This window comes from Mycobacterium sp. SVM_VP21 (genome assembly GCA_024758765.1).
Lineage (GTDB): Bacteria > Actinomycetota > Actinomycetes > Mycobacteriales > Mycobacteriaceae > Mycobacterium > Mycobacterium heraklionense_C.
Window position 1 is genome coordinate 3,686,099 of record CP101406.1, and the last position, 57,671, is coordinate 3,743,769.

Genomic DNA, 57,671 nt, shown 5'->3' on the forward strand with positions numbered 1-57,671 from the left:
GCCAGGTACTGATGCTGAGGCAGCGATTCCCCACCGCGCGAGCCGCTGATGGCAACGCGCATATTCCCGGATACATGATCAATCTTGAGCCGACCAGTGAGCCATCGGAGCCGGTGGTCGATGACTTTATACGGTTGCTCCAACAGGCCATAGAACACGTCCGAGTCGCCGACGAAGCTTTGGTCGTTGAGCGTGGTGGCTGGGGCAGGCAGTCCGGACCGTACTGCCTGTTCGTGGAGTTAGAGCAAGATCGAGTCCTGATCAATAGCATCCAAACGGCACCACAGCCGGTTGGTTCCTCGATCTGGTCTCCCCATAACGTGCCTGGTGAGTCGCGAACGACGCTGAAGATGCTAGCCGGCAGTGAAACCGTCAGTCAGGGGCCGTGGGTGATGCTGGATGCGATCCACCGTTGGGGCTTGACACCCTGGGACTTGACGTTGTCCTTCGTGCCCCTAAGCAACCGGCGCGACCCGCGTGCCAGTCGCTGATTCGCTTCAGTCCGGAGGCGGCGTAGCCCCGTGTATCGCTTCGCGCGGCGGCGGCCATCCCTGTCGAGCAGTGCCCGATCACTGGTGGACGTCCTCGAAGCGGTTCCGCGGAAGCGCCAACGCAGTGTCCGCGGCCGCTACCTCGTGCTCATTGAGTATCTGCTGTGCCAGCCGAGATCTCGAAGATCTCACCTTTGATCGCCCAGCAGGTATCGGCCGGTTCCGGTTCGACGGGAAACAACTCGCCAGCAAAGCACCGGTCGTCCGAGGGGTTCCACTGGACGCCACCCATCCGGGGGTAGACGAGTCGTGGTACCGGGCCGATCACGGCCTCTCCTTGATCGCGCAACAACCACTCAATCTCTTCGGGAGCGCCCTGGAGGAACTCCGCAAGCCAAGCCACGACGTCAGCGAGGTCCTTCGTGCCGGTGTGCGCCTGGAATGCGCAGATCACCCCATCGAAAACTGCTTTCATCAATTCGGCCTTCATATACGTCCCATGCCCATACGGCGCACGCAGTCGGACTCTGAGTGCGAATGGCACTCCAGGGGCGAGCACCTGCTCGGCGGTGTCGGCTTCACGGCGGACGCGACGGCGGGCCAGCGCCAGCCAAATGGGTGCCAGCGTCGTACCTTCCAGCTCGGTCCAGTCGAACGACGCGAGCGTGCGCACCCGGTTCCAGTAGATGAAGTTGTCGGATCGCGCGAGCGTGTAGCGGTAGCCGAATCGATACTCAGCCCCATCGGGTGCCGGAGGCGCATCGAGGCCTCCGTATTCCAGGCGGATCCCGTTGCGGCCTGCAACGCTGAACGAGTCGATGTTGTAGAGCACGAGGTTTTCGATGTCGGCTTTGGGATGTTTGTCGCCGAAGAACGTGGCGTGCAGCACCTCTCGATCTGCCGGCGACAGCCGTCGGCAGCGGCTGCGGATTTCATCCCGCAGTCGCTCTTGCCAAGCCGGCTGGCGCTTGTAGCGGATGTAGTCATCGGCCCAGGCTTCGACCGCAGGACTGTTCGTGGTCGGCCCGTGGATATCCCAACGACCATCGCGCGCCGGAGGCTTCACCGGCAGCGTCGGCTTGGTTGGGAGTAAGTGCACGACGTTGGGTTCTGGGTGGCAGGAACCGCAGCGCTGGATCGACACTCGCACCTGATCGGCAGCCCACTCGTCGAGTGCGTCCAGATGATCCGAGCAAACCTTGACGTATGGACCGACCAACGCGGCGCCTCGCGAGAGCTGGTCAGTAAGCGTCCGACAATCGGCACGGTGCAGACGCGCACCGGTCGGGTTGTGACTGCGCAAAATGTTGATCACGTAGCCATTCGGATGGTCCTTGAGCCAGGCTCGATAGCCAGGTTCATCGTCACGGAACTCACGCGCGGCCGGATTCCGATGCCGGCTCTGTTTCCAGTACTCCACGACCTCGTCACGTCTGCTCTCGTCGTCGCCGGGATAGTGCGACCACCGACTGCTGCCGTCGAAGCCACAGATGAGCAGCCCGCGATCGCACTGGAAGGCGAAACCACCGCCGTGTTCGTCGTCATTGAACCCTTGGTGCACGACCTCAACAGTGGTTGACGGGTCAGCAGCCCATTTCGCGGTCAGCGCCTCAACCTTCGCCCGGGTAACCGGCGGCGCAATTTCGTCCAACGTCCCTCCCAGCGAGAGAATAGCGAGGTGGTCTGACATTGATGAGTATTGAATCCGTCTCGCTGAATGGCCCGGCCGGTCTATCGACGCCGCGGCGATAATCGCCCGCATCATCCACCACGCCGACGTCCTAACCCTCAAAGACGCCAGCTACTGGCTGCGCAACCGCGGAATCGAGACCCTGCCCAGCATCAGAACCCAGGACACGGCAGACCAGAAAGCCAGCGAACTGAAGCTCCCCGGGTTTCGTGCACGCCTTCTTTTGACGGAAGGATGGCACGATGCCGACGAAATGCGAGCTCCGTCTAACTCATCAAAGATGCCGATCGGTTCATGTGCGCCGTCAGATCCAGGGTCTCCGCCCTGTGTGCGGCGATACGCCCGGTACCGGTTCACGACGTTGACGACACTGGAGTACTTAAGTCCAGTGGACTGCACTGCCCCAATCGATTACGCCGAGCACCAGGCTGTCGCAGTATCCCGATGGAGCCTGCGAGCCGAGAAACGGTTCACAGCGATCGACAAGCCTGCTGAGTTGGCCAGAGGATAGCGCCATGTTCGTATTTTGCCATATTTTTCCAGCCTTCCGGCGCGGACGCCATCTATGATGCCGCCCATGCCGCTGCGCATCGGGGAGAGCTTCGCCGGGTACCGGGTCCTGCGGCTGCTCGGCTCCGGAGGGATGGGCGAGGTCTACTTGGTTCAGCACCCCCGCTTGCCTCGGCAGGAGGCGCTGAAGGTGCTTCGACCCGACATATCGATCGACCCCTCCTTCCGGGATCGGTTCATCCGTGAAGCAGACCTCGCGGCTGGACTACGCCACCCTCACATAGTCGGCGTACACGATCGAGGCGAGCACGATGGACAGCTCTGGATCTCGATGGACTACATCGACGGCACCGATCTCGGCCAGCTAGTGGAGAAGTGGTACCCGGCTGGTATGCCCGTCGAACTTGTCGTGCCCATCGTGAACGCGGTGGCTAACGCCTTGGACTACGCCCACAAAAAGGGCCTGCTGCACCGCGACGTCAAACCCGCCAACATCATGGTCGCTGACCTCGGCACCGACGACCCGAGCATCTTCCTCACCGACTTCGGCATCGCCCGTCCCCTCGACGACACGAACGGCCTCACCACAACCAACATGACGGTTGGGACAGTTGCCTACGCAGCGCCCGAGCAACTCATGGGCGAAGCGATGGACGGGCGAGCTGACGAATATGCGCTGGCAGCAACAACATACAACCTGCTGACCGGCGCACAACTGTTTCCGCGCTCCAACCCCGCCGTCGTCATCAGCAGACACCTCAACACGCCACCGCCCAATTTGGGTGACTGTCGCCCGGACTGCGCATACCTAGATGGCGTGCTCCAGTTTGCACTGGCCAAGAACCCGGCTGAACGTTTTATATCCAGTTCGGCGTTCGCACAGGCCTTGACCGCTGCATCGCCTGGACAGCCAGGTGCGTCTGCAAACGCAACGACTAAAGCGGCAGGGCACCCACGCAGGTTCTCGGCCACGATCGGTGCGAGCCTGCCCAAGTCACCACCCGCCGTGCGTTCTCGGCACTTCTGGGTTGGTCTGGCCGGATTCGCTGCAACCATCGTCCTGATCGGCGTTATCGGGGTGCTGTGGCGGCCATGGCAGCACTCGCCATCGAAAAACGCTGTCGTCTCGTCGAGCACTGCACTGACCGCGCCCACCCTGACCGCGACGGTAGCCGCACCGCCCCCTGCCCCTACCCCTGCCGCGCCGGAGTCGTCTCTTCCGACGAGTGCGCTGACGACACCGTCGGTGGCGGTAACAACTCCTGCGTCCAATCCCAACGGGCCTGGATGTTCGTCGCAGCGACCGGACAAGTGTGGTCAATGGACGCCCGAGCAGGCCGCGTTCGCCTGCAGGGCAACCCTCGCCGGAGCCGACTACACCACAGACCTCAAGCGCATGCTTATCAATCGCTACGGGCTGAGTGAAACCAGCGCCTTCTTCCTCGGCAAGGAGGCCATGTACAGCATTAACAGCGGCGGAGCCTACATCGCTCCACCGTCCAACGCCGAAGGTTTCCACCCGCTGTGCAACGACATCGTTCCTTGACGTCAGGGGTTACCGATGTCGACCGCGAGTGGGGCGTTCGACCTGAGACCGGTTGCGGGGGTGAGAAATTGCAGCCCAGCGCGACACCGTGTCTTCAATGTCGCTCCCATAGCTCCGGCCGGCACTACCAGTGTGCTGCGGTATACATCAGGCGAAGCTGTAGCGCCTGTAGCGATGGGGTGGTGACTACCGTTCGCTACCACTGCGATGGAACCTCAGTGCAGATGCTGGATGCACCGCCGCTTGACCGCTAACGGTCCGCGCACCGGTCGATTCATCGCACAGCTCATCACCACAAAACTAGAGCGGCCGACATAAACGGCGGTCAGCTCCCAGAACACGGCGACGAGCCGGTAGCAACCCTCGACGCCGCGCCGTCAACGGCATCCCAGCAATCACTCCGAAGCATGCGTCCTCACGCATGACACGTTCGTGAGACATATGACAAGGAGATGTAGGGTCTCAGGCCGCGTGTCATTTTGAGACCTTGTGGACTGCGGCGATGAAGGTTGTCTCACGCGGCGTCATCTGGGTTTGTCTCAAGGTTGTGTCACTTCTTCAGGCGACGAGCCCAAGCTCGCCGACGAAGCTCGCTGTAGATGCGTCGGGGGCGTAGTGTACGGCGGTTGGTCCTGGACAGCGAGCGGCGCAAGAGCGCAATTGTCTTGTCTAGGAACGCCGAAACCTGCGCAGGACGTGGCGGAGAGATTCGCGGCGAATCAGTGCGGTGGTGACGAACATGGGAAAGGTGACCGTCCAGGCGAACAGGGAGACTGCCAGTTCATCGCGCAGCCTGCTGTTGTCGATGGGCTGGTGCGAGAGTCGCGCCAGCAGGGCATCGAAGGTGTTGGTGCTGCGGTTCAAGATCGTGATGATCCTGGCGATCGTCTCGATGCGGCGGCGGTGGGCGCTGTCGAATGCAACCGTCACCGCGGTTTGAAGCAACGGCGAGACCGGGCCGAAGTCGGCGCGTGCCAACGCTTCGGCGTAGGTGGTGGCCAGCCATTGCGGGTCATGCGGTGAGCCGAGGGTCTGTTTTTCCTGCGGGTCGGCCGGTGCTTCGATTCCGGAGATCGTCGAGAGCGGAAGGCCGGTGCGTAGCGCCCATTCGCGGTGGATGAAGGTGCAGTAGCGGCAGTCGTGGGCGTGGGATACCGCCAGCATGATGGCTTCTCGGGTTTGGCGGTCCACTGCGCGGCGCAACCAGACATCGGCTCCGATCTTCCATTTGACCCGCCGCAGATCTGCTCGCAACTGAGCGACGGTGTAGGTGCGTTTGTTGAAGACGTCAAAGACGCGATCGGGCGGCACGGCGATCATCGGTTTCGGTCATTGATCTTGTTCAACCCGGCGCTGGGCGGCGCCTTCTGTCAGGATCGTCCAGAGCAGGTCGCTGATCTGTTCGGCGGTTTTGTTCGGCGGATGGTCGGCCGTCCAGTTCAGCGCCCCCAGCCACAGATCTCGCAGGGTGGGGATGTCGATGTCGGCGGCGATGAAGCCGGCGCCGGCGGCCTCGTAGAACAGGCCGTCAAAGAGCGAGAAGAGTCGGTCGTGGAGCAGCGCGGCCCGTTCCCGGTCGCCGCCTTTGAGGGACCGCCAGTCATAGAGCAGAACGTAGAGGGCATCGTTTCCGCTCCACAGCGTCTCAAGGTATGCCGTCATCGCTGCGCGCAGTCGGTCATCGACGCTGTGCTTGCCGGCGATCGCTTGGCGGATCGCATCGGTGGTGCGCTCGACCGCACTTTCCATGACCGCGATCAGCAGCCCCTCTTTCTTGGCGTAGCGGTACTGCAGGCTGCCCAGCAGCATTCCGGCGTCGTCGGCGACCTGGCGGACCGTGGTGGCCAGGTAGCCCTGCGAACGGAAACGCCGTGCGGCGCTGTTGAGGATCTTCGTGCGCGTGTCGCTTGCGCGGTGTCGTGATGTGATGGCCGGTGTCCTTCGGCTTGGGTTTTATGGTGGGATGGCCGGCGGTGGATGGGGTAGGAGCGAGTTTTCTACTGTTCGAGAGTGAAGTACAGCACCACCGTGCCGCGCAACGCGGCATGGCACAGATAGCGGTCGGGCGCCATGCTGCGGATCTCTGCTTCCAGCCCGCGCAGGAATCGCGGGTTGTCCGGGCGTTGATACGACAGCCGCGCGGCCTGCTCCCCGTACTGCACGCGGTAGCCGAAACGCTGGAAGCGTCCAGTCGAGGTCAACCAGACGTTGGCGCCGTTGTCGCCGTCAAAGGCCTTGCCGTACCACGGAAACCTCAGATGCGGAGTGATGTAGGCGATCGCCCGTCGCAGTCGGCCCGGCAGTGAGTCAAGAGCGGTAACGGCTGCCAGACGGCCGCGAAACACGCCCTTGAGTGTGTTTTCGGGCGGTGCGGCCAACTGGTCGAACAGCTGTTCGCAGTCGGCCATCGTGCGCAGCGACACACTGACGTCATCCCCCGGTGCGGCGTCGTGCCCGAGGCGGGCCATCAGGCGGCCTGCGCGTCGTCGGGCGCCTGACCGGCGGTGAAGACGCGGAACTCGCGAAGCAGCCGCAACGGCGACTTGCGCAGAATGAGACTCAGCGCCGGCACCAGGAGGGGACCCAAGGTCAACAGCCCAGCCGTGATGATCAGTTCGGCGGCCAGTGATTGCGAAGCCGGTTCACCGCGCAGGCGGCACAGCAAGGCATCCATGGTGTTTGCAGATCGGTTAACGATGGTCATCACCAGCGCGACGGCCTCGATGTTGCGGCGCTCACCGGCGTCATGGTGGCGGGCCGTGTCGGCGACGATCTCAGCCGGCAGCGTCCCGAAGTCGTTTTCGGCCAGTGATCTCGCGTAGACAAGCGCGCTCCACCTGCCACGATCGAAGTCCGCGGGATCGGTGCCTTCCAGTTGCGCGATTTCGTCGTCGGACGCACCGGTGCGGATGGCCCATTCCTGGTGGATGTAGCTGCAGTACCGGCAGCCGTTTGCCCGGGCAACGGTCAGCATGACCTGCTCCCGCAGGCTCGGATCCATCCGGTGCAGTCCCCATACCAGCCCCGCGCGCGGGGCGAGCGGGATGAACCGCACGAGAGCTGCGGCCAGTTGGCGCAGCGTATAGGTTTTCCCAATCGGTTTTCCGCCGGCGCGTGCCGGCTTCTTGGTGAACAGCATGTCCAGCTCTCCCTTCAGAGTTTCTGTTTACCCGGTGCGGCTCTTCGGCGGTGTCACGAGCCGACCCCTATCATCAGCGCGGCCTGCCGTTCGGCCATCGCCGCAATCCCCAGCGACGGAGGCACCCCGGGGGCGGCCGGGTAGATAGAGCCGTCTGCGATGAAGAGCCCCGGGTGACCGAAGACCTCCCCGCAGTGGTCGATCACTCCGTCGTCGGGTGAAGCCCCGATCGCCGCGCCCCCAACCGGGTGGACGGTGACCAATCGTCGGCTTCGTTGTCCGCCGGGCCAGTTCCCACGGAACCACGACGGCTGGTAGGCCTCGGCGATGCGTTTGACCCGGGCGTCGGTCTGCGCATAGAAATCGGTGTTGCTGGCCTTATACGCCGGGGCGAACGGGACACCGTCGGCGGCATGCAACCGAATCCCGGGCTCGCGGCCCGTCGCGAACAGAAACACGGTTTCAGACAGCCAGCGGCGTACCGGTCCCGGTAGCGGGAGCTGGGCAACCGGTGGTGCGGCCTCGCCGACGAATCCGCCGTCGGCCAGGCGGTGCACGTTCTGAAACATGGCGTGCCGCCCCTCATGGGTGGCCGGAAGCGCTCGGCTCAGCATCGCCAGATAGTCCCCGTTACCGGAGAAGTTCTTGCCCAGCGCGGGCGGCAGAGCGGGCATGCTGCGGTGTTTGTCGCGGGCGGCGAACAACAGGCGCAGCGTTCCGACCGTTCCGGCGGCCAACACCAGACGCGGTGTGACGATCACATGATCGGTTCCGCGGTGGTGGTCGCGCCATGCCACGTCGTAGCGGTGGTCGGTCCCGCCGATCGCGGTCACCTCGCACAGCGCCCGGATATCGGCGCCGTGCCGCCGCGCCAACGCAAGATAGGTCTGATCCAGCGTGGTCTTGGCGGTGTGTTCACATCCGATGACGCAGGCACCACAGGCCCGGCACGTTTGTTGCGGGTTGCCGACCGCGTTGTTGCGCCACTGTGGAGCAGCGGGGTCGCCGAACTGGATGCCCATTACGGGTGCTTCAGCCGACCCCAGGCCTGCGCGGGCGAGCCCGCGGGCGAAGACCTCCCGCGAGGCAACCGGATACGGCAACGATTGCGGACGCTGGATCGCTTCAACCATCTCGAAGTAAGACGCCATCTCGGCATCGGAGATCTCATCGGGAAAGTACTGGTCGAAGAATCCGGCCGCCGGCCGCGCCTGATATCCCGCGTAGACCAGGGAACCGCCGCCGACACCGCTGCCGACCACGACCGTGACTCCGGGCCACAGATGCACGTCGAACAACCCGGTCGGACGCGACCACAAAACCCGCTGCCCGCGATCGTTGGCCCTGGTCAAACCTCGGAGAAATCCGGGCATCTTCGACAGGCCACGCGGAAATGGTCGGGTGACTTCCGCATCCCGAGAATCGCCGCCCGCGCCCCACCACGGTCCGCGTTCCAGGACAAGTACCGTCATCCCGGCTTCGGCCAACCGTGCCGACATCACCGCACCGCCGAACCCGGAGCCGACCACTACCGCATCAAAGTCGCCGGCGGGCTGGGACATATTCCTGGCCAACGGATTACCGACTCGTCCGAATCTGGCTGACCCCGCGCGTCACCCTGGGATGACGAACCATCCCGGCTTTCATCGAGTGCGTCTCCGGCCTATTTCCGCAGACCGTATCTCCGGCGGCGTCCGGCGGTCTCGACGAGAACGCCCCCGATCCTTGGTCATGCGACTAAATGTTAGGGCGGGGCCGACCGCAATGCAACCACCCGTAATTCTTGGCGATGGAGGGACTACCACGGCGAAGGGTGGCTGGTGCGTACCTGACCCGAGGTAAACCCCTTTTTCCGAGAAGTACGGTGGGTCGGCATCCACTCACGGCATATGCGCATATCTGCATGACACGTTGGTGAGACACATGACAAGGACATGACACCGCCGCTGAGAATATGACACGGAGCGTGAGACCCTACAGGAGATGACACCGCCGCTGAGAATATGACACGCAGCGTGAGACCCTACAAAAAGTCGCCCCTCAGTGCGCCATGTTCGTAAACCGCGACAGGTGCAGCTGGTGCGCTACCGTCACCGTCTTCGTCGGCCCGTTACGGTGCTTGGCCAGGATCAGGTCCGCCTCGCCGCCGCGCGGGTCGTCCCGTTCGAAGGCATCGGGCCGGTGCAGCAGGATGACCATGTCCGCATCTTGTTCCAGCGAGTTATGGGCTGAAATCCCCTGTGCCACAAAGTTATGCGTGCCGGGAACGGTTCCGTCGAAAACATCGCGCTCACCGATGCTGGTGATTTCAACGATCTTGTCCCAGAAGACATCGTCTGTCGCAAGGTCGTGCAGATCGTGGTCTTCAAGCAATGCTGCTGCACGATGCAGAGTCATCCTGCTCGGTGGATACTTCCAGAGGGCCGCACCATGGTACTTGCTCCCTAGTGCCGCGGCAAGCTCACGCCGTGAAATCCCCCTGCGGGCCAAGGAGTCTCGCACCCTATTCCAGACCTCTCGCGGGATGGTGTCGGAGTTGGCGCGACCGTCAATCTGACGCAGGTTGGCGAGTACCTCTTGGCCCGCAAAGAATTTCAGACCGTTAACCCCTACGTTTTGAAGGAAGCGCTTCTGGTTCTCCGCACCGAAGATGTGGACGTGCCACGAATCCCTGTACCCACTCTTCTGAGCCTTATAGATGCGGCAAAAGATACCCAGCCGCACGAGCAGTTGAGCTACGTCGTCGACCAATCGACGGCTCGTGGACGCGTAGTATATCCTTCCCTGACGCAGCTTCTCATCCCAACGTACTGAACCATCGGTGGCCCAGAGGTGGTTCAAGAACAAGGCAATTTGGTCGTTCGGGGCGGAGAATATCGCCTGCGGCACGAACTTTTCGTAGCTGCACTTGCCGAACAGCCCCAGCTTGTCCAGCCACGCCGCGATCGGATTGCGCTTGCCGTGTGTCAGCCGGTACGGCGCCGGCAGGCGCAGCGTGGTCACCCGGGCGGCCGGGTACTCATCGCGGACCGCCGTCACCCCGAAGTGCATGGCCGCGACCGTCACCGCGGTCAGGTTCGCCTCGTCGATCGACGCGTACCGGATTGGCTGGTTCTTCACGCATGAGCCGTCGCCGATCATGTGCGCCAGCAGGATGACTTCACAGTCCTCCATTCGCTGGGTGTCGACTGGCTCGGGCACCCGCCGCGGAACCGCCAGCCGGTCCCCGACGGTCAGGTCGCCCAACGCCACCCAGCCATCCAGGGTGAGGAACGGGTGATTGGCGGTGGCCTCCACCTCGCGCCCGGAGGCCATCCGCAGCTTGAAGACCTCGCGGTGCCCGCTGGGGAACACGTTGGTCATCGGCCGGGCCACCATCCGCAGCTGTTCATCCAGCGACCACACCAGCGGGCGTTCCCCGGTACGCATGAGCTCACCCAGGGTGACCTCGGAGCCGTTGTCGGCCCGCAGGATTCGCGTCGAGGCGGTCAGGCAGCCGGATTCGCGGAGGTCTGCCAACATCGGCTTCTTGTCGGTGCGCTGCTCGGGGCCACGGTTGAGCTGGCTCAGCGCGATCACCGGCACCTCGAGCTCCTTGGCCAGTAGCTTGAGGTTTCGGGAGAATTCCGACACCTCCTGCTGGCGCGACTCGACCTTCTTGCCGGAGGTCATCAGCTGCATGTAGTCGACCGCCACCAGTCGCAGGTCGGCCTTCTGCTTGAGTCGGCGGGCTTTGGCGCGGATCTCCATCATGGTCAGGTTCGGCGAATCATCGATGTAGAGCGGCGCCTCGCTGATCTCACTCATCCGCCGCGCCAGCCGGGTCCAGTCGTCGTCTGTCATCCGTCCCGAGCGCATGTCGCCGAGTTTGATCTTGGCTTCAGCGGAGAGCAGTCGCATGACGATCTCGGACTTGCTCATTTCCAGCGAAAAGATGACGCTGGCCATCCGGTTCTTGATCGAGCACGACCGCATGAAGTCCAAGGCAAGCGTGGAGTTGTGAGTAGGCACCATGCCGCGGCCGGCCAGGTAGAGCCGCGCCGGGTTGTCGACCTGCACGCAGCGCACCGCGACGCTGGGCACCCGCCGCACCGACACGAGGCTCAGCGCCGGCGCCAGCAACGCGGTACCCCCGCCACCGGCCTGCGCCACCGAACCGGCCGGGGCGATCCGGTCCAGCCCGCAGCGCAACTGCGCGGTGGTACGCACACCCGCGTTCGTCGGCCACAGGTGCTCGGCGTCGGCAATAATCACGGTGCCGTCGGAGAACGCCACCTCGTAGCAGGGTCGGCCCAACAGGATGTCCGTTGCGGCCAGGACGCGAGTGGGCCGCCCGTCGGCGTCCAGCAACTCATCACCGATGGCGACGTCGCCCATCGTGGTCCAGCCGGTCGGGGTCGGCAACGGGGTTTTCAGCGCCAGCGCCTTCCCCATACCCGGACGCGCCGCAATGATGATCATCTGTCCCGGGTGCAGCCCGTTGGTCACTTCATCCAGATCGGTGAAGCCGGTCGGCACACCGCGCGCGATACCGCCGTGCGAGGCGATCGCGTCGATCTCGTCCATGGTGGGCTGCAGCAGGTCTTCGAGCGGAACGAAGTCCTCGGAGCTGCGCCGCTCGGCCACCTCGTAGATCTCGGCCTGGGCGCGGTCGACGATCTCGGCGACATCGGCGCCCTCGGCACCGGCGTAGCCGTACTGCACCACCCGGGTGCCGGCCTCCACCAGCCGGCGCAGCAGCGCCTTCTCCGCGACGATCGTGGCGTAGTAGCCGGCGTTGGCCGCGGTGGGCACCGTTGAGATCAGCGTGTGCAGGTACGGGGCGCCGCCCACCCGGCGCAGCAGGCCGCGGCGGTCGAGCTCGGCGGCCACGGTCACGGCGTCGGCCGGCTCTCCGCGCCCGTAGAGGTCCAGGATCGCGTCGTAGATGTTCTGGTGCACCGGGCGGTAGAAATCAGCGGGCCGCAGCCGCTCCAGCACGTCGGCGATGGCGTCCTTGCTCAGCAGCATGCCCCCGAGCACCGACTGCTCTGCAGCCATGTCCTGGGGCGGTTGGCGGCCGACGTCCTCGCGTGGCGGCTCCTCGAGCTCAGAGTGACCACGGTCGTCGACTACTGCCATGCGCCCCTCCTCTTCCACTGGCACGATCGAATGTCTATTCGGCGTTAATGGGCCGAACATATCCGGTGGCTGTGACATCTCTGGCCGCCCCCGTTGTGCCGTGCCGCGTTGACGGTAGGCGTTGCTGGCGGCCCTACAAAACGAGCTTGTTCACAAAGGTGTGGATTAAGTGTGCACACCCGTCCCCCATTTGTTTGGGACGGTGGGGAAGACTTGTGGATTACGCTACTCAGCAGCGTTATCCCTGCAGGTGAGGGCAGTAACTAGGGGTGTTTTGATTGTGGAGGACAATCTCTTCGGCGTGTCGTCATAGGTTGCCGTCTTGGGCGTGTTGCTTTGCGGACAGGTAGACGCGATTCCACGTCAAGGTAAACGACCCCGCCCTTACATACGGACCTAAAAGTTAGCCAGCACTAACCCGGGCTGACTGCCATCTGAACACAGCAAAGCCCCGGCGGCACCAATCATGGCTCTGCCGGGGCTGCTGAGGTACGTGCTTAGTTTGCCGCGGCGACGTCGAGGGTGACGTCGACGTTCACCTCGGGGTGCAGGTGCACCGACACCGGGTGGCTGCCAACGGCCTTGATGTGGGCCTTGGGCAGCCGGACGATCCGCCGGTCGAGGTTCGGCCCGCCGGCCTTCTTGATGGCGGCCACCACGTCAGCGGCGGTCACCGAGCCGAACAGCTTGCCCGAGTCGCCCGAGGTCTTCACCGGCAAGGTGACGGTGCCCAGCGCCTGCAGAGCTTCCTTGAGCTCCTTGGCGTGGTCCAGGTCGCGCACCTGCTTGGTCTCGCGGGCACGACGGATGTCGTCGGCCTGCTTCTGCGCGCCGCGCGTGGCGACGATGGCCAGCCCCCGCGGGAGCAGGAAGTTGCGGCCGTATCCGTCCTTGACCTCGACGGTGTCTCCGGCCGCTCCGAGGTGGTCCACCTCAGCGGTCAAAATGAGCTTCATCGTTTCGAACTTTCTCTGACTTGAGGGGTCGGCTAGCGCGCCGACGAGGTGAAGGGCAGCAACGCGACCTCGCGAGCGTTCTTCACCGCGAGCGCGACGTCGCGCTGGTGCTGAACGCAGTTACCGGTCACACGACGGGCGCGGATCTTGCCCCGCTCACTGATGTAGGTGCGCAGCAGCGAGGTGTCCTTGTAGTCGATCACCTGCTTCTTGTTCGAGCAGAATGCGCACTTGCGAGTCTTGATCGGCTTCTCAGGAGCCGGACGCCGCTTGTTGGATTTGGCCATCTACCTATCTCTTTCGTGCTGTGGTTCGTTTGTCTAAAAGGGCGGCTCGTCGTCGGCGCCACCGAAGGAGCCGGACGCCGGAGCACTGCCCCACGGGTCCTCCGCGGGCGGGCCGGACGGACCGGCCGAGGCCGGCATGCCGCCGCCCCCGCCGAAGCCGCCTCCGCCGCCGCCGCGGCTGACCTTGTTGATCTTGGCGGTGGCATACCGCAACGAGGGGCCGACCTCGTCGACCTCCACCTCGTAGACGGTGCGCTTCTCGCCCTCGCGGGTCTCGAAGGACCGCTGCCGCAGCCGTCCGGTGACAATCACCCGCGATCCGCGGGTGAGGCTCTCGGCCACATTCTCGGCGGCCTCGCGCCAGATGTTGCACCGCAGGAACAGCGCGTCGCCGTCCTTCCATTCACCGCTCTGCCGGTCAAAGACCCGCGGAGTGGAGGCCACCGTGAAGTTGGCGACCGCCGCCCCCGAAGGGGTAAACCGCAGATCGGGGTCCGCGGTCAGGTTTCCGACGACGGTGATCGTGGTGTCACCTACAGCCACGGGGCCCTCCTAGGATCGGTGTCAGCGCTGGATGCTGCATTCGCAGCATGAGCCTACGCAACGGCTGCGACAGCGGGCTACGACTTGTCGGTGCGCATCACCTTGGTGCGGAGCACCGACTCGTTCAGGCTGAGCTGACGGTCGAGCTCGGACACGGTGGCCGGCTCGGCCTTGACGTCGATGACCGCGTAGATGCCCTCGGCATGCTTGGCGATCTCGTAAGCCAGGCGGCGCTTGCCCCAGATGTCGACCTTGTCCACCGAACCGCCGTCTTTGCGGATGACGTTCAGGAACGTCTCCAGGGACGGGGCAACGGTGCGCTCGTCGAGAGTGGGGTCAAGGATGACCATGATTTCGTATGGACGCATGGGAACCTCATCACCTCCTATGGTCGTAGTGCGGCCGTGGAGGTATCCACGGCAGGAGGGTCGCCTGCGTCGGCAACCGGGCTAGGTTACCGGACCACCCGTGCCGCGGCGAAATTGAGGTACAAGGTACTAACCGTGCGACGTTGCCCAGCAGATGTCGCATTGTGACGGTAGCCTCACCGCCATGTCTGATGTTTCGCTATTAACTTTATTGCGCGAACGCGCCTCCCTCGCCCCAGACGAGGCCGCGTACACCTACACCGATTACGACCAGAACTGGGATGGTGTCGCCGAGACGCTGTCGTGGTCACAGATGTATCGGCGCGCGCTCAATGTCGCCAAGGAACTCCAGCGGCACGGGTCTGCCGGGGACCGTGCGGTGATCCTGGCCCCGCAAGGCCTCGGTTACATCGCAGGCTTCCTGGGCGCGATCCAAGCGGGATTCATCGCCGTGCCGCTGCCGGTCCCGCATCCCGGCGCGCACGACGAGCGGGTCAGCGCCGTTCTCACCGACACCGCTCCCACCGTCGTCTTGACCACGACCGGGGCGGCAGATCTCGTCGCTGAGTATGTCCGGGAATCCGGGGCCGACGCCACGGCAACCGTCGTCGAAGTCGACGCCTTGGACTTGGACGCCAGTGTGGCCATGGGTACGCAACCTGTCGACTCCGGCGGTGTGGCTTATCTGCAGTACACGTCGGGTTCGACCCGGCTTCCGGCTGGCGTGATGGTTTCGCATCGCAACCTTCAGGTGAACTTCCGGCAGTTCATGGCGGGCTACTTCCCGGAGTTCAACGGGGTGGCACCGCCCGACACCACGATCGTGTCGTGGCTGCCCTTCTACCATGATCTGGGCTTGATCCTGGGCATCATCGCGCCGATCTTGGGTGGCTACCGTTGCGAGCTGACGAGTCCGGTCGCGTTCTTGCAGCGTCCGGCGCGCTGGGTCCAAGCAATGGCCAGCCACACCCGATCGTTCTCGGCGGCACCGAATTTCGCTTTCGAACTGGCGGTGCGAAAGACCACCGACGAGGACCTGGCCGGACGTGATCTGGGCGACGTGCTGGGCATCGTCAGCGGTAGTGAACGCGTCCATCCCGCGACTTTGGAGCGCTTTCTCAACCGATTCGCCCCCTATAACTTCCGCGCCCGGGCCCTGCACCCGGCGTATGGGCTGGCCGAGGCCACGTTGTACGTCGCCACCCTCGATGTGGAATGCCCACCTCAGACCGTCTACTTCGAATCGGAGAAGTTGACGCGCGGCAGTGCGCAGCGGTCTGCCACCGAAGAGGGCACACCCCTGCTCACCTACGGTGTCCCGAAGTCGCCTGCGGTGCGCATCGTGGACCCCGAAACGTGCGCCGAATGCGCGGCGGGAACTGTGGGCGAGATCTGGACTGCCGGCGCCAATGTCGCTGCCGGCTACTGGAACAAGCCGGAACAGACCCAGGAGGTGTTCGCCGCGACGCTGGTCAGGGCGTCCGAGGGCACCCCGAACGGCCCGTGGCTACGGACCGGCGACCTCGGATTCATCTCTGAGGGTGAGCTGTTCATCGTCGGCCGCATGAAGGATCTGCTGATCATCCGCGGGCGCAACCACTACCCCGAGGACATCGAAGCCACCCTTCAAGAGATCAGCGGGGGTCGTGTCGCGGCCATTGCGGTTCCCGTCAACGAGGACGAGACCCTGGTCACCATCATTGAAGTTCGGGATCGTGGCGAATCCGCCGAGGACACCGCAGCGCGGCTGGCCGTCCTGAAAAACGACGTGCAGGCAGCGATCTCCCGAGTGCATGGAGTGACCATTGCTGACGTGGTGCTGGTGGGACCGGGATCGATTCCCATCACCACCAGCGGCAAGGTTCGCCGGGCGGCCTGCGTCGAGCAGTACCAGAGCCAGCAGTTCATCCGTATGGACCGCTGAGCCGGGTCACGTTTCCGCGGATTCATGGCAGCGCTGCACACGTGGGGTCGGCAACGCCGGCCGGGCCAGGTCGCCGCGCTGCTGGCCTCCGTAGGCGGTGTCTTATGCACTGCCGGTGTTCTAGGACTGTGAGAAGGTGGACGTTGGGTCCGGACGCGGGCCTGCACGGTTGAAGGGGTTAGCGATGAAACGACTGGTCGCCGGAGCTCTCGCGGTGTGGCTTGCCGGTTCGGCTGGCGGGTTGAGCGCCAGCACCGCTACCGCGGCGCCGGCACGTCCGACCGATACCCCCTGGGTTGCGCCGGCACCCTCGCCGACACCGCCGCCGGTGGGCGATGCGGCCACCGCGGACGTCGTCTACGCGGTCGGCGGTGCTCGTCCGCCCGGCATCCCGTGGGCGGACTACACCCGACGCGCGGGCGCCGGCTATTTCCCGAACAAGAAGCGGGACATCATCGACTACCCGGCCGGTGCGATGTTCCGGTGGGTACCCAGCATGTTCTCGCCGGGCACCCCACGCGACAACGTGACGGTGGCCGCCGCAGTGGATGCGGCGACCGACAGCCTGGATGCGGTGATCCGTCGAGGAACCGAGCCGGCCGCCGTGGTCGGGTTGTCGCAGGGGACCATGGCGCTGGACAAGGAGCAGGTCCGGCTCGCCAACGACCCCAGTGCGCCGCCGCCACACATGCTGCAGTTCTCGACGTTCGGCTCCCCCATGGGCAAGCACGCTTTCGGGAAGAGCTTTCTTTCCGGTCTCTTCCCGCCCGGTAGCCGTCTGCCATTGGACGACTACGTCATGCCCCCGGAGGTCGAGAGCCAGTACGACACCAATCGGATCGTCGCCGCCTACGACGGCATGGCCGATTTTCCCGACCGTCCCGACAATGTGTGGTCGGTCGCCAACGCGCTTCTCGGAGCGGCGATTGTGCACACTCCGGCCGCCTTCACCACGCCCGCTGATGTACCGCCGGAGAACATCCGGTCCACCGTCAACTCCCGGGGCGCGACGACAACGTCCTACCTGATTCCCATCAATCACCTGCCGCTGACCATGCCGCTGCGCTTCGCCGGCGTGCCCGACGACGTGGTCGACCAGCTCGACGCCTTCCTGCAGCCGCAGGTCGACGCCGGGTATTCCCGCAATGACGACCCCGCCACCCGGCCGATTTCAGTCAGCCCGGCGGGAATGGATGTGGTGCAGGTTCTGGGGCCGGAGACCAACAGCGCCGTCGACGACACCGTCGGCAAGCTTCGCAGCTTCTTCGGATTCACCGGCTGACGCATCGCGTCAGGCGTCGGTCACCGTCTCAATCGCAGTGCCGCTGGCGGTTTGACGTTTCGGATCGTCGGGCCGGGGTTGTAGCCATGGACGCGCGGGCCACCAATTCGCCCGTCCCAGCAGCGCGGCCGCGGCGGGCACGGTAATACTGCGCACCACAAACGTGTCGACAAGAATGCCGGCTCCGATCACGAAGCCGCCCTGCACGACAGCCCCGACGCTGGCGAACAGCAGTCCGAACATGGCAGAAGCGAAAATGAGACCCGCAGCGGTGATCACCGCGCCGGTAGACCCCACGGTGCGGATGACGCTGGTACGTACGCCCAGCGGTGATTCGTCACGCAATCGGGACGCGAGCAGCATGTTGTAGTCGGCTCCCACGGCCACCAGCACGACAAACGCCAAACCTGGCACGCTCCAATGTAATTGCTGGCCCAGCATGACCTGGAAGACCAAGACGCCAAGGCCGATCGCCGACAGGTAGGAGATGATCACCGAGCCCACCAGATAGATCGGGGCGACGACTGCTCGCAGCAGGGCGGTCAAGATCAGCAGCACCACCAGCGTCGTCAGGACGACGATGAGCCGGATGTCCCGGTCGTAGTAGTCGCGGATGTCACGCAGTGTGACCGGGTATCCGGAGATCGAAATCGAGGCGTCCGCCAGCACGGTATTGGGTTGCGCCGCTTGGGCAGTGGCAAGAATGGTGTTGACCTGGTCCATGGCTTTGGTGCTGAACGGGTCTTCATCGGTTTGAATGAAGTACCGCACCGAATGCCCGTCGGGCGAGACGAAGGTGTGGGCCAACGTCTTGAACTCCTCCGTGGCCAGAACCTGTCGGGGCACATTGAATCCCGCCATCGACGGTTCGGAAGCGTCGTGGCCCATCGTCATGAGAAACGCCGACGCGGTGTCGAGGCCCAGGCCCAACTCCTTGGTCTGCTCAACCAGGAGCTGCACCCCGTCGGCCACCTGACGACCGGCGCTGGCGAGCTCGTTGGTGCCGTTCTGCATCTCGATGATCTTCCGCTGCACCCGGCGAGGATTGTCGAATCCGAGCGCATGCAGCGACTGCGAGGCTGACTGCAAAGACCGACTCAGCCCGTTGACCGCCGACGACAAGGTCTGCGAGGGCTGCGCAGACTGCAGCTGACGAAACAGGCTGGAGATTTCATCGAGAGTGCCTGCGGCACGGGCGTTTTGCAGCTTGTGGAACTCGTCTCGCGCCGTCCCGCAAATCGGATTGGCATCACATGTCGGGCTGGTATCGAGGGACTCGGTCACGGGATCGACCCAGTCGAAACTGGACGCGAGCCCGGCGAAGGTCACCTGCAGAGCGTCGCCAAGCGCGCGAATACTGTTGACCAGCCTTGCTGCCTGGTCGATTTCACCGAATGTCTTGTTTCCCCCGAACTGCGTCTGCAGATACGCCAACGCGTCGACCAGACTGCGCACGCTGCCGAGCGACTGGCTGACCTCGGTCTTCAGATCTCCGAGGCCGTTTGCCAGCTTCCTGGAGCCCGTGGTCAGCCGGTCAAGGTCACCATCGCGCTCAGCGATCAAGCCCGCGGCGTCACCCAGCTGGCCCCCGACCTCACCGGCTTGATAAGTGGCCCTGGCCTCTTCGAGCGACTCACCACCCGGCCGGGTGACGCCACGCACAGCGGCCACACCAGGGATCTGGCTGATCCGTTGCGCCATCTGTTCCATGTCGGCAAGAGCGCGCGGGGTACGCAGATCGTTGGGCGATTGGACCAGCAGGTACTCCGGGACCGTCTGGTTCACCGGGAAATGCCGGTCCAGCGCCGCATAGCCCACCGAACTGTTGACGGAATCCGGCAGTTGCTTGCGGTCGTCGTAGTTGAACCGGATCAGCCCCGCGCCACTGCCCAACGCCAGCAACAGCGCCAGGCTGCCGATCAGATACGTCTTGGGTTGCCGAACGATCCGCACGCCGGTCCGGCGCCAGAACCGCGCAGCGCGTTCGCGGCGAGGCGCCACCCATCCGCGCGGCCCGGCCAGCGTCAGAATGGCCGGAAGCAACGTCACCGCAGCAAGAAATGCCAGCGCGATCCCGATCGCCAGCACCGGGCCGACCGTCGCGAACACCCCCAGTTTGGCGAAACCCATCCCCATCAGGGTCACTGCCACGGTCGCTGCGGACGCGGCAATCACCTTGCCGATCGACGCCAGGGCCAACTGCACCGCGCGCTGGCAGTCCTCGGCAGTACCGGATCCCATCCGGATGTAATCGTGATAGCGGCTGACCAGGAAGACGACGTAGTCGGTTCCCACGCCAGCGATCAATGCGCTGAGCATCACGATGGCCTGATTGGAGACGGCCATTCCGGTCACCAGGGACACCGTCGCGACCGCCGCCTGCGCGGCCACCATCGATGCGGCGATCGTGATCAAGGGCAGCAGCATGGTGAGCGGGTTGCGGTAGATGACGCCCAAGATGACCAGCAGCAGGACGCCGATCGCCAGCTCAATCGCGAACCGGTCCCGCGCTCCGGCGTCGGTGAGGTCGGCGACGGTAGCCGCCGGTCCAGTGACGTCGGCGGTCAGCGTCGATCCATCCACGGTCTGCTTGACCGTCTCGGCGACTCTTACGTATGCCGCGTAGGCCTCGGGGGTGCCCAAGTCGCCGGCCAGCCCCACCGGCAGAATCCATGCTTTGCCGTCACTGCTGGCGAGCACCTCCCGCAGCGCCGGCGTGGTGTGAAAGTCCTGCAGCATGACCACGTCTTCGGTATCGAGACGCAGCCGGTCCACCAATGCCCGGTAGACCTTTTCATCGGCTCGATCCAAGCCCTGCTCATCGGTGAGCAGAACGGTCAGCACGTTCTCCGAACCGTCCTCGCCAAAGGCGGCGGAGACCTTGGTGGCGGCCTGGACCGACGGAGCTTCAGCGGGCAGCACAGCGACAGGATGCCGCTGCGCCATATCGGTTAGCGACGGCGCGAACAGCGGCAGCAACACGACCAGCAACGCCCAGAAGCCGATCACCGGCCACGGGCGCCGCACGACGAAGTCGCCTAGCCGGCTGAAGATGGGCTCACCTCCGGCGGCAGCTGCTGGGCGTGCATGTCGCAGCGAATGGGACTGGGCTCATGCGACCTTTTCCCCATGGCCCTGATCGGCAATCCGCTCAAACACGGACTTCAACAACGCCAGGTAGCGCGCCACCGATTCGTGGGCTTCGGGGTTGTCGGGGAATACTGCGGTGACAGCAGTCTCCTCTCCAACCCGGATCACGTAGAGCGACATCTGATACGAGTACCGACCGTCGCTGTAGACCCCGATGTTCAGGTCATCCAGGCCCGCGGCGATCAACGCCGACAACGGGGCGGCCCCGGCGTCGAGGAAATTGATGACGGGAAAATTCGGTGGCGGTTTGCCCAAGCTGGGTACCAACTCGCGCACCCGCTGGTAAGGCACATCCGCCAGAGTCCTGCCCGAATCGAAAGAAACCTGCGCGGCGTTGGCGGCGTCCGCAAATGAGGACTCCGCGACGGGAACGGTGATCGGGATCAGGCCGGTGAACCAGCCCAGGGTGAGGTCATCCCCCGGTGATCTGCGGGTGTCACGCGGAGTAAGTCCGTAATAGGTCGCATCGCCGGTCAACTCCTGCTGCGCCAAGCCGCAGCACGCCAACACGCCACCGATGAAACGGGCGCTCGCGTCGGTGCAGGCCGACTCGAAATCGACGGTCTGCCTTTCATCCAGCATGGTGGCGGTGACCATGGCCGCCGGGCACGGCTGCGTCGGGTCGCCGAGCGGCAGCGGGAAACCCGGCAGGCTGTCGTGGTTGCTTTCGGCGAAGTTTCGCCATGCCTGAATCTCGGGCGACTCTTGGGTGAGCGCAGAGGTGAACTGGTGCTGACGGACGCAGAACTCGCTGTAGTTTCCCGCCGGGGGCAACTCCAGCGGCGCCCCGCCGGCCACCAGCGCGTTGTACATGAAATAGAGCTCCATCAACGTCACCCCGGCGACCGCCGCGTCCACATGCACGTGGTCGATGCTGGCGAAGAACGTGAAGTGGCTCTTGCCCTGAATGATCCCGAACCGGAAGCAGTCCCACTGCAACGGATCGGGCGTCTCATTCAACAGAACGCGTACCTGCGGCAACGCCAGTTCACCGTGATCCACCGGGACAAACTGGATATCGGCCGGGTCCTCGATGACGTGGCGAATGAGGCGTCCGTCGTCGGCGTGCTCGAACCAGCTGCGGTAGGTTTCGTGCCGCCGCACATGCGCATTGATGATGTAGTCGATGGCACGCCGATCGCAGCGGCCCGCCATGTCGCAACTGAGCACCATCAGGCGCGAGTAGTCGAGTCCGACGGCAGTCTGGTCGATGTAGCCACGAATGTGTTGTTCCTGCATGTAACTGGCAGGCACGGCGTTGACCGGCGCCTGCCGCGCGGCGGCCAGCGCGGCGGCCGACGGCTGCCACACCACGGTTGGACCGGCCTCGGGCTCCCAGTCCGCCAACGTCCCCAACGCCAATGGCCCTACACGCACCGTCTGCTCCTCTTCTCGGGCGAACAACACCTCGGCTGGCGGCTCGGGACAGCGGCCGGCCGACTCAAACTACCTACCACCGGGAGAGTCCGCATGTTCTATACGGGCGGCCAGCTGCTCGCACACGTGCTGCGCCAAGCCACTCACCGTGGTGAGCTGGGCGGGGCCGACCCGGACCCCGGTCTCCGTTTCGACCCGGGTACGAAACTCCAAGCTAGCCAACGAATCCAGGCCATATTCGGGTAGCGGCCGGTCCGGGTCAACGGTACGACGCAGCAGCAGACTGATCTGGTCGGAGACCAGGCGCTGTATCGAGCCCAACCACTCGTCGCGCGGGAGCTCCTTGAGCTCGGCGAGGAACCGCTGCGCGTCGGGACTGCTTGGGCGCACCGGCCGGAACGCTTCGGCGAACGGGCTGCGGTGCGCCAACGCCGCTAACCACGGTGCACGGGTGATGGGCGCGTATCCGGCGTAGGCGCGGCCATAGCTCAGCACCGCCCGGAAGGCGCGGGCGGCCTCGGCGGAAGTGATCGCCGCGTGCGCGCCGTCGGCGGGCGCAGCGAAGCTTCCGGTGTCGGCCCACGGCCCCCAGCCGATCACGGTGGCCGGCAAGCCCTGGGCCTGGCGCCAGCGCCCGAACGCGTCCAACCAACTGTCGGCTGCCGCGGCGGCGCCCTGGCTCGGCGCCCCGATCAGCGCCGCAGTCGACGAGAACGCGCAGAACCAGTCCAACGATTGTGCGCCGGCCTCTTCTTGCAACGACTGGTGCAGGTTCCACGCGCCGTAGACCTTCGTCGCCCAGCAGCGGTCAACGAGGTGTCCGGTGATCTCGGTCAACGGTGCTTCGCCCGCCGTGGCAACCGCATGCAGTACACCGCGCACCGGCAGGCCGGACGCCGTCGCCGCCGCCACCAGCCGACCGGCCGTCTGCGGCTCCGCGATATCGCCGCATTCCACCTGAATATCGGTGCCCAGTGCACGCAACCGCTCGATAGCCCGTTGCGCTTGCCTGTCGGGTGCCGAATCGCCACTCAGCACGATGCGGCCACAACCCGCTGCGGCCATCTCCGCAGCTAGGTACAACCCGGCTCCACCAGTGCCGCCGGTGACGATGTAGGCACCATCGGTCCGGAAGAGCCTGGTCTGGGCCGGTGGCACCACCGCTACCGTGCTACCGGTCTGCGGCACGTCTAGCAAAACCGTTGCCGCGCAATCATCGCCGTCAGCCAGGCCTAGGGCGATGGAAGCGTCCAGCAAGGAATGGTGCGTGGTGGGCGGTTGCGGAAGTCTGCCGTCAGCTGCATTTCGGTAGACGGTGCCCAGCAATCGCTGGACCGTTTCTGGATGGCTGTGCGCCAGCAACGCCAAGTCGACCACGTGCAGCGACAGATTGCGACGGAAGGGGAACAGCCCAAGCCGGCTGTCACCGTGGACGTCCTGCTTGCCCAACTCGATGAACCGGCCGCCGAAGCTCAACAGTTCGATTCCTACGCGTTGCGCCACCCCGGACAGCGAGTTGAGCACTACGTCGACACCGTAGCCAGCTGTGTCGTGGCGTATCCGATCGGCGAACTCAAGGTTGCTGGAGTCATAGACGTGCTCAATACCCATGTCGTGCAACTGTTGTCGTCGCCGTGGGCTGTCTGCTGTGGCGAAGATCTGGCATCCTGCCGCCCGTGCGATTGCGATCGCGGCCTGACCGACGCCGCCGGTTGCGCAATGGATCAGCACCTTGTCGTCTGATGTGACGCGCGCTAGATCGTGGAGCGCGTACCAAGCGGTGACGTATGCGGTCGGCCAGGCGGCGGCTTCGGTCAACGGCAGTTCCGCCGGCAGGGTGGCCACCAGCCGGGCATCGCAGGTGATGAAGGTGCTCCAACAGCCGGCGGGAGAAATTCCGCCGACGTGGTCGCCCACTCGGTGGCCGGTGACATCAGGGCCTACGGCCGTCACCACGCCCGCGAAATCGGCGCCCAGCTGCTGCAGGTATGGCTCTACGGCGGAGTAGTCGACGGGAGATGCCGCGGCCCAATTGGTTCCGGCGACCGTCACCGCGACTTCGATCTGACCGCTGCCCGGCACGATCCGGGGGTGGGCGACTGCTTCCCACGATTCGGGCTCGGTCGGGTCGTTGCGCTGCAGGCGCAGGCAGTCTCGGCCGTGCTGGACCAGGGTGGTCCGCCGATCGGTTGGGCCGAGCGGTCCGGGGCGCAGCCGCGCGGTGTACCAGTCGCCGTCACGCCACGCGGTCTCGTCCTCGTCAGACCCGCTCTGGAGTTGCGCCGCAAGGTGGTCGGCCAATGCCTCGTCATGCTCGGCGGCGTTGCCGTCTACATCGATCTGGGTGGCCTTCAAGTGCGGATACTCCGAGTCGATGACCCGTATCAGTCCACGCAGGCCCGCTTGTTCCAGGTTGGGCGGGTCCCCCGGTCGCACGGTGGCGGCGTCTCGGGTCACCACGTACAACCGCGGTGACTCCCCGGGTAGCGCAACCATCTGTCTCACCACGTCCAACAGGTAAACCACGAAGTCGCGGCCGCGCTGAGCCGGGTTGGCAGCCTTGAGTGCCGGCGGGGTGACCACCACAATCCCGGCACGGCCGTCGAGCGCTCCGTTCAGGCCCGCGGCCACATCGCCGCGCCCGATCGGCACCGAAACCGTGTGCGACTGCGCCGCTTCGCCGTTGAGCACCCCACCGAGGCGGCCGGTCAGGGTGTCTGTGGCGTCAGCCATGCTCAACAACAGCCAGCTGCCCGCATCGGTCGACGCTGCATCCGGTTGATCGCGGCGCTCCCACTCGATGGTCAGCAGACGCTCGTCAAGAGTGCGGACATCGGACTCGATCTCCGACCGGCCGGCCGCGAAGTGCAGACCTTCGACGGTGAGCAACACATTGCCCGAGCCGTCCATCAACTCCAGATCGGCCTCGCAGGCGCCGGCTCGCGCAGCCGTCACTGTGCTCAGGCAGTACCGCACGTCTCGGATCAGATGATGGCGGCGCAGGCTGCGCACGCCAACCGGCCGCAGCAGTTCCCCGTCGCCGGCGCGCGGAACGTCGGGCCGCATAACGGCAGACATGATGCACGCTTCGAGGAGGGCCGGATGAATTTCATAGAGCCCCTGCTCGGAGCGGGCCGGTCCCGGCAGCGCGACTTCGGCCAAGGCCGTGGCACCGATGGTGTGCCGGCCGTCGCCGATACGGACCGCTACCAAACCCGAGAACGCAGGACCGTATTGAATTCCGTTACGTTCGGCCGTTTTTCGCAGTTCTGTACCGTCCACCCGGTCCCGGTGAGCTGCCAGCAACGCGGCGATATCGCGGACCGCTGGTTGGCGAACATCCGACCGAGCCTGCAACACCGCCGTTGCGCAATCGACACGGTCGCGGCCCTGACGGGTGTGCACCGCGAAGTCCAGGACCCCGGGAGCCATCACCACGGCCCCCGAGGACACCGATGTCCAGTCGTCTAGGGGCAGCAGCTGTTCGAACCGAACGTCGCGAATCTCGGCGGATTCGCCCAGGCTGGCACGGGCGGCGGCCAATGCCATCTCGCAGTAGGCGGCCCCGGGCAGGATGGCCATGTTGTGAACCCGGTGATCATCGAGCCACGGGTGCGCCACAATTCCGACTTCGCCTTGCCAGACGTGGCGTTCGGGTTCCTCCAACAGATGAACGTGGGCTCCCAACAATGGGTGTACTGCTCTCACCGCCGCGCCGCGCGGGGTGGCGTCTGCGTCCTCCCGGCTGAATATCAGGTCGCGATGGTTCCAGCTCGGCAGTGGCGCTTCCACCAATGTCCCCGACGGGTAAAGCGCAGCGAAGTCCACCGCGGTTCCGGTGTTGTGCAAGTCGGCGACCAACCCGCGCAATCCATTCCAGGGTTGGTGTTCACCCGGGATGACCGCCAGCGCAGCAATCGTGGTATCGAGACTGCTGGCATTTTGCTCGAGCACCGCAGCCAACCGTGAGTGCGACGCCAGCTCTCCAAACACCCGGTAGCCGTCCTTGATCGCCGCCTGCACGGCCGCTGCGAACCGCGCCATGTAACGCAGGTTGTCCGCCCAGTACTGGCCGTCGAATGACGGCCGGTCCCGTGGTGACCACAAAGTCGCTGAGTAGTAGGGGATCTCGGGCTCAGTCGGCTTGAGGTCGGCGAGGGCTAGAGCCAGCTCGTTGAGGACCGGTTCGACCTGTGGGGAGTGCGCGGCGACCGCGACCGGCACCTCACGCGCCGGAACTCCCTGTTGCTGCCAGTCGGCCACCAGCCCCCGAACGGTCTCTCCATCACCGCCGATGGTCGTTGACACCGGCGAATCGACCACGGCGAGCACCGCGTCGGATACGTCACGAATAGACAACTCCGACAGCACTTGCTGCGCAGGCAGTTCCACGGTGGCCATGGCGCCGCTTCCGGCGATCCGCGATATCAACCGCGATCGTCGACAGGCGACGCGGAGGCCGTCCTCCAGGGTCAGCCCGCCGGCTACGACGGCCGCCGCCGCCTCCCCGAGCGAATGCCCGATGACGGCGCCCGGCCGAACCCCATGGGCCTTCATCGCTTCGGCCAGTGCGACCTGGATGGCAAAGTGGGTCGGCTGCGCTCGTTCGACCTCGGTCGGAGGCAGCTCGGCGGCGATGGTTTCGGCGAGTGAAAAGCCGGACTCTTCGGCGACGACCGGCTCCATCTGTGCGATCGCGTCCGCGAAGGCCGGTTCTTCGGCGAGCAAGACCGCCATTCTCGTCCACTGGGGAGCTTGCTCGGAGAACACCCACACCGGCCCGCGGCCATCCGGTTCGATGGCCGGCTGATAGGCCGAGTCGTTGCCGGCGATTTCGCGTAGTGCCTCGCTGAGTTCGCCGAAGTTGCTCGCCGCCACCGTCGTTCGTACCGGCCGGTGTGACCGCCGCCGCGCCAGCGTGTAGCCGAGATCGGCGAGACCGGTGTCAGTCATCGCGGGGCCGTGTTCGTCGACCCAGTCCGCCAACCGAGCAGAGGTCACCCGCAGCTGGTCGGCGGAGCTCGCCGATATCGGGAAAAGCAGCGGCGCTTGCCGGCCGCCTTCTTTCGCCGATTCGGTGGCCGCGTCCGGTACCGCCGGCACAGGTGGTTGCTCGACGATGAGGTGCACGTTAGTGCCAGACAGGCCATGCGACGAGACCGCAGCCCGACGCGGATGGCCCGCCCTGGCTGGCCAGGTCGTGTTTTCCAGCGGCACAACCAGATTGGTCTCTATCCCGGCCAGCTGGTCTGGCAGCCGGGTGAAATTCAAATGCTGTGGGATGGTGCCATGCTGCAGTGCCAGTATCGCCTTCATCAGGCCCAGCGGTCCGGACGCCGACTGGCAGTGCCCGAAGTTAGTCTTGACCGACCCTAAGAAGCAGCGGTCGTCGGTGCCGTAGACCGCGGCCAGGCCCGCATACTCGGTCAGATCCGCGGCCGGCGTTCCCAGACCATGTGCTTCAACCAGCTCCACCGTGGCGGCTTCGACGCCGGCCGCGGCCAATGCGGCCTGATACACCGCGACCTGCGCCGGCTTCGACGGTGCCGCGGCTGTTCCGGTGCCGCCGTCCTGATTGGCGGCACTGCCGCGCAGCACTGCCAGGATGCGGTCGTGATCGCGGATGGCCTCGGGCAATCGCTTCAGAAGCAACACCACGCAGCCTTCACCCGCCACGAATCCGTCGGCGTCGGCATCGAAGGCCCGGCAGTGACCGCTCGGCGACAACATGCCCTGCTGCGAGCCGGCAACCGACCGGCGGGGTTCGAGCATCACCGACACACCACCCGCCAGGGCGAGCTCGCTTTCGCCGACCTGCAAGCTGCGGCACGCCTGGTGGACCGCCATCAGGCCCGAGGAACACGCCGTGTCCACCGTGACCGCCGGCCCGTGAAGTCCCAAGGCCTGCGACACCCGCGCGGAAGCGAAGCCGGTGCTGGTAGCGGTGAAGCCGTATGGCCCCTCAGCGGCGCCGCACTCGGCGGACAGCAGCTCGTAGTCGCTGTGCGTCAGCCCGACGAAGACACCGGTCTGCGATCGAGCCAAGGCCGCCGGATCGATTCCGGCGTGCTCGACGGCCTCCCACGAGGTCTCCAGCAACAGGCGGTGTTGCGGATCGACCGCGATAGCCTCCGGCTCGGTCATGCCGAAGAAGTCGGCATCAAATTCGCCGATGGAGTCCAGGAAGCCGCCCCAGCGGGACACCGACCGGCCCGGGGTACCCGGGTCGGAGCTGTAGTAGCTGTCGACGTCCCACCGTTCGGCGGGTACTTCGTCGATGACGTCGGCGCCGCGCAGCAATGCGTCCCAGAATCGTTGCGGGGAATCGATGCCGCCGGGAAGCCGACAACCCAGCCCGATAACGGCGATCGGCAGGGTGGATGGACCGTGGGAGGGGGGAGCGGTAGTCATCGCCCTCGCGAGGTTACAGCAAGGTCACGACAGATTTGCTCCTGCGTAAACCACAGTTCGAATAACGGGCCGCAGAACCACTATTCGAGTCCTCAACGACGGACCAGGAGTTCACTTTGCCATTGCGAATCCGGAGGGGCAGCATCGCGACCAATCCGGCCGCCAGCACCGCTAGTAGGCCGCCGAGCCCGGCCCGGCCGCCACCGAACAAATATACGACGGTCCCAGCTTCACCTCTCCTGCGTCGACCCTTGCCGAACCGCCGGCTTGGGTCGCAACCGGGGTTCATGCGGCGCTCCCAGCTTCACCTCTCCTCCGTCGAGCCTCGCTGAACCGCCGGGTTCATGCGGCGCTCCCAGCTTCACCTCTCCTCCGTCGAGCCTCGCTGAACCGCCGGGCCGGCAGCCAGTCCGGAGGGGCATCGGGTGCGGAATCGAATACGCCGCCGGCCGGGTCGTCGGCCCATCCGTGGGCGCGCACCAGATCTTGTTGCGGGCGGTAGATCTGCCGAATCACCAGTGCGCACAGCCCCATGACCGCCAGGTCACGCAGCAACACCGTGGTGGTGAACCACTGCTCAGGCAGACTGCGATCCGCGACGCTGTAGAGGTAGTACATCCGCGGTACCCAGACCAGCGCATCGACGGTCATCCAGACCAGCAGCAGCCGGCGGTGCGGCAGGGCCAGCACCGCCAGCGGCACCAGCCACAGCGAGAACTGCGGACTCCAGACTTTGTTGGTCAACAGGAACGCCGCGACCACCAGAAACGCCAACTGCGCGACGCGCGGGCGCCGTGGCGCGGTCAGCGCGATGTAGCCGATTCCGATGCAGCACAGCGTGAACAGTGCGGCGACGACACCGTTGAGCACCGTCGGGGGCTGCCACATCCCCAGATCGCCGTCGAAGCCCTGCCAGCCGGTCAACGACCTCACCACGTTGTAGAGCGAATCCATGTCGTCGCCGCGGCGGGAGTTGAGCCGGAAGAATTCACTCCAGCCCCGCGGTGCGTACAGCAAGACCGGCAGGTTCACCACCAGCCAGCTGACCGCGGTGGCCACCACGGTGCGTTTGACCTCCCGCAGCCGACCGGTACGCAGCCCCAGCACCAGCAGCGGGAACAGCAGCAGTACCGGGTACAGCTTGGCGGCGGTGCCCAGCCCGAGCAGCACCCCGGCCGCGGTCGGGCGCCGCCGCGCCCAGGCCAACAGGCCGGCCCCGGCGAACGCGGTCGCCAACGCGTCGAAGTTGGTGAAGATCTGGAAGATCACCAGCGGCGAAGCCGCCACCAACGCGGCATCCCAGATGCGTCGACCGGCCAGCCCGGCGGTGGACCACACCGTCGCCAGCCAGGCCAGCGCCAGACCCAACGCGACGATGTCGAAGAACACCACCACCTCGGCGACCCCGCTCAACGCCGGGATCTTCAACACCTTGGTAATCGCCGTGTACGTCTTCGCCAGGGCCATCGCCGAGTACTGGTACAGCCCGGTCAGCACCGGATATTCCATGTAGCGCACGGCGGGCAGTCCGTCGTAGCGGGTCTGCTCCTTGCCCGACGAGTCCTTCTCCACCCAACTGGACTTATACGGGAACTTGCCCTGATCCAATAGCTCCGCGGTGTACAGCGGCACCACGTCGGAGTAGCACAGCTGAAAGTACGCGCGCTCGTTGTCCCAGTTCGCCACCCGCTGGTCGGGGCTACCGCTGCCAGCGCTCTGCAAGCACGCCGACTTGGTGGTCCAGCCCACGGCCAAGAACAGCACGGCGATCAAAAACATCACCCGCAGCGGCGTCATGAACCTGGTGCGCCCGATCAGCGCATGCCGGCCAACCGGCCCGCCGATGGTGTTCGACAGTGCCCGGCCGACGACATCGGTCCGGCTGGGCAGATCACGCTCGTCGGCACTGCGCAGGTCCGCCGCCAGCCGGCGCGGCGAACGCATCGATCGTTCGGTCGTCTCCTGGCTCACGGGAGAAACTCCGGCGCCGGGGGCGGGGGCGGCTCCGGCGGCGGGGGTGGTGGAGGAGGCGGCGGGGGCGGAGGCGGCGGTGGCGGGGGTGGGGGTGGCGGAAAGGGCTCCGGCATCGGGAAGCCCGGCGGCGGAGGCGGCGGCTCATCAACGTCCTGTGGAGGCGGCGGCGGCGAATACCAGTCGTATTGCACCGGGATAGGCACGCTGGTCGGCACGCCGGCGGAGCCGCCGATCTCGGTGGGCTTGGGGAACTGCACGATCGGGTCACCCCACAGCGCGCCATCCATGCTGGCTTTCCAGATGTCGGCCGGCAGGCCAGCGCCGTATACCGGCCCGCCCCACTTGTTCGTCAGCGGTTCGTCGCCGCCGGTGGTGCCCACCCAGACCGCGGTCGACAGGGTCGGCGTGTAACCGACCATCCAGGCGTCCCGGTTGGCCCCGGTGGTGCCGAGCTGGGTGGTGCCGGTCTTGGCCGCGGCCGGGCGCCCACCAGCCAAGTCGTGCCCGCCCGACCAGCTCGGAATCGCTTTCATCGCGTCGGTGACATTGTCCGCGACCGCCTTCGGTATCCGCTGCTCGCCGGAGTCCTTGGCGGCCGCTGTGCCGTCGAAGAGCACCCGGTCGTCAGGGCCCACGACCTTCGCGATGAAGTGCGGTCGGTGATACATCCCGGAGTCGGCCAGGGTGGCGTACGCCGACGCCATGTCGAAGACCCGGGTCTGGTACTGGCCGAGCACGATGCCGTTCTCCGGAGGCCCGCCAAGGCCGTCCTGCGACAGAGTGTGCGCGACACCCGGGAAGCTCTTAGCGACGCCGAGCTGGTGTGCGGCATCGGCGACGTCCTGCGGTCCGTGCTTGAGCTTGAGCATCAGCCGGTAGTAGGCCGTGTTGAGCGACCGTTTGAGTGCCTCGGCGATGTTGCAGACTCCGCAGCTGGCGCCGCCCACGTTGCTGATCTTGGTCTTGCCGACCGTCAGCGGGCCGCTGTCGATCTGCTCACCCAGGCCGATGCCCTGTTTCAGCGCCGCCACCAAGGCGAACACCTTGAATGAGGAACCGGTCTGCAAGCCGGCCTGGGCGAAGTCGAAGCCGCCGACCTCGTCGCCGCCGTAGTAGGCCCGCACCGCGCCGTTGCGTGGATCGATGGAGACCACAGCGGTCCGCATTGCCGGTTTTTGCCCAGCCATGGCCGCTCTGACGGCTTTCTCCACCGCCCGCTGCGCCTTCATGTCGATCGTGGTGGTGATGCGCAGGCCTTCCATGTTCAGGGTCTGCTCGTCGATGTGGAACATGTCGAGCAACTCTTCGGTGACCTGGCGCTGAATCAGCCCGGTGGGCCCGGAGGCTTGGTCGGCATTGCGCGCCTGGTCAGGCGGGATCGTCGTCGGGAAGAACTGCTTGGCCCGCTCGCTGAGCGTCAGGGCGCCAGTTTGCACCATGCCGTCGAGTACCCAGTTCCACCGGTCGACGGCGCGGTCTCGGTTGATCGCCGGATCCAACGCGGAGGGCCGCTGAATCACCGCCGCCAGCAAGGCGCCCTCGGAGACGGTGAGGTCCTCAACCTGCTTGTCGAAGTACGCCCGGGCGGCCGCGTTGATCCCGTAGGTGGTGCGGCCGAAGTAGATGATGTTGAGGTAGGCCTCCAGCACTTCGTCCTTGGACCACGCCTCGGACATCTTGGTGGCGATGACGAGCTCCTTGCCCTTGCGGACCAGTCCGCCCATGCCAGCCCGCTCGGACCCGACCAGCGCGTTCTTGACGTACTGCTGGGTGATGGTCGAACCGCCCTGGGTGTCACCGCCGGTCAGGTTGTTCTTGACCGCCCGAAACAGCCCCGAGACCGAGAAGCCGGAGTTGGTGTAGAAGTCGCGGTCCTCGGCCGCCAACACCGCGTCACGTACGTGAACCGGTACCCGATCCAGCTTGATATCGATCCGATTCCCGTCCGGCGGAACGATTTTCGCCAGCTCGGTGCCGTCGACGGCGAGGATTGTCGACACTTGCGTGGTGTGGATGTCACCGGGTTCGGGGACCTCCACCGTGCGGTAGGCCATCGCGAAGGTGACGACCGGTACCGCCAGGAGCGTAGCGGCGGCAGCGTACAGGCCGCGTCTGGCCCAGAGCCACTTCCGTCGCCGCGATTCATGCTGGGTCAGCTCGGCTGCCAGGTCTTCCGGGAGAGCTGCCGGCGATTCGGCTGGGAAACGGGGCGTTTCGCTGTCCGGGCGCGGGCGCTCCATGGCGGCCTTGACCGCGTCGAGGCGCTCCTGGCGGTCCGACTCGTCATCGGTGCAGTCGGCGGACTTGTCTGCGGCGGTGTCGGCGTCCGTCCCGCTCGCTTCGTCGGTGGGCTTGACGTCGGTCGTCGTTAAGAAGTGCTCTTCTTCAGCGCTGTCGGCACCCGGCGCTGTCGGGCCCCGCGTTTTCATGGGCGCCCAGGGCGTCCTTGCAGGTAGGAGTCGGGCTTCCGGCCCTTCGCCAGCCCGATTCGGCCGCAACCCTTTTCGGCGATCGGCGAAAGCAGCCAGTCATCCCCCACACGTCGCCGCAGTCGCATGGCCAACAGATTACTTCCGTGGACTCACCATCGGGTTGAAACGAGGTCACAAACGCACTACGGCGCAGGGGGCAGCGGCTCGGCCGCAGGCGGGCCGCCCGGCTCGGGCGCCTGCGGCACCGGCGGCGCCGGCGGGGCGGCCGTGATCGTGGTGGGCGGACCGATCGGGATGGTGATGCCCGGCGCGATCTCGATCGTCGGCTGGATGACGGTCTCCTCCGGCGGTGCCGGCGGGCCGGCGTCCATCGGCGGGGGCGGTGGCGGCGCGGCCGGGACGCCGGCATAACCGCCAATCTCGGTGGGCGTGGGGAAGGTTTCGTTGGGGGTGCCCTTCAGGGCGCCGTCCATCGTGGCCTTCCAGATGTCGGCCGGAATGCCCGCGCCGTAGACCGGACCACCCCATTGATTCACCAGCGGCTCGTCTCCCCCGGTGGTGCCCACCCAGACGGCCGTCGACAGCGACGGCGTGTAGCCGACCATCCAGCCGTCCCGGTTGGCCCCGGTGTCGCCCAGCTGGGTAGTTCCGGTCTTGGCCGCCGACGGCCGTCCGCCGGCCAGGTTGTGCCCGCGCGACCAGCCGGCGATGGGCTGCATGGCGGCGGTGACGTTGTCGGCGACCGCCTTGGAGATGCGCTGCTCGCCGGTGTCTTCCGAGGTCTTCGCATCGAACAAGACGCGGCCGTCGGCGCTGACCACCTTCTCCACGAAGTGCGGCGGGTGGTAGATGCCGGAGTCCGCCAGCGTCGCGTACGCCGAAGCCATGTCGATCACCCGGGTCTGGTACTGGCCCAGCACCACTCCGCCTTCGGGCGGACCGCCGTCCTGCGACAGGGTGTGGGGCACGCCGGGGAAGCTCTTGGCAACCCCGGCCTGATGCGCGGCGTCGGCGACGTCCTGCGCCCCGTTCTTGAGCTTGAGCATCAGCCGGTAGTAAGCGGTGTTCAGCGACCGCTTGAGCGCCTCGGCGATGTTGCAGACACCGCAGCCCTCGCCCTCAGCATTGGTGATCTTGGTCCGGCCGTTGTCGAGGGTCAGCGGTGAACTGTCGACCTGATAACCCAAGCCGATGCCCTGCTCCAACGCGGCCACCAGGGCGAACACCTTGAACGACGACCCGGTCTGCAGTCCGGCCTGGGCGAAGTCGAAGCCGTTGGCATCCGATCCGCCGTAGTAGGCGCGCACCGCGCCGTCGCGCGGGTCGATGGACACCACCGCGGTCCGCATGTTGGGGATCTGGTCTTTGAGATAGGTAGCCACCGCTTCTTCGGCGGCATCCTGCGCCGTCGGGTCGATGGTGGTGGTGATCTGCAGGCCCTGGGTGTTGAGCGTCTGTTCGTCGATGTTGAACAGTTCGAGCAGCTCACTGGTGACCTGCCGCTGAATCAGCCCGTTGGGCCCGGTGGTGATGTTCTGGCTGCGGGCCAGTTCGGGCGACACCGTGGACGGAAACTCTTGGGCGGCGCGCTCACCGGCGGAAAGGGCTCCGGTCTCCACCATGCCGTCGAGCACCCAGCTCCACCGGTCGAGGGCGCCTTCGGGATCGACCGCGGGGTCCAGGGTGGACGGCCGCTGGATCAGGGCGGCCAGCAGCGCACCCTCGGCGATATCGAGCTCCTCGACCGGCTTGTCGAAGTACGCCCGTGACGCCGCGGCGATCCCATAGGCACCGCGGCCGAAGTAGATGATGTTCAGATAGGCCTGCAGCACATCGTCTTTGCGCCACGCACTCGACATCTTCGTGGCGATCACCAGCTCTTTGGCCTTGCGGACCAATCCGCCCATGCCGGCCCGCTCGGAACCGACCAGGGCGTTCTTGACGTATTGCTGGGTGATCGTCGAACCGCCCTGGGTGTCACCACCGAACAGGTTGTTCTTGATCGCACGGGCGAAACCCGACACCGAGAAGCCCGGGTTGGAGTAAAAGTCTCGGTCCTCGGCCGCCAACACCGCGCTCCGCACGTAGACCGGTACCTGATTGATGTCGATGTCGACGCGGTTGCCTTCCGGCGGAATGATTTTGGCCAGCTCGGAACCGTCACTGGCCAGGATCGTCGACACCTGGTTGGTCCGGATGTCGCCGGGCGAGGGCACATCGGTGATGGAGTAGGCCATCGCAAAGGTGATGACCGGCAACAGCAGCATCACCACCACGGCGGTGTAGAACCCGCGCCGGATCCACCGCCAATTCGGCGGATGCGCGCGCAGCCATTCCAGCGGATTCGGCGCCGCGGGTGCGTCGGTGGGAGCGGAGCGCTCCGCCCGCCGCGGCGGCGACCCGGTCGGCTTCTCCGGCGGTGGCTCGCGCCGCGGAATCCGGCCGCTCAACGTCTGCTCGCGTTGTGGAGGTGTCCCGTCGAGGGCGGCCCGGACCGCGTCGATCGGGTCCCGCAGATCGGCGGTCACGGCGTCGTCGACCGCCGGGATGATCGTGGTCTGTCGGTCATCCGGCCCCGCCGGCGGGCGCCGGCCGGCAGCGTCGGAGGGCCGGGCCGAGCCAGCATCGGACCCGTCGTCGTGATGTTTACTCACTGGCGGTACGGGCTCCGCTGCGTGCCGGCCGTCGACCGCGGGATCCCTTGGGCGGGCTCGCGAGGCCCAACACATATGACTTCACAAGGTGATTCCAGCTACAGGTCCGGCACACCTCGACGACGTACACCGAGAACTCCGAGAAGCGGGTGGCCAACAGGACCAGTTCCTCGGCGGAACGTGCCGAGCCCGAGACCGCACCCAGCTGGTCGCCGTACACCCACGACACCAGGGTCAGCGGCTCCTTGCGGCAGATGGGGCAGACCACCGCACTGGCCTTGCCGTGGAACTTCGCGGCGCGCAGCAGATACGGGTTGGCGTCGCACACCTCGGTGACCCCGGTACGCCCGGAGTAGACCTCGGCCAGCAGGGAACGGCGCCGGAGCGCGTAGTCCACTACCTGTCGCTGCAATCGCACGGTGACCAGAGTACGTCGGGTCCTCACCGACGCTCGCGATCAACGCCCCCAACCGGCGCCAACCGCCGGATTCGCCGTCACCACCGGGCAGCCTTCTTTTACGATCGTCGCCGTGGCGACACGGCAGACCGCAGGCACGCGGGCCAAGGACAGCGACCGGGACGACGTCTGCCGGATTCTGGACAGCGCACTGGGCGAGGGGCAGGTGTCCAGCGCCGAGCACCAGGAGCGAATCAGCGCGGCCACCAGAGCCGTGACCCTGGGAGACCTGCATTCCCTGGTCGGTGACCTGCAGACCGAGACCGCGCCGGTCAAGCTGCCGGCATTGGGCAGTCCCACGAAGTTCGGCGTACGCAGTGTCGCCATCAAGGCATTGGGCGCACTGGGCACCGCGTTGGTGGCGGGCATGCTGCTCGGCTGGGCGATATACGGAAACACCAGCTCCCCGCTGAGTTTCACCTCTGATCCCGGGGCCAAGCCGGACGGCGTCGCGCCGGTGGTGCTCACCCCACCACGACAGCTGCAGTCCCTGGGCGGGCTCACCGGCCTACTGGAGCAGGCGCGCCAGAAGTTCGGCGACACCATGGGCTACCGGCTGGTGGTCTACCCCGACTACGCATCTCTGGATCGGCCCGACCCGGGCGAGGAGCGCCGCAAACTGGACTACTCCTACCGCGGCGGCTGGGATGACCCCTCGACCTCGTCCAAGAGCAGTGATGACGTGCTGGTTGATCTGGGCGCATTCGACGTCAAGGCTGCGGTTGGGATCCTGCGTGGAGCTCCCGAGACGCTCGGGATCAAACCAGCCGATGTGAAAAGCACCTACCTGATCGTCGATCCGGCTCGGGATCCCACGACACCGGGGGCTCTATCGCTGTCGGTGTATGTTTCCAGCGACTACGGCAGCGGCTACATCGCCTTCGCGGGCGACGGCACAGTCAAACGCATCAATTATCCGTCCTGACCAGCGGATTCGGCGAGCGGTGTCGTTCCGCGAGCAAGAGATCCGGCGACGACGAACCCGCTCGTTTCGGCGGTCTGAACACCAGGCGAACAATAGCCACTTGGGCTTGGTTATATCGGCGCGATACTATGTCGCGAACCGTCGACCGGTCGTAGCTACGCCATCTCAGGAGGTGATTGGAGTGCTTGAGCTTGCCATTTTGGGCTTGCTGCTCGAGTCTCCGATGCACGGCTACGAGCTCCGGAAGCGGTTGACCGGTCTGCTGGGTGCGTTCCGGGCGTTCTCCTACGGCTCGCTGTACCCCGCGCTGCGGCGCATGCAGCTGGCCGGGGTCATCGCCGAGGACGCCGCACCGACGGGAACCCCGGTGCGCCGGGCCCGGCGGGTGTACCGGCTGACCGACGCCGGCCGTCAACGATTCAACGAGCTGGTGTCCGACACCGGCCCGCAGAACTACACCGACGACGGCTTCGGAGTCCACCTGGCGTTCTTCAACCGCACCCCCGCCGAGGCTCGGATGCGGATCCTCGAAGGCCGTCGCCGGCAGGTGGAAGAACGCCGGGAAGGCCTGCGCAACGCGGTGGCACGGGCCAGCAACTCATTGGACCGCTACACCCGCCAACTGCACCAGCTCGGGCTGGAGTCCAGTGAGCGGGAGGTCAAGTGGCTCAACGAGCTGATCGCGGCCGAACGCGTATCGCAGGGCCGGGCCGAACAACCCTGATCCTGCATACGGACGCGGGCATTGGGGAAACACAACACAGCACGTCAGCAGTGAAAGCAGAAAAAGGAGAGCGTCGAAAATGACTGAGCAAACGACGGATGTGCGGGTCGCCATTGTCGGCGTCGGCAACTGCGCGTCCTCGCTGGTCCAAGGCGTCCAGTACTACCAGAACGCCGATGACACCTCCACGGTCCCCGGCTTGATGCACGTGCGCTTCGGCCCGTACCACGTCCGCGACGTCAAGTTCGTCGCCGCGTTCGACGTGGACGCCAAGAAGGTCGGCTTCGACCTGTCCGAGGCCATCTTCGCCTCGGAGAACAACACCATCAAGATCGCCGACGTGCCGCCGACCAACGTGATCGTGCAGCGCGGCCCGACCCTGGACGGCATCGGCAAGTACTACGCCGAGACCATCGAGGTCTCCGACGCCGAGGCCGTGGACGTGGTCGCCGCCCTGCGTGAGGCCAAGGTCGACGTGCTGGTCTCCTACCTGCCGGTGGGCTCCGAAGAGGCCGACAAGTTCTACGCCCAGTGCGCCATCGACGCGGGCGTGGCCTTCGTCAACGCGCTGCCGGTGTTCATCGCCTCCGACCCCGTGTGGGCCAAGAAGTTCGCCGACGCCGGCGTGCCGATCGTCGGCGACGACATCAAGAGCCAGGTCGGCGCCACCATCACCCACCGCGTGATGGCCAAGCTGTTCGAGGACCGCGGTGTCACCCTCGACCGCACCTACCAGCTCAACGTCGGCGGCAACATGGACTTCAAGAACATGCTCGAGCGTGAGCGGCTGGAGTCCAAGAAGGTCTCCAAGACCCAGGCCGTCACCTCCAACCTCACCGGCTCGCTGGCCGGCAAGGTCGAAGACAAGAACGTCCACATCGGACCAAGCGACCACGTGGCCTGGCTCGACGACCGCAAGTGGGCCTACGTGCGCCTCGAGGGCCGCGCCTTCGGTGACGCACCGCTGAACCTGGAGTACAAGCTCGAAGTGTGGGACTCGCCGAATTCGGCCGGCATCATCATCGACGCGGTGCGTGCCGCCAAGATCGCCAAGGACCGCGGCATCGGCGGACCGATCCTGCCGGCATCGGCGTACCTGATGAAGAGCCCGCCCAAGCAGCTGGCTGACGACGTCGCCCGCGCCCAGCTCGAGGAATTCATCGTCGGCTAGAAGCCGACTCTGCGCCGAACATGACTGACGACGAGCTGGCCGGCCTCTCGGAGTTCGCCCTATTGGGGGGCAACGCCGAGCAGGCCGGTCTGGCCGGTGCGCCGCCCGAAGTCGAGCGGATCGACACCGGTGAAGTCAGTGCGCTGCGCTGGGGTTCGGCACCGCCGCGGGTGGTGTTCCTGCATGGCGGTGCGCAGAACGCTCACACCTGGGACACCGTCATCCTCGGGCTCGGCGAGCCCGCGCTGGCGGTGGACCTGCCCGGCCATGGCCGTTCGGCGTGGCGTGAGGACGGCGACTACTCGCCGCAGCGCAATGCCGCCACTCTGGCGCCCGTGCTGCAGGAGCTGGCACCGGACGCCGAGTTGGTGGTCGGCATGTCCCTGGGCGGGCTAACCGCGATCCGCCTGGCGGCCACCGCCGGCGAGCTGGTGCGCCGGTTGGCGATTGTGGATGTGACGCCGTCGGCGTTGCAGCGCCACGCCGAGATGAGTGCCGCCGACCGTGGAACCGTGGCGTTGGCCCAAGGCGACCGGACCTTCCCCGATTTCGAGTCGCTGCTGGCCGTCACCGCAGTCGCGGCGCCGCACCGGGATCTGGAGTCACTGCGACGCGGGCTGTTTCACAACACCCGTCGGTTGCCGGACGGCAGTTGGACATGGCGCTACGACACCATCCGCTCCGTCGGCGACTTCACCGAACTGTGGACCGATGTCTCGGCGATCACCGCGCCCACCACCTTGATCCGCGGCGGCGATTCATTCTTTGTGACCGCCGACGACGTCGCCGAGTACACGCAACGCTCGCCGGGGCTGACCACCCACGTGGTCGACGGTGCCGGTCACTCCGTGCAAAGTGATCGGCCTCGCGTGCTGGTCGAGCTGCTTCGCATGACCCTCGCCTGATACCTACCCGTCGGTTCCACTCGCCTGATGCCCGGCGATTTGGCGAGGCTCGCCGGGGGCGAGGCGAAGCTGGAAGCGCCGCATCAATCCGCAATTCCGGGGATAAAGTGGCGTGATGGCCCGGCCCATCCGCATTGCCGTCCAATTGCAGCCCCAACATGCGGCGCACTACGGCGCCATCCGCGATGCGGTCCGGCGTTGCGAAGACTCCGGTGTCGACATCGCCTTCAACTGGGACCATTTCTTCCCGCTCTACGGCGACCGGGACGGACCGCACTTCGAGTGCTGGACCATGCTGGCCGCTTGGGCCGAGCAGACCTCGCGCATCCAGATCGGCGCGCTGGTGTCGTGCAACTCCTATCGCAACCCGGAGCTGCTGGCCGATATGGCCCGCACCGTCGACCACATCGGCGACGGCCGGCTGATCCTGGGCATCGGGGCGGGTTGGAAGCACCGGGACTACCGGGAATACGGCTACGAGTTCGGCACCGCGGGCAGCCGCCTCGACGACCTGGGCGGCGCACTGCCGCGGATCAAAAGCCGCCTGGCCCAGTTGAATCCGCCGCCGACTCGCGCGATCCCGCTGTTGATCGGGGGCGGCGGGGAGCGCAAGACGCTGCGCCTGGTCGCCGAGCACGCCGACATGTGGCACAGCTTCGCCGACGCCGACAGCTACCCGCACAAGGCAGCCGTGCTGGCGCAGCACTGCGCCGCCGTCGGGCGAAACCCCGCCACGATCGAACACTCGGCGGCGCTGGGCGGTGACCAGACACGGGGCACGGTGGCCGAATTCCTGGCCGAGGCCGACACATTGACCGGACTCGGGGTGAGCCTGCTGACCATCGGCAGCAGCGGACCCGACTACGACCTGACCGCCGCCGAGGCGCTGTGCCGATGGCGCGACCAGCAATAAGGCTCGCGGCGTTCATCGCCACGTGCATGATCGTGGGCGGTCTGGCGGCAGTGCCACCGGCCGGGGCCGCCCCGGACCTGTGCACCCCGCCCGGGGAGCAGGCTGCCGTCGCGTTGCCGGTCAAACTGGCCAACGCCAAACGGCCGCGCGAGGACAAATACACCACGGCCGGCGTCGAGCCGCTGAGTTCGATCGACGTGACCAAACTGGGGTTGGGCACCCCCGGGGTATTGACGGTCGGCACGCAGACCGAAAGCCCCCCGACGAACTGCATCAACGCCAAGGGCCGCTACAGCGGGTTCGACAACGAACTGCTACGGGCCATCGCCAAGAAGCTGGGCCTGCGGATCCACTTCGTCGGCACCGACTTCTTCGGCCTGCTGGCCCAGGTGGAGTCGGGACGTTTCGACGTGGGGTCGGCGTCGATCAACGCCACCGACGAGCGCCGCCGCACCGTCGGCTTCACCAACGGCTACGACTTCGGTTACATGGCATTGGTGGTTCCGGCCGGGTCCGGGATCACCGGATTCGACGCCCTGGCCAGCGGCCAGCGCATCGGGGTGGTTCAGGGCACAGTCGAAGACGCCTACACCGTCGACGCCCTGGAAGTCGAACCGGTCCGGTTCCCCGACTCGATCACGCTGTACGCCAGCCTGAAAAGCCGCCAGGTCGACGCGTGGGTGGCGCCGTCGCTGACCGCACTGAACCTATTGAAGCCGGGCGATCCCGCACAGATCGTCGGCTACACATTCAGCCCGGCCGGCTTCGAAGCCTACGCCGTAGCCAAGGGGAACCACGCGCTGATCTCGGCGCTGAACTCCGGCTTGGACGCTGTCATCGAAGACGGCACCTGGCCGCAGCTGTTCACCGACTGGGTGCCTCGGCCGTTGCCGCCGGACTGGCAGCCGGGTTCCAAGTCGGCAGCCACCCCGCATCTACCGGACTTCGCTGCGATAGCGGCCCGGCATCACCGGCCCGAGTCCGAGCCGTACACGCCCAAATCCACTCTGGCACAGCTACGCGACTCCTTCTTCGACTGGCAGTTGTACCGGCGCGCCCTGCCGGACCTGCTCAAGACCGGTCTGCCCAACACGTTGCTGCTGACCGTGAGCGGTGGCGCCATCGGCTTGGTGGCGGGGCTGGGGCTGGCCGTGGCCGGAATCTCGCGCACCCGATGGCTGCGCTGGCCGGCGCGGATCTACACCGACATCTTCCGGGGCCTGCCCGAGGTGCTGATCATCCTGCTCATCGGCCTGGCGGTCGGGCCGCTGGTGGGCGGCCTGACACACAACAACCCCTACCCGCTGGGGATCGCGGCGCTGGGGCTGACCGCCGCGGCCTACATCGGGGAGATCTTGCGCTCGGGCATCCAAAGTGTGGAGTCCGGCCAGCTGGAGGCTTCGCGCGCACTGGGTTTCGGCTACCCGGCGGCGATGCGACTGGTGGTGATCCCGCAGGGCATCCGGCGGGTGCTGCCCGCGCTGGTCAACCAGTTCATCGCCCTGCTCAAAGCATCGGCACTGCTGTACTTCCTCGGCCTGGTCGCCGGTCAGCGGGAGTTGTTCCAGGTGGGCCGCGACTTCAACGCCCAGACCGGCAGCCTCTCCCCCTTGGTGGCCGCCGGCATCCTCTACCTGGCCCTGACCATCCCGCTGACGCACCTGGTGAACGTCGTCGATCATCGGCTGCGTCGCGGTAGGCCGCCCGAGGCCGACGATTCGGTCGAGCTGCGCGCGGCAATCTCCAGTCAGGAGATGACATGACGACTCCCGCAGCGCGCGAGCCGGTGTCGCTGGCGGCCAAAGGGATCCAGTTGTCCTTCGGCAAGCACCAGGTCCTGCGCGGAGTCGACCTCGACGTGCCGGCGGGAGCCACCGCCGCGGTGATCGGCCCCTCCGGGTCGGGTAAGTCGACGATGCTGCGCACCTTGAACCGGCTCCACGAACCCGACGGCGGCGACGTCCTGCTGGGTGGCCGATCGGTGTTGGCCGACGACCCCGACGAGCTGCGCCAGCGGATCGGGATGGTGTTCCAGCATTTCAATCTGTTCCCGCACCGCAGTGTGCTGGACAACATCACCCTGGCTCCGCGCAAGCTGCGCGGGATGTCCGACGACGCCGCCCGCGAGCTCGCGCTGAGCCTGCTGGACCGGGTCGGACTGAAGAACAAGGCCTCCTCCCGCCCGTCGGCGCTCTCCGGCGGCCAGCAGCAACGGGTGGCGATCGCCCGCGCGCTGGCGATGCAACCGCAGGTGATGCTCTTCGACGAAGCCACCTCGGCGCTGGATCCGGAGTTGGTCAAGGGAATCCTGGCGTTGATCGCCGAACTCGGGGCCGACGGCATGACGATGGTGGTGGTCACCCACGAGATGGGCTTCGCTCGCTCGGCCTCGGACACGGTGGTCTTCATGGACCGGGGCAAGGTCGTGGAGTCCGGTCCGCCCGATCAGATCTTCGACAACGCCGAGACGCAGCGACTGCAGAAGTTCCTGTCCCAGGTGTTGTGACAGCAACCTCTACGAGTTGTCAACCCTCTTTACGGTCACCGGTTAGACTGGCGAACTATGACGGAGAGCAAGGCCGATACGCCGCAGGTGACGGCGATCGCAGAAGGCTTGCACCGTTCGCTGTCCAAACTGTTCTCGATCCTGCGGCGTGGCGACATCAGCGGAGGGACCCCGACCGGCGAACTCACGCTGGCTCAGCTGTCGATTCTGATCACGCTGCTGGACCGGGGTCCCATCCGGATGACCGAGCTGGCCGCCCACGAGCGGGTCCGCACCCCCACCACCACGGTGGCGATCCGTCGCCTGGAGAAGATCGGGCTGGTCAAGCGCAGCCGCGACCCCTCCGATCTGCGGGCGGTGCTGGTCGACATCACCCCCGAAGGTCTGGCGAGCCACCGCGAGTCGCTGGCAAACCGGCACGCGGCACTGGCGGCGATGCTGAACAAGCTCAGCCAGGAAGAACTCGACACCCTGACCCGCGCGCTCGAGCCCCTGGAGCGTCTGGCCACCTGTGATGGTGTCGAACCGGCAGCCGCCGGCGATGCGGGCTGCCCCATGGATTGCGGGTAATGCCGACTGCCCTGATCACCGGAGCCGGCGGCGGTATCGGTTCGGCGATAGCAGCGGCGTTGGCGCCCACCCACACCCTGTTGCTTGCTGGTCGGCCGTCAGCGCGTCTGGACGCGGTGGCGCAGCGCCTCGGCGCCACCACCTGGCCGCTCGACTTGGCCGACATCGACGGGATCGACGCGGCCACCGAGATCGTCGACGAACTCGACGTGCTGGTGCACAACGCCGGGGTGATGCTGCCCGGAGCTGCCGGCGAGTCCTATATCGAGGAGTGGCGGGCGACCTTCGAGGTGAACGTGTTCGGTGCGGTGGCCCTGACTCTGGCTCTGTTGCCCGCGTTGCGGGCGGCCCGCGGGCAGGTGGTTTTCATCAACTCCGGTGCCGGGCAACGGGTTTCTCCGGGCATGGCGTCGTATTCGGCGAGCAAGTTCGCGCTACGGGCGTTCGCGGATTCACTGCGCAGTGACGAGCCGATGCTACGGGTCACCACGGTCTACCCGGGCCGGGTCGACACCGACATGCAGCAAGATCTGGTCGCCTACGAGGGCGGCGAGTACGACGCGGCCCGCTTCCTGCGTCCCGACACCGTCGCCGAAGTGGTGGCCGGCGCCATACGCACCCCCGTCGAGGCACAGCTGCAAGAAGTGGTGGTCCGGCCGCGCTGACCTATCGGGTTTCCTGCCGCCGCACCCGGAACAATTTGGTCTCGCCCTCCACACCCTTGAGTGCACGGGTTCCGACAAACGACCAGGCGTACCCCGGAGCCTCCCCGATGGCCTCGCGGGCCGCGCCCTCCGTCATGACCTCGCCCGGCTCGGCCACGCTGGTGACCCGGCTCGCGACGTTCACCGGGCTGCCGAACCAATCCCGGGCTCGGCTCACCGCCCATCCCGACGCGATACCGGCCCGCAGTTGCGGCAGGGCGGGGTCGTCCGCGGCACGGTCCAGCAGCTGCAGCGTGGCACCGAGCAGCTTGGCGGCGTCGGACGACACCAGCATCACCGCATCGCCGATCGTCTTGACCAGCCGCACCGGAGGGTTGACCACCTCGTGCGCCAGATCGGCAAGGCGCTCAACGAGTCCCACCAGTTCCTCGGGCGGTATCGCCTCGCCCAGCCGGGTGAACCCGACCATGTCGGCGAAGGCCACCGCAAGCTGCCGCGCCCCGGGCAGCGCCACCCCGGCCGCCCGCTCGGTGGCGTTGACCTCCTCACCTTCCAACACCCGCCGCAGCTGGACAAATAGAATGTCGCGAATCATGTCCCCCAACAAGGGGATAACGGCCCGCACAATCTCCTCGTGAGCTTTGGCGACCTCAAGCTCGGTCAGGCCCGGCCGCATGATCGCCGATATGGTGCTGTACCGGAACGCCGGAACCGCCCGGGAAATGCCCTCGGAAAGCCGGCGGATCATCAACAGCACCTGGCCCGGGTCCAGTCCCGCCCCGATAAGTTGCTGCAATCGCACGGCGGCCTCACCGTCGGCCCGCAAAAGCAGAGCGGCATCGGAATCATCCAACCGCGGCAGCCCCAGCGCACGTTCGATGCCCTGCAACAGGGCCAGGTCGATGCCGTAGTCGGCGCTGACCTGACGTTCTGACACGTATTTGCCGTCGTGGCCCAACGCACGATGCGCCGGCATCAACATCGGCGCCACCTCGGCCCGAATCTGATCCAGTTCGAAGCCCTGCTCCAGCAACCAGACCACCAGCTCGGCACGCTCCTCGCGGGCACTGGCGTCAAGGCCGTCGAACAGCCCCAGCTCCGCCAGCGTCTCGTGGAATGCTCCGCTTTCGACCCACATGCTGTCGCCTCAAATCGTTGCCACACCGCCAGGTTGACCAGCCGTCCGGACCCCGGGGGCACCGGCGGGAAGCGGTAATCCGGCCGCCCTGACCCGAGTCGGCCGATGATCCCGCTGCTGCACACCAGAACCTCGGTGGCCGCGTTGGGCTTTCCGGTGATCACGTGCGAGCGCGGGCAGCGCCAGCCCGGCAAGATAACACGCTGCCAGCTGCGGCCAGTACCGCCACCACAGTACGAATGGCGTCAGGAGGTTCCGCAGCACCGGCACCGTTGTCACACCACCAGATTCACCAATCGGCCGGGCACCACGATCACCTTTTTCGGGGTGGCACCGGACAAGAACGCCTGCACCTTCTCGTCGGCCAGGGCAGCGGCCTTGATCGCGTCACCGTCGGCATCGGTGGGTACCGTGACCAGTCCGCGCTTCTTGCCGTTGACCTGTACCGGGTAGTCGACGGTGTCGGTCACCAGGTAGGCCGGGTCAGCGACCGGGAAGGGACCGTGCGCCAGCGAGGAATCGTGGCCGAGTCGCCGCCACAGTTCCTCGGCCAAGTGCGGAGCCAACGGTGCGAGCAGCAGCGCCAGCGGCTCGACGGCCGAGCGCGGGACCCCTTCGCGATGCTCCTTGGTCAGGTGGTTGGTGTACTCGATCAGCTTGGCAGCCGCGGTGTTGTTGCGCAGTGCCGCATAATCTTCCGACACCCCAACGATGGTGCGGTGCAGCAGTCGCAGGGTCTCGGTGTCCGGCTCGCCGTCGAGCACCCGGTTCTCGCCGGTCTCCTCGTCGACCACCAGGCGCCATACCCGCTGCAGGAAGCGGTGTGCGCCGACCACGTCCTTGGTGGCCCACGGCCGCGACATATCCAGCGGACCCATCGACATCTCGTAGACCCGCAGCGTGTCGGCGCCGTAGCTCTCGCAGATCTCGTCGGGAGACACCGAATTCTTCAGGCTCTTACCCATTTTGCCGTACTCGGCGAAGACTTCCGTGTCACCGTCGGCGCCCGGGAGGTAGAACTTTCCGTCGCGCTCCACGACTTCGGCGGCCGGCACATAAGACCCGCGGGCGTCGGTGTAGGCCGCAGCCTGGATGTAGCCCTGATTGACCAACCGGCGGTAGGGCTCACGCGAGCTGACGTGCCCGAGGTCGTAGAGCACCTTGTGCCAGAAGCGGCAGTACAGCAGGTGCAGCACCGCGTGCTCGGCGCCGCCGACGTAGAGGTCCACGCCGCCCGGGTCATTGGGTCCGTGCTCGGCGGGCCGGGGCCCCATCCAGTAGGCCTCGTTCTCCGGCGCGCAGAAGCGTTCGTTGTTGTGCGGGTCGGTGTAACGCAACTCGTACCAGGAACTTCCGGCCCACTGCGGCATGACATTGGTGTCACGGGTGTAGGGCTGCAGTCCGTCGCCGAGGTCCAGCTCGACATGCACCCAGTCGGTCGCCTTGGCCAGCGGGGGTGAGGGTTCGCTGGACGCGTCGTTGGGGTCGAACAGCACCGGTGAGTAGTCGGCGACGTCAGGCAGCTCGACCGGCAGTGCCTCCGCGTCCAGCGGGTGCGCGCGACCGTCGGCATCGAAAACGATCGGGAACGGCTCGCCCCAGTACCGCTGCCGGGCGAAAAGCCAGTCCCGCAACTTGTATTCGATGCGAGCCCAGCCGCGGCCCTGCTCCTCCAGCTGTTGCGTCATCGCCTTCTTGGCGTCACCGACCGCCATACCGTCTAGCGGACCGGAATTGACCAGGGTGCCGTCGCCGGCGTAAGCGGATTCTGAGATGTCGCCGCCGGCAATGACTTCGATTACCGGTAGGCCGAACTCGGCGGCGAACTCCCAGTCTCGCTGGTCGTGCCCGGGAACCGCCATGATGGCGCCGGTGCCGTAGCCAGCCAGCACGTAGTCGGCGATGAAGATCGGCACCTGCTGCCCGTTGGCGGGATTGGTGGCGTAACTACCCAGGAAGACACCGGTTTTGGTCTTGTTCTCCTGGCGCTCCAGGTCCGACTTCGCCGCGATCGCCTTGCGATAGTCGGCGACGGCAGCTGTTGGGGTGGCTGCTCCGAAAGTCCAACGTTGGTCCACCCCGTCCGGCCACGCGTCGACGACCAGTCGGTCGACCAGCTCGTGCTCGGGGGCGAGCACCAGGTAGGTGGCACCGAAAAGCGTGTCCGGGCGTGTGGTGAACACCTCGATGTCCACCGCTGAACCGTCGGTGGTGACCGCGCCGAACAATGCCGCCGCACCGGTGGAGCGCCCGATCCAGTTGCGCTGCATGGTCTTGACCTTCTCCGGCCAGTCCAGCAGTTCGAGATCATCGAGCAGCCGGTCGGAGTACGCGGTGATCCGCATCATCCACTGCCGCAACCGCTTCCGGAACACCGGGAAATTGCCGCGGTCGCTTCGCCCATCGGCGGTGACCTCTTCGTTGGCCAACACGGTGCCCAGCCCCGGACACCAGTTGACCATCGAGTCCGTGCGGTAGACCAGTCGGTGGCCGTCGATGACGTCGGCGCGCTCACCGGCCGACAGCTGCGCCCAGTCCCGGCCATCGTCGAGAATGCGTGCGCGCGCGTCGAATTCGGCGATCAGCTCGGAGATCGGACGCGCCTTGTTCGCACTCGGGTCGAACCAGGCGTTGTAGATCTGCAGGAAGATCCATTGCGTCCACTTGTAGAAGTCGACGTCGGTGGTGGAGAAGCTGCGCCGGCTGTCGTGACCCAGGCCGAGGCGTCGTAGCTGCCGGCGGAAGTTCTCGACGTTGGCCTCGGTACGGGTGCGCGGGTGGGTGCCGGTCTGCACCGCGTACTGCTCGGCGGGCAGGCCGAACGCGTCGAAGCCCAGGGCGTGCAGCACGTTGTGGCCGGTCATCCGGAAGTAGCGGGCATAGACGTCGGTGGCGATGTAGCCGAGCGGGTGTCCGACGTGCAGGCCGTCCCCGGATGGGTAGGGGAACATGTCCTGGACGAACATCTTGTCGGCGGGAACTGTCGAACCGTCGGTCGGTGCGAGCGAACCGACCGGGTTGGCGACGTTGAAGGTGCCCGCCTGCTCCCAGTGGTGCTGCCAGGTGTCTTCGATACGCCCGGCCAGCGTCGCGTTGTAGCGGTGCCGGGGCGCCTGGTCGCTGAGTTCAAGCGGGTCGCCGGGTACCTGAGTGGTCGGGGCTTCGTTCACCTCAACAGGGTAAACGGCGGCGCTTTTCGGTCTGATCGCCACAGCTTGGTATCAGTTGGATTGCGACCCGGTGAGGGGTTCGTTCCAGGTCGGTTGCAGCCCTGGCCACGCTGTCGGCGCGTGGCTACCGTCATTTCACGGCCAGGGCATCACTACCCGGCCCGCCCCGGAAGGACCCTGGAGATGACGAACACCGCGCACCGTTGGCGACTCCTCTTCGGCTGCGCCGCTGTGATGGCGGCAGGCTTGGCCGGTAGCCCCGTCGTGGCGGCCGAGCCGCTGGTCCCGGCACAGCCGAACCCCTACGGCCCCGCCGCCCAGCCGGCAGCAGCGCCGGTGACCGGGCCGCTGGCATCGGCGCCGCGCCCGGCGGCTCCGGCGCCCGCGATCCCGCCGCCGGCGGGCGTACCTGGTATCCCGGCCGCGGTAGCGCCGCCGAGCGGTCTCGTGCCGGCGACCTCGGGCACCATGCGCGACTACTTCGCGGCCAAGAAGGTGCAGTTGCAGCCGCAACAGCCCGCCGGGTTCAACGCGTTCAACATCACCTTGCCGATGCCGGCGGGCTGGTCCCACGTGCCCGACCCCAACGTCCCCGACGCGTTCGCAGTGATCGCCGACCGGCGCGGCGGGTCGCTTTACACCCCCAACGCCCAGGTCGTGGTCTACCGGCTGGACGGACAGTTCGACCCCAAGGAAGCGATCACGCACGGGTTCGTCGACAGCCAGACACTGATGGCCTGGCAGACCACCAACGCCTCCCTGAACGACTTCAACGGGTTTCCCTCGTCGATCATCGAGGGGACCTACCGCGACGCCGACATGACGCTGAACACGTCGCGGCGCCACGTGATCGTGCCGACAGACGACACGGCCTACCTGGTGTCACTGACCGTGACCACCGGTGCCGGTCGCGCGATCGGCGCGGCTCCCGCGACCGACGGGATCATCAACGGATTCCGGGTCGAGCGGCCCGGTACCAACCCGCCGCCGCCTGCCCCCAGCGGCCCGGTGCAATCGGGCACGGTGCGCCACCAGGTGGGCACCGCCCCGCCGCCACTCGACGCCCCCCACCCTCCGGTGGAGTCAGGCGTCATCCGCCACCAGGTGGGCACCACGGGGTAACTGCCCAGCTCGTATGGTGGACCCATGCTGATCATGGGTGTCGTGTGCCTGATTGCGGCGGTGGTGTCGCTGGTGTTCGGTGTGCGGACGCTGGTGAGCCCGCTCACCGGTGACCCCGAACAGTTGGTGCTGCGGGCGGTTGCGCCCGCCCAGATCGCCGTCGGGGTGATCCTGGGCGTGGGCGGCGTGCTGGTGCTGGCCGGCCCGTCGTCGATGGCACTGCTGGCGCTGATCATCTCGATCACCGGGGCACTCGCCACGCTGGCCGCCGGAGCTTGGCAGGGGGCCCGCTACGCGGCACGCCTGTCGGCTCAGGCCAATGCAGCCGCCGCCGCCGGCTGTTGCGGGTCTGGCTGCGGTTGCGGTGACAGTGCGCCCGTCGAGGAGGCGGGTTGCGGAGCGGGCTGCGGTTGCGGAGACCCCGCGCCGCCGGAGCCGGCCTCCGGATGCGGCAGCGGCTGCGGTTGCGGGTAAGACGCCTCGGGCGGTGCCGGCCGCCGGCTCAGTTGCGGCTGATGTCGATCGGGTGGGTGGCCAGCAGCGCGGTGGGCCACGGCTGCCGACGCAGCGCTCGTCCCCACAGGTCGACTCGCGGCGGCACCATCACATCCGACGGGAGCGCCGAGAGCACGATCCAGTCATCGCGCTCGATCTCGCCCTCGAGCTGGCCGATGGTCCAACCGGCATAGCCGGCGAAGACCCGCACACCCTCCACATGCGGCGCGATGGTCTCGGGATCCGCATCGAGATCGACCATCACCAGCCGGCCGTCGATGTGCCGCAGGCCGGGCACACCGTGGGGCTCGGCGCCGACCCGCAACAGCCCGACGCACAGGGCGGCGTCACGTTTCACCGGGCCACCGATGAACATCGTTTTGGGTTTCGCGGCCAGCTCGGACCACTGCGGCAGCACGTTGTAGACAGCAGTCTCACTGGGGCGGTTGAGCACCACGCCCAAGGTTCCACCGTCGTTGTGCTCGACCACGTAGATCACGGTGCGACGAAACGTGGGCTCGAGCAGATCGGTGTTGGCCAACAGCAGCGTGCCAGCCCGTACCCGATGCGCAGCGGGCGCGACATAGTCCTCGGGGTCTTCGGGTTGGGCCATTTTTCCATCATGACACCCACCGCCGCCATCCGTGTTGAGCTGTGCCGAACATCGGCCGACCCGCAATATTTGTAGGCTGGTTTGGGGCCGGTGCCGCGTGCCGCCCGAGTCTGGAAGAGGTTCTGTGGTGGACAACCGCGCACCCGCGACAGTGTGGCGGTCGGCGCGCGGCCTGCCGGAGTTCCGCAGACTGCTGGAACTGCGGGCCGCCAGCCAATTCGGCGACGGCCTGTTCCAAGCCGGGCTGGCCGGAGCGCTGCTGTTCAACCCGGACCGAGCCGCCTCCCCGTGGGCGATCGCGGGTGCTTTCGCCGTGCTGTTCCTGCCGTATTCGGTGCTGGGCCCGTTCGCTGGCGCGCTGCTGGACCGCTGGGATCGACGACAGGTGATGGTGGTGGCCAACGTCGCCCGGCTGGTGCTGGTACTCGGGATCGCGGCGCTGCTGGCTGTCGGTACCGGTGATCTGCCGGTGCTGTGCGCGGCCCTGATCGCCAACGGCTTCACCCGGTTCATCGCCTCCGGGCTGTCGGCGGCACTGCCACACGTGGTGCCGCGCGAGCAGGTCGTGACGATGAACGCCGTGGCGATCGCCATCGGTGCGGTGGCCGCCTTTTTGGGCGCCAACTTCATGCTGCTGCCGCGCTGGCTGATCGGTGCCGACGACCGCGGTGCGGCGTCGATCATCGCGGCCGTAGCCATCCCGGTCGCGATCGCCCTGGTGCTCTCGCTGCGCTTCGAAGCCCACGTGCTCGGTCCGGACGACACCAAGCGGGCGATCCACGGCTCGGTGCTCTATGCGGTGACGACGGGCTGGATGCACGGCATCCGGACGGTGCGCGACCGGCCCACCGTGGCCGCCACCCTGTCCGGACTGGCCGCGCACCGGATGGCCTTCGGTATCAACACGTTGGTGGTGCTGGTGCTGGTTCGGCACGTCGGCGAGCACACGGTGTCCGGCCTGGGCACCACGGCGTTGTTCGTCGCCTCGGCCGGCGCCGGGTCATTTCTGGCCACCGTGCTGACCCCGCCGGCGGTGCACCGCTGGGGCCGCTACGCCACCACCAACGGCGCCCTGGCGGCGGCTGCCATCATCCAACTGGCCGCCGTCGGGCTGTACCTTCCGGTGCTGGTGTTGTGCGGATTCCTGCTCGGAGTCGCCGGGCAGGTGGTCAAGCTCTGCGCCGACACCGCCATGCAGATCGACGTCGACGACGCCCTGCGCGGACACGTCTTTGCGGTACAGGATTCGCTGTTTTGGGTGTCGTTCATTGTCGCTGTGGCCGGCGCCGCGGCGCTGATTCCCCCCGACGGGCAGGCGCCGTCGCTGATTGTGGCCGGGACCCTGCTGTACCTGGTCGGTTTGGCCGGTCACGCGTTCATCGGGCGGCGCCGCGAACCGGTGGGCCTAAAGTACGAGCATGGCCGAAACTGAATCGATCGTCGCCGATCTGAGCGCCGAAAGCGACGAGCTCGACGCCCTGGTGGCCCCGCTTGCCGACAGTCAGTGGGGCACGCCCACGCCGGCGGCGGGCTGGTCGATCGCTCATCAGATCGGTCATCTGCTGTGGACCGATCGGGTGTCGCTGACCGCCATCACCGACGAGGCGGGTTTTGCTGCCGCACTCGCCGACGCGATGAAGGATCCGGCCGGATTCGTCGACGCCGCCGCCGCCGATCTGGCCCAGCTGCCGCCGGCCGAGCTGTTGGCCGACTGGCGCTCGACCCGCGCGAAGCTGCACCAGGAGCTGCTCGGTGTGGCTGACGGTCGCAAGCTGCCGTGGTTCGGTCCGCCGATGAGCGCGGCCTCGATGGCCACTGCTCGGCTGATGGAGACCTGGGCGCATGGCCTGGACGTGGCCGACGCGCTCGGGGTGCGCCGGCGCCCCACGGCGCGGTTGCGCTCGATCGCCCATCTGGGGGTGCGGACTCGGGATTTCGCCTTCACCGTGCACAACCTGGCCCCGCCGACGGAACCGTTTCACGTGGAACTTCACGCTCCCGGGGGCGGAGTGTGGGCATGGGGCCCGGTGAACGCCGAACAGCGGGTGACCGGAACAGCCGAGGACTTCTGCTTTTTGGTGACGCAGCGGCGTGCGCTGGCCGACCTGGACGTCACCGCCCACGGTGACGACGCGCAGCGTTGGTTGGAGATCGCCCAAGCCTTCGCGGGGCCTCCCGGCCGGGGGCGCTGAGCGCGTCAGCGCGAAAGCGAGCCGGCGCCGAACCAGCACGGCGCCGGGCGGTGAGCGCGTCAGCGCGAAAGCGAGACCCGGCCGCATCTTCTTCACTGGTGCCCCCGTGGGCGTCATACCCGAGGCAAAGATGTCGCCGAGTTCAGCATTTCCGGATTGGCCATTCGCCGAAACCCCCTACAGGTCCGGCAGTTCACAGCACGGTGGCGCCATCGGCGGCACCGTCACCATCGGCGTCGGTGAGCTTGACGTTCCACCGTCCGTCACCGTCGGTGTCGACGTAGGCCGCGCCGTAGCGGCCCGGCTCACTGCCGATCAGCACCCGATCGGCCCGCCCGTCGCCGTCGGAGTCCAGCAGCCGGTCGTTGACCCGCCCGTCACCGTCGAAATCCACCAGCGGACCGCCGGTGTGCTCGACGTCGTCAAGCCCCAGCCAGCGCAGCCCGCCCGATCGATCTGCCGAGCCCGCCGTGGCGCCCTGTCCCCAGGTGCCGGAGCCGTCATCGATGAAGGAGGCCTCCGGGGTGCCGTCGTCGTCGACGTCCAGCAGGAGGTGGTCGGCTACCCCGTCCCCATCAAGATCCGCCAGCGCGTCGTCGCGCAGTCCGTCTCCGTCGAAATCGAGGCTGACGGCATCGGCCAATCCGTCCCCGTCAAGATCCAAGTCCGGAGTGCCGGTCCACATGGTGGCCGCACCGTCCCCGTCGCCCAGGCAGTAGTCCATACCCTGCTCAGACGCGGCACTGCGGCTATCGGTTCCCCTGTGTCTGCCACCACGACAGCAACTCGGCCGTCGCCTCCTCGCGCGTCAACGGCCCGCGCTCCAGGCGCAGCTCTTTGAGATAGCTCCATGCGCGGCCCACCTGCGGACCCGCCGGAATGTCGAGCAGCGCCATGATCTCGTTGCCATCCAGGTCCGGCCGCACGCGCTGGAGGTCTTCCTGCTCGGCCAAGACGGCGATGCGCTCTTCGAGCTGGTCGTAGCTGGCCTGCAGACGAGCCGCGCGCCGCTTGTTGCGGGTGGTGCAGTCCGCCCGCACCAGCTTGTGCAGCCGTGCCAGCAGGGGCCCCGCGTCGGTGACGTAGCGCCGCACCGCCGAGTCGGTCCACTTGCCGTCGCCGTAGCCGTGGAACCGCAGGTGCAGGTAGACCAGCTGGGACACGTCGTCGACCATCTGCTTGGAGTAGCGCAGCGCGCGCATCCGCTTCCGGACCATCTTCGCGCCCACCACCTCGTGGTGGTGGAAACTGACGCCACCGTCAGTTTCGTGCCGGCGGGTGGCCGGCTTGCCGATGTCGTGCAGCAACGCTGCCCAGCGCAGGACCAAATCGGGACCACCTGCGGGCCCAGGATCCTCCAGGTCTATCGCCTGACGCAGCACGGTCAGCGAATGCTGGTAGACGTCCTTGTGCTGGTGATGCTCGTCGATCGCCATCCGCATGCCGCCCACCTCGGGCAGCACCACATCACCCATCCCGGTGGCCACCATCAGATCCAGGCCGGCTACCGGGTCGGCGCCCACCAGCAGCTTGTCCAATTCGGCGGCCACGCGTTCCGCGGTGATGCGAGCGAGCTCTGGCGCCATGTCCTCGATCGCGGCACGCACCCGCGGCGCCACCGTGAAGCCGAGCTGCGAAACGAACCGGGCGGCGCGCAACATCCGAAGCGGGTCATCGCCGAAGGAAACCTGCGGTGCGGTCGGTGTGTCGAGCACACCCTCCCGCAACGCCGCCAGCCCGCCGAGCGGGTCGAGGAACTCTCCCGGCCCCGCCGCGGTGATGCGGACCGCCATCGCGTTGGCGGTGAAGTCGCGGCGTACCAGATCTTCATCGAGCGAATCCCCGAAGCGCACTTCGGGATTGCGGGACACCTGGTCGTATTTGTCGGCCCGGAAAGTGGTGATCTCCACGCGTTGCCCCACCAGCGTCGCGCCCACCGTGCCGAACTCGATACCGGTGTCCCACATCGCTTCGGTGCGACCCCGCAAAATGCGCTGCACCTGTTCGGGGCGCGCGTCGGTGGTGAAATCCAAATCCGGGCTCGGCCGGCCCAACAGTGCGTCGCGGACCGATCCGCCGACCAGGTAGATCTCCTGGCCGGCTTCGGCGAACATCGCGCCGAGGCTGCGCAGCAACTCGGCGTGCCGATTCAGCGCGACGGCCGCCGTGGTCAGCAGGTCGGCGTCTTGATGGGCTTCAGGCACGTTCGATGAGCTTAGCGGTGGTCGCGAGGACGGCGAAGCCGGGCGAAGCGGGCCGTCTCGCGGCCGAGTGTGCGGTTTCGTAGGTTTTTCGCGGGCCGCACCCACTATTCCGCACTCTCGGCGGACTCAGCACGGCGAAACCGGGCCCCGCGGGTCACCGGCGAGGGAGGCAGGTCGGCCCGAGCGTGCCAGCTACTATCGCATGGGTGTCGGCCGACGGCGGAGAAGCCAATTCGGGACGGCGCCGCAGGCGGCGTCGTGGTCGACGCACGTCTGGTCCGAAAATCAACCACGCCGAATCCCCGGCCACCGAGGCCAGCCCCAGCCCGACCGCGACTCCGAGTCGGGCGGCTCAGCGGCGGCCCCGGACCGCGCGGCACGGGCCGGATCGGTTGCGCACCGTGCACGAGACCTCCGCGGGTGGGCTGGTCGTCGACGGCATCGACGGCCCGCGCGAAGAGCAGGTCGCGGCACTGATCGGCCGAGTCGACCGACGGGGCAGGATGCTGTGGTCACTGCCCAAAGGACATATCGAAGTCGGTGAGACCGCCGAGCAGACCGCGATTCGCGAGGTCGCGGAAGAAACCGGCGTGCAAGGCAGCGTGCTGGCTGCGCTGGGCAGCATCGACTACTGGTTCGTCACCGAGGGTCGCCGGGTGCACAAGACCGTGCACCACTATCTGATGCGGTTCTCCAGTGGAGAGTTGTGCGACGACGATGTCGAGGTCGCTGAAGTGGCGTGGGTGCCGATCCGGGAGCTGCCGTCCCGCTTGGCGTACGCCGACGAGCGACGGTTGGCGCTGGTCGCCGACGAGTTGATCGACCGGTTGCAGGCCGACGGCCCGGCCGCCCTGCCGCCCCTGCCGGTGACCGCACCCTGGCGACGCCAGCAGACGCATTCCCGCGCCCGCCGTACTCGCGCAGGCGAGAACTCGCCGGACCCGAAGAACGGTCGCAGGCTGGACCCGTGACCCGCACGCGACGAAGCGGTGGGGGTCCCTCGCCGAGGCGGTTGGCGGCCCTCCCGGCGGTGGTGGCCGCCCTCCTGATGACCCTCGGCACGGCGCTCGGCGGCGCCGCCCCGCATGTCCCCGCCGGCGAACCCGATGTGGCGCCGTTCGTCCAGATCCGCATCGACCGCGTCACCCCGGAGGTCGTCACCACCTCCAGCGTCCCGCTCGTCACGGTCGCCGGCACGGTGAGCAATGTGGGCGACCGCCCGGTCCGCGATGTGATGGTGCGCCTCGAGCAGGCCGGCGCCGTCGCCTCCTCTGCCGGGCTGCGCACCAACCTCAGCGGAGCCAACGACCAGTACCGCGCGGTAGGCACGTTCAGCACGGTGGCGGCCGAGCTGCAGCGCGGTCAGGAAGCCCGCTTCACCCTGTCGGCGCCGCTGCGCTCGGCGAGCCAGCCGGCCTTGAACATCGACCACCCCGGTATCTATCCGGTGCTGGTCAACGTCAACGGCACACCCGACTACGGCGAGCCGACCCGGCTTGACGACGCCCGCTTCCTGCTCCCGGTGACCGGCCTACCCAAACCCGATCCGGACGCCGACCTGTCGGCCGGCGCCGTCCCACCCGACATCTCGCAACCGGTGCGGCTCACCATGTTCTGGCCGCTGGCCGATCGGCCCAGGCTGACCCCCGGCGCGCCCGGCGGCACCCTGCCGGTGCGGCTCACCGACGACGACCTGGCGACATCGCTGGCCCCTGGCGGACGCCTCGACGCGTTGCTGTCCGCCGCCGAATTCGCCACCAGTCCCGCGGTCGACGCCAACGGAGTGGTCAACCAAGCTCTGTGCCTGGCTGTCGACCCCGACCTGGCGGTCACCGTCAACGCGATGACCAACGGCTACGTCGTCGCCGACTCCCCCGAAAGTGCTACCTCGCATCCGGGCACCGGCCGCGATGCAGCCCGGACCTGGCTGGAACGGCTGCGGCGGTTGGCACACCACACCTGCGTCACGGCGACCCCCTACGCGCAGACCGACCTGGACGCACTCGCGCGGGTGGGCGACGGGCGCCTCGACGAGATCGCGCTGCA

The 57,671-nt window shown here is 66.7% G+C and carries 41 protein-coding genes and 1 pseudogene (2 of these 42 running past the window's edge); 19 read left to right on the forward strand and 23 right to left on the reverse strand.

The features are described from left to right. Positions 1-491: the 3' portion of a hypothetical protein gene (locus NM962_17225; GenBank protein ID UVO11666.1), read on the forward strand. It extends 16 nt beyond the left edge of the window; the window shows 491 of its 507 coding nt (coding positions 17-507); its start codon lies off the left edge, out of view; it ends in the stop codon at positions 489-491. A 148-nt stretch (positions 492-639) separates the two neighbouring features. On the opposite strand, the gene NM962_17230 is transcribed toward NM962_17225, so the two are convergent. Further along, on the reverse strand, positions 640-2,142 hold the full coding sequence (locus NM962_17230) for a hypothetical protein (GenBank protein UVO11667.1): 1,503 nt from the start codon (positions 2,140-2,142) through the stop codon (positions 640-642). A 616-nt stretch (positions 2,143-2,758) separates the two neighbouring features. Here NM962_17230 and NM962_17235 point away from each other — a divergent pair. Further along, positions 2,759-3,580, forward strand: a pseudogene (locus tag NM962_17235) (serine/threonine protein kinase). A 1,326-nt stretch (positions 3,581-4,906) separates the two neighbouring features. On the opposite strand, the gene NM962_17240 reads toward NM962_17235, so the two are convergent. The 10 genes from NM962_17240 to rpsF form a co-directional block, all read right to left on the reverse strand. Next, on the reverse strand, positions 4,907-5,557 hold the full coding sequence (locus NM962_17240) for a carboxymuconolactone decarboxylase family protein (GenBank protein UVO11668.1): 651 nt from the start codon (positions 5,555-5,557) through the stop codon (positions 4,907-4,909). A gap of 9 nt (positions 5,558-5,566) precedes the next feature. Further along, a complete protein-coding gene (locus NM962_17245) occupies positions 5,567-6,046 on the reverse strand; it encodes a hypothetical protein (GenBank protein ID UVO11669.1) in 480 nt (159 codons plus the stop codon). A 188-nt stretch (positions 6,047-6,234) separates the two neighbouring features. Then, positions 6,235-6,705 (reverse strand): hypothetical protein, encoded by a 471-nt coding sequence (locus NM962_17250; GenBank protein UVO11670.1) that lies wholly within the window; start codon positions 6,703-6,705, stop codon positions 6,235-6,237. Continuing rightward, on the reverse strand, positions 6,705-7,376 hold the full coding sequence (locus NM962_17255; protein UVO11671.1) for a carboxymuconolactone decarboxylase family protein: 672 nt from the start codon (positions 7,374-7,376) through the stop codon (positions 6,705-6,707). The genes NM962_17250 and NM962_17255 overlap by 1 nt, the downstream gene beginning before the upstream one ends. 53 nt (positions 7,377-7,429) lie before the next feature. Then, entirely contained in the window at positions 7,430-8,938 is a 1,509-nt protein-coding gene (locus NM962_17260) for a GMC oxidoreductase (GenBank protein UVO11672.1), read from the reverse strand. A 478-nt stretch (positions 8,939-9,416) separates the two neighbouring features. Further along, positions 9,417-12,497: a replicative DNA helicase gene (locus NM962_17265; protein UVO11673.1), complete on the reverse strand. Its 3,081-nt coding sequence runs from the start codon at positions 12,495-12,497 to the stop codon at positions 9,417-9,419. Positions 12,498-12,994: 497 nt separating this feature from the next. Further along, positions 12,995-13,453, reverse strand: a complete 459-nt coding sequence (gene rplI / locus NM962_17270; protein ID UVO11674.1) for a 50S ribosomal protein L9 — start codon at positions 13,451-13,453, stop codon at positions 12,995-12,997. Between the two features lie 32 nt (positions 13,454-13,485). After that, positions 13,486-13,740: a 30S ribosomal protein S18 gene (gene rpsR / locus NM962_17275; GenBank protein ID UVO11675.1), complete on the reverse strand. Its 255-nt coding sequence runs from the start codon at positions 13,738-13,740 to the stop codon at positions 13,486-13,488. 33 nt (positions 13,741-13,773) lie between these two features. Then, positions 13,774-14,283 carry a single-stranded DNA-binding protein gene (locus NM962_17280; GenBank protein ID UVO11676.1) on the reverse strand — a complete coding sequence of 170 codons (510 nt, stop codon included), beginning with the start codon at positions 14,281-14,283 and terminating at the stop codon, positions 13,774-13,776. Positions 14,284-14,360: 77 nt separating this feature from the next. Further along, complete coding sequence (rpsF, locus tag NM962_17285; protein ID UVO11677.1) at positions 14,361-14,651, reverse strand: 30S ribosomal protein S6; 291 nt, start codon at positions 14,649-14,651, stop codon at positions 14,361-14,363. A gap of 184 nt (positions 14,652-14,835) precedes the next feature. On the opposite strand from rpsF, the gene NM962_17290 reads away from it, so the two are divergent. Then, positions 14,836-16,575 carry an AMP-binding protein gene (locus NM962_17290; GenBank protein UVO11678.1) on the forward strand — a complete coding sequence of 580 codons (1,740 nt, stop codon included), beginning with the start codon at positions 14,836-14,838 and terminating at the stop codon, positions 16,573-16,575. Positions 16,576-16,759: 184 nt separating this feature from the next. Further along, positions 16,760-17,857 carry a PE-PPE domain-containing protein gene (locus NM962_17295; GenBank protein UVO11679.1) on the forward strand — a complete coding sequence of 366 codons (1,098 nt, stop codon included), beginning with the start codon at positions 16,760-16,762 and terminating at the stop codon, positions 17,855-17,857. A gap of 9 nt (positions 17,858-17,866) precedes the next feature. Here NM962_17295 and NM962_17300 read toward each other — a convergent pair whose 3' ends face one another. From NM962_17300 to NM962_17330, 7 genes are all read right to left on the reverse strand, one after another. Beyond that, positions 17,867-20,866 (reverse strand): MMPL family transporter, encoded by a 3,000-nt coding sequence (locus NM962_17300; protein UVO14799.1) that lies wholly within the window; start codon positions 20,864-20,866, stop codon positions 17,867-17,869. A 102-nt stretch (positions 20,867-20,968) separates the two neighbouring features. Beyond that, a complete protein-coding gene (locus NM962_17305; GenBank protein ID UVO11680.1) occupies positions 20,969-22,384 on the reverse strand; it encodes a condensation domain-containing protein in 1,416 nt (471 codons plus the stop codon). Positions 22,385-22,453: 69 nt separating this feature from the next. Continuing rightward, positions 22,454-28,795, reverse strand: coding sequence for an SDR family NAD(P)-dependent oxidoreductase (locus NM962_17310; GenBank protein ID UVO11681.1), 6,342 nt, complete (start codon positions 28,793-28,795; stop codon positions 22,454-22,456). Positions 28,796-29,137: 342 nt separating this feature from the next. Further along, positions 29,138-30,739 carry a glycosyltransferase family 87 protein gene (locus NM962_17315; protein ID UVO14800.1) on the reverse strand — a complete coding sequence of 534 codons (1,602 nt, stop codon included), beginning with the start codon at positions 30,737-30,739 and terminating at the stop codon, positions 29,138-29,140. Between the two features lie 23 nt (positions 30,740-30,762). Continuing rightward, positions 30,763-33,198: a penicillin-binding protein gene (locus tag NM962_17320; GenBank protein UVO11682.1), complete on the reverse strand. Its 2,436-nt coding sequence runs from the start codon at positions 33,196-33,198 to the stop codon at positions 30,763-30,765. A gap of 185 nt (positions 33,199-33,383) precedes the next feature. Beyond that, positions 33,384-35,753, reverse strand: coding sequence for a penicillin-binding protein (locus NM962_17325; GenBank protein ID UVO14801.1), 2,370 nt, complete (start codon positions 35,751-35,753; stop codon positions 33,384-33,386). A 94-nt stretch (positions 35,754-35,847) separates the two neighbouring features. Further along, positions 35,848-36,273, reverse strand: coding sequence for a DUF5318 domain-containing protein (locus tag NM962_17330; GenBank protein ID UVO11683.1), 426 nt, complete (start codon positions 36,271-36,273; stop codon positions 35,848-35,850). Positions 36,274-36,385: 112 nt separating this feature from the next. On the opposite strand from NM962_17330, the gene NM962_17335 reads away from it, so the two are divergent. The 9 genes from NM962_17335 (at position 36,386) to NM962_17375 (ending at position 44,691) form a co-directional block, all read left to right on the forward strand. Next, the gene (locus NM962_17335; protein UVO11684.1) at positions 36,386-37,237 is read left to right on the forward strand and encodes a DUF1707 domain-containing protein; all 852 of its coding nucleotides are present in this window, start codon (positions 36,386-36,388) and stop codon (positions 37,235-37,237) included. A 181-nt stretch (positions 37,238-37,418) separates the two neighbouring features. Beyond that, positions 37,419-37,961, forward strand: a complete 543-nt coding sequence (locus NM962_17340; protein UVO11685.1) for a PadR family transcriptional regulator — start codon at positions 37,419-37,421, stop codon at positions 37,959-37,961. A 79-nt stretch (positions 37,962-38,040) separates the two neighbouring features. Continuing rightward, entirely contained in the window at positions 38,041-39,132 is a 1,092-nt protein-coding gene (locus tag NM962_17345) for an inositol-3-phosphate synthase (GenBank protein ID UVO11686.1), read from the forward strand. A gap of 20 nt (positions 39,133-39,152) precedes the next feature. Beyond that, positions 39,153-40,037 (forward strand): alpha/beta hydrolase, encoded by an 885-nt coding sequence (locus NM962_17350; GenBank protein UVO11687.1) that lies wholly within the window; start codon positions 39,153-39,155, stop codon positions 40,035-40,037. A gap of 115 nt (positions 40,038-40,152) precedes the next feature. Then, positions 40,153-40,950, forward strand: coding sequence for an LLM class F420-dependent oxidoreductase (locus tag NM962_17355; protein UVO11688.1), 798 nt, complete (start codon positions 40,153-40,155; stop codon positions 40,948-40,950). Next, positions 40,932-42,713 (forward strand): ABC transporter substrate-binding protein/permease, encoded by a 1,782-nt coding sequence (locus NM962_17360; GenBank protein UVO11689.1) that lies wholly within the window; start codon positions 40,932-40,934, stop codon positions 42,711-42,713. Before NM962_17355 ends, NM962_17360 begins: the two co-directional genes overlap by 19 nt. Next, positions 42,710-43,456, forward strand: coding sequence for an amino acid ABC transporter ATP-binding protein (locus tag NM962_17365; protein ID UVO11690.1), 747 nt, complete (start codon positions 42,710-42,712; stop codon positions 43,454-43,456). The genes NM962_17360 and NM962_17365 overlap by 4 nt, the downstream gene beginning before the upstream one ends. A 57-nt stretch (positions 43,457-43,513) precedes the next feature. Continuing rightward, positions 43,514-44,026, forward strand: coding sequence for a MarR family transcriptional regulator (locus NM962_17370; protein UVO11691.1), 513 nt, complete (start codon positions 43,514-43,516; stop codon positions 44,024-44,026). After that, positions 44,026-44,691, forward strand: coding sequence for an SDR family oxidoreductase (locus tag NM962_17375; protein UVO11692.1), 666 nt, complete (start codon positions 44,026-44,028; stop codon positions 44,689-44,691). The genes NM962_17370 and NM962_17375 overlap by 1 nt, the downstream gene beginning before the upstream one ends. A gap of 1 nt (position 44,692) precedes the next feature. Here the strand turns inward: NM962_17375 and NM962_17380 are convergent, their stop codons facing one another. Together NM962_17380 and leuS are read right to left on the reverse strand one after the other, a co-directional pair. Next, positions 44,693-45,829 carry an adenylate/guanylate cyclase domain-containing protein gene (locus NM962_17380; protein ID UVO11693.1) on the reverse strand — a complete coding sequence of 379 codons (1,137 nt, stop codon included), beginning with the start codon at positions 45,827-45,829 and terminating at the stop codon, positions 44,693-44,695. 275 nt (positions 45,830-46,104) lie between these two features. Further along, the gene (gene leuS, locus NM962_17385; GenBank protein ID UVO11694.1) at positions 46,105-48,999 is read right to left on the reverse strand and encodes a leucine--tRNA ligase; all 2,895 of its coding nucleotides are present in this window, start codon (positions 48,997-48,999) and stop codon (positions 46,105-46,107) included. Between the two features lie 183 nt (positions 49,000-49,182). Here leuS and NM962_17390 point away from each other — a divergent pair, with 183 nt between their 5' ends. Both NM962_17390 and NM962_17395 read left to right on the forward strand, forming a co-directional pair. Beyond that, positions 49,183-50,121: an LpqN/LpqT family lipoprotein gene (locus NM962_17390; GenBank protein ID UVO11695.1), complete on the forward strand. Its 939-nt coding sequence runs from the start codon at positions 49,183-49,185 to the stop codon at positions 50,119-50,121. A 24-nt stretch (positions 50,122-50,145) separates the two neighbouring features. Next, positions 50,146-50,595 (forward strand): hypothetical protein, encoded by a 450-nt coding sequence (locus tag NM962_17395; protein UVO11696.1) that lies wholly within the window; start codon positions 50,146-50,148, stop codon positions 50,593-50,595. A gap of 28 nt (positions 50,596-50,623) precedes the next feature. Here the strand turns inward: NM962_17395 and NM962_17400 are convergent, their stop codons facing one another. Further along, on the reverse strand, positions 50,624-51,229 hold the full coding sequence (locus NM962_17400; protein ID UVO11697.1) for a YqgE/AlgH family protein: 606 nt from the start codon (positions 51,227-51,229) through the stop codon (positions 50,624-50,626). A gap of 127 nt (positions 51,230-51,356) precedes the next feature. Between NM962_17400 and NM962_17405 the strand changes: the two genes are divergently transcribed. Further along, the gene (locus NM962_17405; protein UVO11698.1) at positions 51,357-52,661 is read left to right on the forward strand and encodes an MFS transporter; all 1,305 of its coding nucleotides are present in this window, start codon (positions 51,357-51,359) and stop codon (positions 52,659-52,661) included. After that, positions 52,648-53,421, forward strand: a complete 774-nt coding sequence (locus tag NM962_17410) for a TIGR03084 family metal-binding protein (GenBank protein UVO11699.1) — start codon at positions 52,648-52,650, stop codon at positions 53,419-53,421. The genes NM962_17405 and NM962_17410 overlap by 14 nt, the downstream gene beginning before the upstream one ends. 193 nt (positions 53,422-53,614) lie before the next feature. On the opposite strand, the gene NM962_17415 is transcribed toward NM962_17410, so the two are convergent. Continuing rightward, positions 53,615-54,145, reverse strand: a complete 531-nt coding sequence (locus NM962_17415) for a pullulanase (protein ID UVO11700.1) — start codon at positions 54,143-54,145, stop codon at positions 53,615-53,617. Between the two features lie 25 nt (positions 54,146-54,170). Continuing rightward, positions 54,171-55,625, reverse strand: a complete 1,455-nt coding sequence (locus NM962_17420) for a CCA tRNA nucleotidyltransferase (protein UVO11701.1) — start codon at positions 55,623-55,625, stop codon at positions 54,171-54,173. Positions 55,626-55,831: 206 nt separating this feature from the next. Between NM962_17420 and NM962_17425 the strand changes: the two genes are divergently transcribed. Both NM962_17425 and NM962_17430 read left to right on the forward strand, forming a co-directional pair. Then, positions 55,832-56,596 (forward strand): NUDIX hydrolase, encoded by a 765-nt coding sequence (locus NM962_17425; GenBank protein ID UVO11702.1) that lies wholly within the window; start codon positions 55,832-55,834, stop codon positions 56,594-56,596. A gap of 77 nt (positions 56,597-56,673) precedes the next feature. Beyond that, positions 56,674-57,671: the start of a hypothetical protein gene (locus tag NM962_17430; protein UVO14802.1), read on the forward strand. The gene runs 1,279 nt beyond the window's last position; the window shows 998 of its 2,277 coding nt (coding positions 1-998); the start codon lies at positions 56,674-56,676; its stop codon lies beyond the right edge, outside the window.

Bases quoted from the DNA above. Each gene is read 5' to 3' on its own strand.
- NM962_17350 (UVO11687.1), top strand. From the start codon at position 39,153: ATGACTGACGACGAGCTGGCCGGCCTCTCGGAGTTCGCCCTATTGGGG.
- NM962_17255 (UVO11671.1), bottom strand. From the start codon at position 7,376: ATGCTGTTCACCAAGAAGCCGGCACGCGCCGGCGGAAAACCGATTGGG.
- NM962_17250 (UVO11670.1), bottom strand. From the start codon at position 6,705: ATGGCCCGCCTCGGGCACGACGCCGCACCGGGGGATGACGTCAGTGTG.
- NM962_17365 (UVO11690.1), top strand. From the start codon at position 42,710: ATGACGACTCCCGCAGCGCGCGAGCCGGTGTCGCTGGCGGCCAAAGGG.
- NM962_17375 (UVO11692.1), top strand. From the start codon at position 44,026: ATGCCGACTGCCCTGATCACCGGAGCCGGCGGCGGTATCGGTTCGGCG.
- NM962_17355 (UVO11688.1), top strand. From the start codon at position 40,153: ATGGCCCGGCCCATCCGCATTGCCGTCCAATTGCAGCCCCAACATGCG.
- rpsF (UVO11677.1), bottom strand. From the start codon at position 14,651: ATGCGTCCATACGAAATCATGGTCATCCTTGACCCCACTCTCGACGAG.
- NM962_17345 (UVO11686.1), top strand. From the start codon at position 38,041: ATGACTGAGCAAACGACGGATGTGCGGGTCGCCATTGTCGGCGTCGGC.
- NM962_17320 (UVO11682.1), bottom strand. From the start codon at position 33,198: ATGAAAACGCGGGGCCCGACAGCGCCGGGTGCCGACAGCGCTGAAGAA.
- NM962_17295 (UVO11679.1), top strand. From the start codon at position 16,760: ATGAAACGACTGGTCGCCGGAGCTCTCGCGGTGTGGCTTGCCGGTTCG.
- NM962_17265 (UVO11673.1), bottom strand. From the start codon at position 12,497: ATGGCAGTAGTCGACGACCGTGGTCACTCTGAGCTCGAGGAGCCGCCA.
- rpsR (UVO11675.1), bottom strand. From the start codon at position 13,740: ATGGCCAAATCCAACAAGCGGCGTCCGGCTCCTGAGAAGCCGATCAAG.
- NM962_17290 (UVO11678.1), top strand. From the start codon at position 14,836: ATGTCTGATGTTTCGCTATTAACTTTATTGCGCGAACGCGCCTCCCTC.
- NM962_17390 (UVO11695.1), top strand. From the start codon at position 49,183: ATGACGAACACCGCGCACCGTTGGCGACTCCTCTTCGGCTGCGCCGCT.
- NM962_17260 (UVO11672.1), bottom strand. From the start codon at position 8,938: ATGTCCCAGCCCGCCGGCGACTTTGATGCGGTAGTGGTCGGCTCCGGG.
- NM962_17245 (UVO11669.1), bottom strand. From the start codon at position 6,046: ATGCTGCTGGGCAGCCTGCAGTACCGCTACGCCAAGAAAGAGGGGCTG.
- NM962_17315 (UVO14800.1), bottom strand. From the start codon at position 30,739: ATGCGTTCGCCGCGCCGGCTGGCGGCGGACCTGCGCAGTGCCGACGAG.
- NM962_17410 (UVO11699.1), top strand. From the start codon at position 52,648: ATGGCCGAAACTGAATCGATCGTCGCCGATCTGAGCGCCGAAAGCGAC.
- NM962_17240 (UVO11668.1), bottom strand. From the start codon at position 5,557: ATGATCGCCGTGCCGCCCGATCGCGTCTTTGACGTCTTCAACAAACGC.
- NM962_17370 (UVO11691.1), top strand. From the start codon at position 43,514: ATGACGGAGAGCAAGGCCGATACGCCGCAGGTGACGGCGATCGCAGAA.
- NM962_17415 (UVO11700.1), bottom strand. From the start codon at position 54,145: ATGGACTACTGCCTGGGCGACGGGGACGGTGCGGCCACCATGTGGACC.
- NM962_17310 (UVO11681.1), bottom strand. From the start codon at position 28,795: ATGACTACCGCTCCCCCCTCCCACGGTCCATCCACCCTGCCGATCGCC.
- NM962_17360 (UVO11689.1), top strand. From the start codon at position 40,932: ATGGCGCGACCAGCAATAAGGCTCGCGGCGTTCATCGCCACGTGCATG.
- NM962_17395 (UVO11696.1), top strand. From the start codon at position 50,146: ATGCTGATCATGGGTGTCGTGTGCCTGATTGCGGCGGTGGTGTCGCTG.
- NM962_17400 (UVO11697.1), bottom strand. From the start codon at position 51,229: ATGGCCCAACCCGAAGACCCCGAGGACTATGTCGCGCCCGCTGCGCAT.
- rplI (UVO11674.1), bottom strand. From the start codon at position 13,453: ATGAAGCTCATTTTGACCGCTGAGGTGGACCACCTCGGAGCGGCCGGA.
- NM962_17380 (UVO11693.1), bottom strand. From the start codon at position 45,829: ATGTGGGTCGAAAGCGGAGCATTCCACGAGACGCTGGCGGAGCTGGGG.